Here is a 55,278-nt window from a genome sequence, read left to right on the forward strand (position 1 = left end):
TATCCCGCGAAGACGTCCAGCGCGCCGCCCGCGCGGTTGCCATTGCTCAGGCCGACGCGCGCCGTGCCCGGGCCATGTTGGACGTGGCCGAACTGGACCTGGCGCGCAGCGTGCTGCGCGCCCCCGTGGACGGCTTCGTGACCCGGCTGCGGCTGCGTGCCGGCGACTACGCGGTGGCCGGCAAGCCGGACATCGCCATCCTGGACGCCCACAGCTTCTGGGTCACCGGCTATTTCGAAGAAACCAAGCTGGCCGGCATCCGGCCCGGCGCCCCGGCGCGCATCAAGCTGATGGGATTCGAACCGCTGCTGGCCGGCCGCGTGGCCTCGATCGGCCACGGCATCGCCGACGACAACGACGGCCCCGACGCGCATGGGCTGCCGTCAGTCAAGCCTACCTTCAGCTGGGTGCGGCTGGCCCAGCGCATCCCGGTGCGCATCGAGCTGGACGCGCTGCCGGACGGCGTCACGCTGGCGGCCGGCATGACGTGCAGCGTCGATGTCGGCCAACCCGGCCAGACCGCCATGGCCCAGGGCCGGTTGGCCACCTGGCTGCGCGCCTTGATGTAGGACCCGCGCCATGACCCACGCACAGCCCCTTTCCCGCACCGTCCTGGCAATCGCGCTGTCTGCCGCGCTCGCTGCCTGCACTGCCGTCGGGCCCGACTATCAGCCCGAAACGCCCGCGTACCCAACGGCCTGGTCCACCCCGCAACCGGGCGCGGCACCGGCCGACGCGCAGACGCTGGCGGCCTGGTGGCGCGCCTTCAACGACCCGCTGCTCGATCAACTGGTGCAGCAGGCCCTGGCGCAGAACCAGGACCTGGAAATCGCCCGGCTGCGGTGGGTGCAGGCCCGCGCCGAACGCGACCAGGTCGCCAGCCGCCTGGGCCCCGAGGTCGGCGCGAGCGCCGATGCCACGGCGCAGCGCTCGGCCCGCGCACTGCGCTACCCGCCCGGCATCGGCGAATCCCGCGCGTACCGCCTGGGGCTGGACGCCAGCTGGGAGATCGATGTGTTCGGCGGGCGTCGCCGCGCGGTCGAACGCGCCGACGCCGACGTGCAGGCCATCGAAGCAGATGACCACGCCCTGCGCATCAGCCTGCTGGCCGAACTGGCGGCGGACTATGCCGCCTTGCGCAGTACCCAGGCGCGCGCCGCCATCGCCCGCGACACCATCGCCACGCTGGCCGCCGCCGAACAGCTGGCCGAGCGCGCCGCGCGCCATGGCCTGGGTACCACCGCGGACGTGGCCCAGGCGCGCGCCGAACGCGAACTGGCCCAGGCGCGCCTGCCCGAGCTGCAAGGCGATCAGGCCCGTCTGGCCCACGCCATCGGCGTCCTGACCGGAGGCTTTCCCGCCGACTGGACCGCAGCGCTGACGGCGGCCGGCCAGCCGCTGCCGGTCCCGCCCGCCCTGCCCGCCGGATTGCCCTCCGACGTGGTGCGCAACCGGCCCGACCTCCGCGCGGCCGAACGCCGCCTGGCCGCGGCCACCGCCGATATCGGCGTGGCCCAGGCAGAGCGGTTTCCCAGGTTCGTCATTCCGCTCGGGCTGGGCAGTGCCGCCAGCCTCCTGCATGACCTGTTCACCGACGCCAGCGTGATCTGGTCGCTGAGCGCGTCGGCCAGCCAGTCGGTCTACGACGGCGGCCGGGCCACGGCCAACCTGCGCGCCGCCCAGGCGCGGGCACAGGCACATCGCCTAGCCTATGCGCAGACCGTGCGGCGCGCGTTCCAGGACGTCGAGGACGCCCTGGCTGGCCTGCATGCCGAACAGGCGCGCCAGACGGCCCTGGCCGCCGCCGTACGCGACAGCCAGGATGCCCTGGCCCGGGCCACCCGGCTGTATCGGAACGGCCTGACCGGCTACCTGGCCGTCCTGACCGCCCAGCGCGCCACCTACCAATCACGCGACGCCCTGGCGCTCAGCCAGTTGGCCCGCACCCGCCACGCCATCGGCCTGTACAAGGCGCTGGGCGCCGGCTGGCAAACCCCGGCCGAGATGGCCCTGCCGCCGACGCTGGCCGATGCCGCCCATCCCCCTTCCTCCCATTGACCTCCAAGGAGCCTGACCCATGTCCCTGTCCCCTGACGCCTTTCGCATTCATGACGTGCGCCGTCACCCCCTGTGTGTCTTCAATCCGGCCAACGCCCAGGCCGGGTACGCGCCGCAATGGGAAGCCGAAATGGAAGCCCTGCTCGCCGCCGGCCGGCCCTTCACCATCGCCTATGTCGAATTGGACCCCGAGGAATCGCACGAAGACCGCAAGCAGCGCGGTCTCTGGCTCAAGCACAACAAGGCGCGGCTCGGCCGGCTGTGCAAGGCCCAGATCAGCGTGGAACCGGACGCCGCGCGCCGCGCCGCGGCCGCCCGGCACGGCGACATGGCCGAGAAAGCCTTCGGCATCCCGCACGAGGCGGTGGCAACGCTGGAAGAGGCCGTGGCCCTGACCCGCCGCCTGACCAATCCACTGCCCCTGCATCGCCCGGCCGATGACGACATGCGCGCCTGGGACAACCTCAGTTAACGTCAACGGCGGCCGGCGAGATATTTTTTTCTATGCAGCCGGCCCGTCCGAATCTTCACATTCTTTAAATGTATCGAGGAATATTTATCCGCCCCCTCCCGTAGATTGCGTAGCCATTGCATGGGCTACCCCGGAGAGAGCGCGCGTGTCGGACATCGTCGTCTACGTCAGAAGCCAACCCCAGCTGGGCGACCAGATCGTCGCCTTTGCCACGCTTTACCAGCTCAAGGCGTGGTGGCCGGGCAGACAGGTCAAGGTGGTGGCGCGCGATGACGTCGGCCACATCTACCGCGACCTGCCCTGGGTCGACGAATTCCAGCGCGCCCGCAGCCTGCGCGACTATGTCCGCAGCCTGACCTCGGCCACCCAGGTCTCGGTCAACCTGCACCACAGCAGCGAACGCTTCGGCCTGGTCAATCTGCTGCGCTTGCCGGCGATTCGCCTGGGCTTTCGCAACGCCCGCTTCAGCGACCTGGTCTGGACGCATTGCCACCGCAAGGACGAAGCCGAATACATCGGCCTGGCCAATCTACGCCTGCTGGCCGCGTACCGGCCGCTCGATGCCGAAGCGGCCGCACGCCGCTGCTTCGCCGAGCTGGCCACGCGCCATCGGCACACCGAGCTTGGCGCCGACGTCGTCTTCATCCCCGGCGGCGGCTCGGGACCGTTCAAGCGCTGGCGCCTGGCGCACTACCTGCGGCTGGCGGACCGCCTCAAATCGCTGCTGGGCGCCGACATCCGCTACACCTTCGTGCTGGGCCAGCAGGAAGCCCGTGAACGCGCCGAGCTCGACGCGCTGCGGCGCACGGACATCCAGGTGGCCTATTGCCGACCGCTGTCCGAACTGAGCGCCATCATGCTGCGCGCACGCCTGGTGGTCGCCAATGATTGCGGCCCGTCGCATGTGGCGCAGGCCGCCGGCGTGCCGTACGTGGGCATCTTCAACCAGTCCAATCCCGAATGGTTCTGGCGGCGCCGCGGCGCCGCCGACGTGGTGCCGCGCGAACCGCGCGACGGCATCAATTCCATCACGCCCGACGACGTGCTGCGCGCCTGCGTCGAGGTCCTGTCGAGCGCGCCCGCCGCCCGGGCCTGAGCGCCCCGGTTTTCCTACCTTCTCCCATTTTCAGACCCGATGCGGATCCTGCATATTCTTGGCGAAAAAAGCCTGGGCGGACTCGAATTCCGCACCCTGGAACAGGCTGCCTGGCTCAACCGCCACGGCCATGCCGCGGCCATCGCTGCCCCCGCGGCCAGCGCCATCAGCGAAGCCGCCTGCCGCCGCGACATACCGACGGTGCCCATCGATTTCGATTCGCCGTATTCCCCCAGCGCCATTCTCAAGCTGCGCCGCACCGTCAAACTGATGGGGGTCGACGTCATCGACAGCCACAGCCGCGCCGACGGCAAGACGGCCGCGCTATGCCGTGACCTGTGCGCCGTGGTCCGCACGCGCCATTTCGCCAAGCCCATGCCCACCAGTGCCCGCCGCCGGCTGGAATGGAAGCTGGGCTGCGACCACGTCATCGCCACCAGCGACGCCGGCCGCGATTCCCTGCTGACCGCCCGTTTTGCACGGCCAGAACGCATCAGCGTCGTGGGCGAATGGGCCGGCGACGCCTTCTTTCGCGTCGTCGACAAGATCGGCGTGCGGGAACGGGCGCGGCGCGCCCTGAATGTGGATCCCGCCGCGTTCGTGGTCTCCACCATCGGCATGCTGCGCCCGGAAAAGCGCCAGGCCGACCTGTTGCGCGTGGTGCTGCGCCTGCGCCGCCATTCGGTGCCCGCCGTCGCGCTGGTCGTGGGCATGGCCACCGCCGAGACCCAGCCCTACGCGCAGCAGCTGCGCACGCTGGCCGTGCAGTTGGGCATCGCCGATCACGTCGTGTTTGCCGGGCATCGTCTGGACGTGGTCGACATGATCCATGCCACGGACGTGATGCTGGTGCCTTCCGCCACCGAAGCCTGGTCGCGCGTCGTGCCGGAAGCGTTTGCCGCGCGCTGCCCGGTCGTGGCCAGCCAGGTGGGCGGACTGCCGGAAATCGTCAGGCCGGACATCACCGGCTGGCTCGCCGCCCCTGGCGATGTCGCCGGCTTCGCCGAGCGCATCCTGAGCATCCGCCACGATCCGGACCGCGCCGCCGCCATCGTGGCGCGGGCCCGAGATTATGCGGAATCGAATTTCCGCCTGGCCAACCAGATGGCTCATACGCTGGACGCCTACCGCCGCGCCCTGGGCCACGACGAACGGGCGTTCCGGCCGGCCTGAGGCCCGCCGAACGGCGCCGAGCCGTTACAGAAACCCGGCGGCGCGAAACATGCGGTCGTAGATCTCGCGCACCGCGGCCTGTTTGCGCAAGTTGTAATCGGCCACCTGGTCCACGTCCTGCGCGGCGGCGCGCTTGGCGTGGGCATATTGTTCGCGGTCGTCAGGGTGGCCGCGCAACCAGTCCCGGAACATCCTGTGGCGGATATTCTCGGGGCAGTCCGGGCCGAATACATGGAGATTCACCCGAGGCAACCGGCGCAGCAGGCAACGATGCTGGTGCCACGAGGGTTCGCGCACCGTCAACACATAACCGGTCGCCGACAGCGCCGGTACATAGGCGGCTTCGTCGGCGGGGTCCGCCACCGCCACGTCGATATCGATCACCGGCTTGGCCGGCAAGCCAGGCACCGCCGTGGACCCGACATGGTCGATGGCCAGCATCGTCTTGCCCAGCGCGGCGGCGATGGCGTCGGCCAGCGCCGCATACTGCGCCGGCCACGCGGCATCGTAGGGCACGACCTCGATGACTTCGGGCGCGGGTTTGCCTAGGACCCACGGGTTTTCGTCCGGGTCCGCGTCGTAGTGCCGCATGATCTCTTCAGGGGTCGGCATGGTGCCTCGGTTCAGGCGGGGCGCGAGCGGACGGACGCGCCGATCGCTAGCGGCCGCGGGCCGACCCACGGCTGCCCGGCTTGCGATCCATGGCCCGTCCCTTGGGCGCATAGGTGTTCTTGGGCGTCGGCCAGCCCTTGCCCGCAGCAGGCACGTCCGGCTTTTTCGGGGTGGCGGCGGGCTTGTCTTTCTGTTCCGGAGGGGTGTCTTTCTTTTCCATGGCGGTTCCTGGGCAGCGGCAAGGCGGCAATACGCCGCTTCGCCTTACAGCGCCCAGCATACGCGCTTTGCGCCGCCCCCCCCCCACAAATTAGAAACTTCCAATGGCGGCGGCGCCTGGCGGCTCGCACACTGGGATGCCCTTCACCACCGCATCCACATATCCATGAACATGCCCTTGCTCAGCGACGTCGCCGAGGAATCCCTCTTTCGCCATGCCGACCTGCGGCACAAGCTGCCGCCCAACAGCGTTCTGCTCATGATGCGTGAACATGGCTGGTCCGCCCTGCGTGCCTGGCGCGAAGCCCACGGACTCTCCCGCGTCGAAGTCGCCAACCGGCTCGACCTCACGCTCATCACCTACAGCCTGATCGAAAACGGCATGGTGCCGTTATGCGAATGGACCGCGCCGTTTCTCGAAACCCGGCTCGACATCCAATGGTCGATCGTCTGGCATGCGCCGGCGCACCGCCCCGACCTTGTCCAGGATCTGCCAAAACGCCGCGGCCGGGCCCGCCGCGAGCCGCGTGGTGCACGCGAACCGCGCGAACATGCGCAATAAAAAAAGGCGCGCCCCTCTGCAAGGGCGCGCCGCAAAAGATCCCGTCCGGACCGGCCCAGAGCCAGAACGGGATCCGGCGAATCAGTTTCCTTGTTCTCCCTCGACGGCAAGCAGCTCCTGCGCGGCTTTGTCCAGCTTTTGCTTGGCCCGGCTGATGCGGTTGGGATCTCCGTTGCGCAGTTCGCGGTCCAGGATTTCCTGGCGTTCCCTGACCGCCCGCCGCTGTTCCCGGACCTTGTCGGTGAACTCATGCACCGTCGGCCTGGCGTCGCTGCCGGGTGCTGCATCGGCCTGCGTAGCCGCGGCGCCAAACGCCGCCAGCAGGGTCGCCAGGCCGGCCCCGATGGCAACAAGCCGGCTCGGGCGAGCGAAGCGGCCTGGAAAAGCGGAAAGGATGTTTGTCATGCGGGCGATTCCTGCGGGCGATTCCTGATGCACGTGCCGACAACGGCGAATGCGTCCATGGTGCCCAGCGGTTTGACGCCCTGATATTGGAACTTTCTGAAAATCGCAGTGAAAAGCGCACTCGAAATTTCAGAAACTCGCTCCTGTAACAAAAATTAGAAACTTCCAATGCCCATCCCGCTTGCGCCGGCGCAGAATTCACCAGACCTTGCGGTCCCACGCGGCGATTTCGCCGGTCCACGCCCGTTTGCCGACCCGTCCCAGCCCTGCTCCGCCCTCCCTCCACAGTGCCGGAAAGCGCGTCTGTCGGCGTCGGCACCCTCCTGCCCGTCTTGATCCCCTCACAAAGGAAAGCACATGACTCTTCGAGTGCTGGTACTGGAAGATGACCCCATTCAGGCCCGCTACGCGTCGGCGGCCCTGTCGCGCTGCGATCTGGCCGGGTTTGGCGTCGTCAGCGACGCGCAAGACGCGCTGCGGCGCCTGCGCGCCCAACGCTGGGATGTGCTGCTGTGCGACCTGCGCCTGCCGGGCATGGACGGCATTTCATTGGTCCGCGAGCTGGCGGCCTTGAGCACCCCGCCCCAGGTCATCTTCACCACCACCCTGGATCCACGTTTCTTGCGATCCGCCGAACTGGTGGCGCGCAGCTCCAGCGTCGAGGTCATCGGCCTGATCGAAAAGCCCCTGGCCGTCGATGCCCTGCGCCAGATCCTGGCCGGCAGCGGTCGCATCGCCCAGACGTACCCGCCCGCCGTCTCCCCAGGCCGAGGTTTCCCGGTGACCGAGCGCGCCGCGCTCGAAGCCTTGCAGGATGGGCGCATACAGCCCTGGTTCCAGCCCCAGATCTGCTGCCGAACAGGCCATATCCTGGGCGTGGAGGCGCTGGCGCGCTGGTACGAGCCGCTGCACGGCATTCTGGCGCCCAGCGCCTTCATGCCCACCATCGCCGCCCGCAACCTGGACGGCCATCTGGCTGCCGCCATGCTGCAGCAGTCCCTGGCGGCGCAACAGCGCTGGCAGGACAACGGCCTGACCGTCTCGGTTTCCATCAATCTGAGCAGCGCCGCGATGGCCCGCCACAGCGTCGTGCAATCGCTGATCGATATCGCCGACGCCCGCGCCGCGCGCCGCGAAAGCGTCGTCTTCGAACTGACCGAAACACTGAGCGACAGCGCCGCCGAAGGCTCGCTGTTCGAGAATCTGGCCGAGCTGCGCATGGCGGGCTTCGGCCTGGCCATCGACGACTTCGGCATCGGCTATTCGTCGATGGCGCGGTTGCGCGACATTCCCTTCACCGAATTGAAAATCGACCGCTCGTTCCTTGAAGGCCTGTCCAACCACCCCCACCAGCGCGCCATCGTTGAATCCATGATCGGCCTGGCGCACCGGTTGGGTATGCACACGGTGGCCGAAGGCGTGGAAACCGACGCCCATAGCAAGGTCATCCGTGAACTGGGTTGCGACCGCGAGCAGGGCTATCTGTACGGCGCCCCCATGCCGGAATGGCAATTGGTGTCGTTCTGCCACGCTCGCGATATGCTTGCGCCCACCGAACACATCCTGCCGCCCCCTTCGCTGTGCGGCTAAAATGCAACCACCCGCTTCGAAGGCTTGAAGCCTGCCCGAAATGAAGGACACGGCACTGTGCCTACCCTATTTGTATCTGCAGCCGGCAGGCTGCTGTGTCTGGTCTCCATCGCACTGACCCTGGCGCTGAGCAGCATCGACGCTCACGCCGGCCCCATTGCCTCCCCCCCGCTGTCCGCCCTGGAAAGCAGCCCCGAAGCCAGCAGCGTGGTGCTGCCCCACTCCGACTTGCCCGATGGCGCGGCGCAGCCTGCCCGCATCCTGGTTGGCGTCATGGAAGGCATGGCCCCGCTGCTGTCGCGCAGCGACCGCAGCGGCAACGCCCGAGGCCTGGCCGCCGATTACCTGGACATCATCGCCCGCGCCCGCAACCTGACCGTCGCCGTGCGCTTCTTCGACAACCTGGATGCCCTGTCGGCCGCATTGGCGGCCGGCGACATCGACGTGGCGGTCGGCGCCGACGCTGCCTTGCCGCAAGCCCGCTTTCCGCGTTCGGCCCCCATCTTCAACGCCGCCGCCATCGTCATTACTCGCTCCGAGGTGCGCAACGGCAGTTCGTTGGACACCGGCACGCTGGGCTACCTGCGCAGTGAACTGGACACGGACGACGTGGTCCGGTTGATCCCCGACACCGCGCTGCATGGCGTGGACAGCTATTACGAAGGCCTCGAACGCGTCGCCACCCACAAGGACGTGGCCTTCCTGGGCGACACGGTTTCCATTTCCGCCTACAACAACGCCATTCTTTTCTACATGCTCAAGGCGCGCCCGTCCACCACCGGCCTGCGCACGCAATACGCCTTTGCCTTCAACCCGCAGCGGGCCGAACTGCTGCGCAGCTTCGACCAGGCGCTGGCCGAATTCCCCGCACGGGTGCACCGCACGCTGCAGCGGCGCTGGGTACAGGCCGAACAAGGCCGCCTTGACGGCAAAGTGCCGTTCAGCGACGCCGAACTGCAATGGATCAAGGATCACCCCAAGGTCACGGTCGCCACGTCATCGCTGGTCGTGCCGTTCACGTTCCGCGACAGCTTCGGCCGTTCGGCCGGCATTTCAGCGTCGGTGCTGGACATGGTCACGGCGCAGACGGGCCTGCAGTTCACGCCCCAGTTCTACGATTCGGCGCTGGACCAGATCCAGGCCGTTCGCGACGGCAGCGCCGACATGGCCAGCACCATGCAGGGCAACTACCCCGGCTTCTCCGGACTTGTGCTGACCCGGCCGGTCCTCTACAGCACCTACGCGCTGATCTCCCGCGTCGACGGGCCGCACCCCAAGACCATCGCCGAACTGCAACCGCTGCGCGTCGCGCTGGTGACCGCCTCTCCCCTCAAAACCCTGTTGCAGGCGGCCGGCCCCGAAAAGCTGCCCACCATCGTCGAAGTGTCCACCGGCCTGGCGGCCCTGAATTCCGTGGCCACCGGCGAGGCCGACGCCACCACGTTGCTGTATCCGTCCGCCGAATACCTGATTGCGCGCTTCTATCAAGGCCAGTTGCAGATCACCGGCATCGGCAAGCCGGACATGGTGCCCTTTGTCTACCCGGTCTCCGAACACAATCCGTTGCTGGCCTCGATCATCGACAAGGTGCTCAATGCCATTTCCGACGAGCAGATGGACTTCACCATCGCGCAGTGGCAGTACTCCGAACAGCTTGAATTCCGCTGGGCCGCCCGCGGGCCGCTGATCCGCGGCCTGATCATCGGCGGCAGTGTCGCCGGCATCCTGCTGGCCGCCTGGCTGCTCATCCTGCTGGTGCGCTTCCTGAAAAGGCGCCGCGACCAACGCCTGATGCAGGAACGCCTGACGCTCAAGCGCCAGATGCTCGACGCCAATCCCAACCCGATGTACGTCTGGAATCCGGACGGCATCATGATTGCCTGCAACGAGGCCTTCGAAAAGCTGGTCAAGGACCCTCTGGTGGATATGAACCTGACCCTCGAAGGCATCGCCACCCTGGATGACGCCAGCCGCCAGCAGGTTCGCCGCGCTTACGACGAAGTCAAGGCAACGCACCAGCCGTACTTCGCCGAAATGACGCTCACCCTGGGCGGGCGCGAACTGACCGGCCAGCACTGGGTGGTGCCACTGCTGGGCGCCAACGGCGAACTGCAGGCGTTGCTCGGCGGCTGGGTCGACCTGACCGAACTCAAGGCCACCGAACGTTCGTTGCAACTGGCCATCCAGCGCGCGGATGCCGCCAACCGCGCCAAGACATTGTTCCTGGCCACCATCAGCCACGAAATCCGCACGCCGATGAACATCGTGGTGGGCGCGCTGGAACTGCTCAAGGAAGGCAAGGCCGGCGATGTCTCGCTGCCCGCCCAGCAACAGGCGGCGCTGGCCTACGATTCCGCCACCGCGCTGCTGCTGCTGCTCAACGACATCCTGCACTACTCCAAGATCGAGGCCGGCGAGCTGTCCCTGCACTATTCCGCCGGCGACCTGACCGAGGCCCTGCCGCGCTGGGTCACCGCCTTCAACCGGTCCGCCCAGGCCAAGGGCATCAGCCTGGACGTCAAGGTCGACCCTGCCGTGCCGGCCGACCTGGTGTTCGACGCAGGCCGCCTGCGCCAGATCATCAATAACCTGGTGGCCAATGCCATCAAATTCACCCCGCGTGGCGCGGTGACCGTCACCGCCGACGTCCTGCGCCAGGACCAGGACCTGTGCGTCGTGCGCATCACGGTGCGGGACACCGGCATCGGCATCGCGGCCGATGCCGTGCCACACCTGTTCAGCCCCTTCCAGCAAGCCACCGCCGGCATCTATGAGCGCTACGGCGGCACCGGCATGGGCCTGGCCATCAGCAAGAAACTGGCCGAACTCTTTGGCGGCGAAATCGCCTTGCAAAGCGCCGAAGGCAGCGGCACCACCGTCACCGTGACGTTGCCGATGCGCTATGGCAATACCTGGTCCGCCCCCATCGAGGCCGAATCCGGCACGGCGGAACAATTCCCGGCCTTGAGCCTGCCGCCCACCAGTACCGTGCTGATCGTCGACGACCACCCTTCCAACCGGATGTTGCTGGAAACGCAATTGCGGTTATTGGGCCTGCAGGTCATTTCGGCCGCGTCCGGCACCGAAGCGCTCGACGCCCTGCACCACGACTGGAAAAACGACCATGGCGCTGGCGGCATCGCCGCGGTCATCACCGATTGCACCATGCCGGGCATGGACGGCTATACCCTGACCCGGGAAATCACCGCCGGCGCGGCAGCTTGGAAAGTACCCCGCCCTCCCGTCATCGGCTATTCGGCCGACGGCACCTCCACCGCCTACCGGCGTTGCCTGGAATCCGGCATGCTCGGCCTGCTGGTCAAACCCGTGGAACTCGATACCTTGCGCGCAGCCCTGCTCAGGGCGCCCAGCCCTCCCATCGCTGCGGCGGCCGCGTTGCCGTTCAATGCACCCACCCTGCCCGCCCCGGAACCCGAGGCGGCCCCGTCCAGCGAATACCTGGACGATCTGATCGCGGTGTTCGGCACCCACGACAAGGCGCGTCAGTTCGTCGCCACCTTTCTTGAACTGTTCGACCAGGACCTGGACGATCTGGCCCGTTTGTTGCCCCTGCACGATGACGGCAGGCTGCACGACTGGATCCACCGGGCCCGGGGCTCGACCCACGCCGTTCAGCATCCTGGGCTGGTCGATTGCGTCGCCGCGTTCTCCAGCGCCATCCGGCCTGCCGACGCCACGGCCCGTGAAGCCATCGGCGCCGCCTTCATCGCCGAATGCCGGCAGATCATGGCACGCATGAAAAAAGAATCCGACGCGGGCACGGCGACCGGCATAATGACGCTGGATAACGCACCCTGAAAGGCAAGCCCACCATGCGAGTCATTGCCATCGACGACCACCCTCTGATCCTCGCCGGGATCGAGCAACTCGTCAACGACCAGCCCGACACCCGTTTGGTCGGGCGCGCATCGACCATCGCCGAACTACGCGACCTGCTGGCCACCACTGCTTGCGACGTCCTGATCGCCGACTATTCCCTGCCCCGCGAAGACGCCGCCGACGGCCTGTCGCTGCTGCGCCAGATCCAGCGGCAATATCCCGACCTGAAAATCATCGTGCTGACCATGCTGGACAACGCCGCGGTCATCCGCGTCATCATGAACAGCGGCGTGGCCGCGCTGGTCAGCAAGCGCGATCCCTTGAACCATATTTCCATTGCGCTGCAAAGCCTGCGCGGCGGCTTGACCTACCAGTCACCGACGATGCAGTCGCTGCTCGGCGAAAGCCGCCACGCCGTGGCTGGCGGCACGCTGAGCGGGCGGGAAATCGAAGTGCTGCGCCTGTTTGCCGCCGGCATGTCCATGACCGAAGTCGCCAACAAGGTCAACCGCACCGTCAAGACCGCCAGCGCCCACAAGGTATCCGCCATGCGCAAGCTGGGCGTCAAGAACGACTCCGAACTGCACGCCGCCCTGCGCGACCTGCGCCTGCTCTAAGGCGTTTCGCCCGAAAATTCAGAAAGTTCCAATAGCCGCCGCCCGTCACGGCGGGCAAGCTGAACAAGCTTGCCTGGACGCCGGTCGGTCATCGCCCGATTCCCCAGGGAAAGCCACCTTTTCCTTCAGAAATCCCGGGTCGATCCTTCCCATGCGCCTTCATTCACAGCCCAAAGCACGCCCTTGGCGCTGGCTGGTCTTTTATTTCCTGGTCACGCTGGCCTGCGAACTCGCCGCACATCTGGTCTGGATACGCTCCTGCCGCGCCCTGGTGTGCTACCTGGGCATCTGTCCGTCATCGGTATGGTTGGTACTGGCCGTCACGGTGCTCGCGCTGCCCATCCCCTATTGGCATCTGCGCCACGGGCTGTTCAAACGGACCACCGGCCGCGACCCGCGCTCGGCACGGCGTTTCGCGGCGGTCTATTTCGCCTGTAGCGTAGCCGGCATTCTCGCGGCCACGGCGCTGTTCAAGGTCGCCGTGGAAAACTGGCCGTTTCTGTCCTAGCGATTGGCGGATATGGCCTGCTGAAGGGCCACGACAAGTTTCTTATGATTGGCGCTGTCGTCCGGACGCGAGACCACCACGATCAAGAGCATATGCTTGCCCGACACAACGAATGTCGACGTCTGCAGAACTGCATTGCCCCCAATCTTGGTCTGTGCATCGATCTGCGCGGCATCAAACCCGGCGATCTTCAGATTTTTCTTGCCGGTGCCGCGGTATGCCTCCATGGTGCGTTGCTGGTCCGTCTCGTAACCGCTCGTCATTCCTCGCAAGACAGTGCTGTCGATATCCACGGCGACGGCCCCGTCAGTCAACAGAATCGCTTGCCTGGCCTGCGGATTCTGGTACCGGGTGACCGCCATCCCACCGTTCTCGAATGCCTCTGCCTGTTCGAACCCGTCTGGAAGGGCAATCTTTGCCAGTCCGCCCAATACCACTTGCGACGAGGCATTGCGCTGGGCGGGCGCCGCCGCGTCCTGGGCCCATGCCCCAGCCGCGCCCGTGCTCAGCGCCAATGCCAGCAACAGCCTGGCCGCAATTTTCCTGTTCAACATAAGATTTCCCTGAAGTGATCCTGCGCGCCCATGCGAACCCCAGCCCTGACCGGCACGGTGGCCATTTCAACGGGAAGAAGGCAAGTTCGAAGGCAACGCTGTCCGCCTGTCGCACGCCCGAAAGCCGGGGGTGCGCGGAACAGGTAATTTATGAAGACGGCACGTAGGTGCCTATTGGAACTTTCTTAAAAGCACGGATTGCTGCGTCGTGCATCCGTGGCGCGGCAGGAGGGGCTCGAACCCCCGACCCCGGGCTTAGAAGGCCCGTGCTCTATCCAGCTGAGCTACTGCCGCGCGGTGTGCATACGCCCGGAACCGGTCCGGGCGCAGCATTTTACCCTGTTGCGGGATACCGCGGGGGCATGGCGCCACGCCGCGCCGCGAGCCGGAGGGTTCCGCGGCATTGCCCGTCGTTATTCTTCGCCGATATCCGCGTGCGTGGACACCCACAGCACCAGGGCATCTTTCTTGCTCAGGCTGATGACCCGGTGGCCCATGCGGCTGTCGATATAGAAGCTTTCGCCGGCTTTCAGGCGGGCCGGTTCGTAGAATTCGGTGTAGAGCTCGACCTCGCCTTCCAGCACGTAGACGAATTCTTCGCCGTGGTGGCGGCTCCAGTCCTGGAATTCGTCGAACTTGCGGGCCTTGACCCGGGTGTGGAACGGCATCATGCGCTTGTGCGACAGTGCGGTGCAGAGCAGGCGGTGGTCGTAGTACGGGGTTTCGTACTGGCGCCCTTCGCCCTGGCGGGACAGGCTGCGGCGGCCGGTGCCCATATGGGCATCCGACGCGGTGAACAGTTCGGCCACGTCCAGGTCCAGGCCGGCGGCGATCTTGATCAGGTTGTCATAGGTGGGCGACAGCAGGCTGTTCTCGATTTTCGAGAGCGTGGACGCGGACACGCCGGTGGCTTGCGCCGCCTGCTTCAGTGTCCAATCCCGCGCCTGGCGCAGGGCTCGCAGCCGTTGTGCCAACACGCTCTGTTTGTTGCCTTGCATCTGTACACCCTGTCATGCACGCGACTGCCGCTCCCGCCACCAATCGCGCGCCTGGTAAGACCAATATGTGAGTTGCACCGCCGCCGTGCCGAAGGCGCCGCCGTTCCAGGCCAGCCCGAACGGGGCGAACAGCTGGTAGCGCTGGCTGTCGCCGGTGATTGCCTCGGCCACGACCCGCCCGCCGATGGAGGTGGTGTTCATGCCGTGTCCGCCGAAAGCCGTGCAATACCAGACCTCGGGGGCCAGCTTGCCGATCTGCGGCATCAGATGCCGCGCGTAGGCCATGCGCCCGGACCACGCGGTCTCGACCCGCAGCCCCTGCAACTGGGGGTAGACGGAGAGCAATTCGCGGCGCAGGGACTCGGCCAGATCGGGCGGATCATCGACACGGGTGGTGATTCTACTGCCCCAGCCGATGCGCCCGCCATCGAGCACCCGGTAATAGTTGCCGGCGCGGCGGTCATCGCCGATGGCGGCCGACGTGCGGATGGCTTCGTGCACCCGGTCGCCCAGCGGCTCGGTCAGCATGATGTAGGTGGCGATCGGCAGCATGGCCCGGCGCAAGGCGGGCACGGCGTCGCCGGTATAGCCGCCGGTGGCCAGCACCACGGTGCGCGCGTTCACCTGGCCGGCGGCCGTCTGCAACAGCTTGGCCGGGCCGTCCAGCCGCGCCTGGGTCACCGGAGAATCTTCATGGATCGTCACGCCCAGCCGCACGCATTCCCGGGCCAGGGCGCGGGCGTAGTTCAGCGGATGGAAGTGAAACGAGGCCAGGTCTTCGATGCCCTGGAAGTACGCATCGGACACCAGCCGTTCGCGCACGTCGGCGCGCGACAGCAGACGCACGTCGCGGCCGAAGTCGCACCACTGGTTGTCGCAGTAACGCCGCAGCGCGTCGGTGGCCTCGTAGCGCACCACGCGCAGGCGGCCATCGACCTTGTGGGCATCGGTGATGTGCAGCGCGCGGATGTTGTCGCGGATGATCTCGACGCCTTCCATGGACAGCCGGTACAACTGGCGGTAGTGGTCTTCGTCGACGTGCTTGCGGATGGCGTCCGCACCGGCCGAGAACGCCGGCGAGACCGAGCCGCCGTTGCGGCCCGACGCGCCCCAGGCAATGCGGCGGCCTTCCAACAGCGTCACATTGCGGCCGCGGCGGGCCAGCTCCAGCGCCGTGGACAGGCCGGCCAGCCCGCCGCCCACCACGCAGATGTCGGCGTCGGCCGCGCCGGCCAACGGCGCGTAATAGGTCTGCGCATCGCCCAGGGTGCGTTTGTAGTAGGTATCGATGTACTCGGTGGCCATGGTCTGGGGTCAGTGCAGTCCGGCGCCCTGCAGCCCGCCGGTCAGGCGTTTTTCCAGCCAGTTGGCCAGGCGCAGCAGCGGGTAGCAGTAGAGAAAATAGATGGCGGCGATCATGCCGTAGATGAACAGCGATTTCGCCGGGAAGGTGATGATGAACACTTCACCCTGGCGGGTCAGTTCGGTGATGCCGACGACCGACAGGATGGCGGTGCTTTTGATCAGCATGACGTAGACGCCGCTCATGGGTTGCACGATCAGGCGCATGGCCTGCGGCAGCACCACCAGCCGCAGGATCTGCAAGGGGCGCAGGCCCAGCGTCATGGCGCCTTCGGTCTGCCCGCGCGGCACCGACTGGATCGCGCCCATGACGATCTCGGCCACATAGCACGACGTATAGACCGACAGCGAAACAAAAGCCGCCGTGCCCGAATCCCAATGCAGCAGTTCGATGCCGGAACTGGGCAGCACGAAATAGAAGATGTACAGCTGCACCAGGAACGGCGTGCCGCGCAGCACGTGGATATACAGCCCCAGCAGCTGATGCACGCCACGGATGCGGTAGCTGCGGATGACGCCGATCACGAAACCCAGCAGCGAGCCCGCGATGATCGCCACGAACGAGATCTTCAGCGTTTCCCAGAAGCCCTTGAGCAGGAACGGCAGGACGACACCGGCGGTGGACAGGTAGGAATCCAGCATGCTTACCTCGCGTTCCAGGCGGGACCCGCCAGCCAGAGGCTCACGCCTCGCGACAACAGCAGCATCACGCCGTAGATCAGCAGATAGCCGGCGGCGATGGTGAGGAAACTTTCGTTGGGCACGATGCGGTCGCTGTTCATCTGCACGCCGGCCGCCACCAGTTCGAACACGGTGATCAGCGACAGAAGCGAGGTGTCCTTTATCAGCACCGCGGTCTGCCCCAGCAGCGGCGGCAGCGCGTTGACGAACGCTTGCGGCAGCACGACATAGCGCAGCCGCTGGTGGTAATTCATGCCGCAGGCCTTGGCGCCTTCGATCTGGCCGCGCGGCACGGATTCGATGCCCACGCGGATGATTTCGCTCATGTAGGCGGCGTGGTGCAGTGTCATGGCAAGAATGCCCAGCACCATTTCGCTCCAGCCCTTGGCGCCGGGGATCAGCATGGGCACGGCGTAATACACCAGGTAGATCTGCACCAGCAGCGGGGTCGAGCGGATGAACTGCACATAACCCGCCACCGGCCGCCAGACCGCGGCGCGCGGCGACATGTGCGCCAGCGCCAGCGGAATGCCGGCCAGCACCGACAGCACCAGGCTGGCGCCCGCCGCGATCAGGGTGTTGGCCAGGCCGGTGGCGAACTGGCCGGTGTACTGGCTGACGATGCGCCAGTTGTAGTAATCGATCAACCAATCCATGAGCAATAGCCTGTCAACACGGGGAGAACCTGGCGCCAGGCTTCAAAGGCCTGGCGCGGCGGTCGCCTATCGGCGAAGCGGATCAGTGCTCTTTCTTCCAGTCGGTCGAATACCAGTACTTGACCTGCTCGGGCAGCGTGTTGTCGGCGGTCTTTAGGGTCTGCCAGTTGTCGAGCCAGAACTTCAGGCGAAAGGCGTTGGGGCCCACGGCAAAGGCCAGCGGTTCGCGCACCATGATGCCGTCCAGCACCCGCAGGTTGCCGAAGTCGACCAGGAACTGGTTGGCGGTGGACAGCGACATGATGCCGGCGTCCAGCCGGCCGCTGGACAGGGCCTGGCCGACCGGCGCGCTGCCGCCCGAGAATTCCTTCAGCGTGGCCTTGGGCAGCATCTTCTTGCCGACTTCGGCATAGGTGCTGGCGCCCAGCACGCCGACGGTCACGCCGGCCTTGTCCAGTTCGCTGTATGACTTGTAGGGCGAATCCTTGGGCACCACGGCGACGGTGTCGGCGTAGAACATGGGCGCCGAGAACAGCACCTGGGCCGCGCGCTGCGGGGTGGGCGTCATGTCGGCGGCGACCATGTCGGCCTTGCCCGACAAGAGCGCCGGGATCAGGCCCTTCCATTCGTAGTCTTGCAGCACCAGCTTCACGCCCAGGTCGTCGGCCATGCGCTGGGCCACTTCCACCGCCAGGCCGGTGCGCTTGCCGCTCTTGTCCATGAAGCTCATCAGCGGACCCGAGGTCTGCACCGCCACCCGCAGCTCGCCGCGCTTGATGATGTCTCCCAGCTCGTCGGCCTGGGCCGGCAGCGCCACCGAAGCGGCCGCCACGGCAAGGCCCGCGGCTCCCAGCCATTGTTTGATTTTCAGCATTTGCTTCCCCTTCAAGATAAGAATGGACGTGTGTCGTTCCGGGCAAACGCCTGATGCCGGCGGCGCCCGGAGAGGCCGGGCCGGCCCTGGATACCCCCAGGCGCCCGCGCCAGAAGCGCTGCCGGGGCCTGGTTGCTGCCTGTGCTGCGTACTGCTCGATGCGTACTGCGGGAACTACAGGATCTTTTCCAGGAAAGCGCGGGTGCGCGGTTCTTTGGGATGGCAAAAAACCTCGTCGGGCGTACCGGATTCGATGATGCGGCCGGCATCCATGAACAGGGCGCGGTCGCCCACGTCGCGGGCAAAGCCCATTTCGTGGGTGACGACGGCCATGGTCATGCCGTCGCGCGCCAGCGCCCGCATCAGTTCAAGAATGCCGCCGACGGTTTCGGGGTCGAGCGCCGAGGTGGCTTCGTCAAACAGCATCAGCTTGGGGTCCATGGCCAGGGCGCGGGCGATCGCCACGCGCTGTTGCTGACCGCCGGAGAGCTGGCTGGGGTAGCGGGCGCCGTATTCGCCCATGCCGACGCGGTCGAGCAATTCGCGGGCATAGCCTTCGGCCTGCGCGCGGTCGCGGCCGCGCACCACGCGCTGCGGCAGCGCCACGTTGTCCAGCGCGGTGCGGTGTTGGAACAGGTTGAAGTGCTGGAACACCATGCCCACGTTGGTGCGCCAGCGGTTGACGTCGGTGGCCGGGTCGGTCAGCGACACGCCGTCGACCTGGATGGTGCCGCTGTCGATGCGCTCCAGCCCGTTCAGGGTACGCAGGAACGTGCTCTTGCCCGAGCCCGACGGCCCCACCACCACCAGCACCTCGCCGCCATTCAACTGGCAATCGATGCCCGCCAGCGCCAGGTGGTCTGGCTGGCCGTCGCGCTGGTAGGTCTTGGTGACCCCCTGCACTTGCAGCAAAGGTTCTGACACGAGCATCGCCTTCAAAAAAAGGTTTCGCATTTCGCGTTGGAGTTTCGTATAGTAAATTTATTTCCAGAATCGCCACTTAGGCATAACCCTTAAGCGAAGGCATTCCTTCGCCGGCAATCTCCAAGGAACCGGTATGGACACTCCCCAAGACATCCTGCGCGCGCTCGGCTTGAACCCTGACGCTCTGAGCGGCGGCACGCTGGTCGCCCGCAGCCCGATCGACGGCGCCGAACTGGCCCAGGTGCACGAGCACACCGTGGCGCAGGCGCACGCGGCCATCACGCGCGCCCGCCAGGCCAGCCTGGCCTGGCGCGACGTGCCGGCGCCGCGCCGGGGGGAACTGCTGCGCCTGTTGGGCGACACGCTGCGCCAGCACAAGCGCGAACTGGGCCAGCTGGTCAGCCTGGAAGCCGGCAAGATCCTGGCCGAGGGCGAAGGCGAGGTCCAGGAAATGATCGACATCTGCGACTTCGCCGTCGGCCTGTCGCGCCAGCTCTACGGCCTGACCATCGCGTCCGAGCGCCCCGGCCACCGCATGATGGAAACCTGGCATCCGCTGGGCGTAGTGGGCGTGATCAGCGCGTTCAACTTCCCGGTGGCCGTGTGGTCGTGGAACGCCGCGCTGGCGCTGGTCTGCGGCAATGCCGTGGTCTGGAAGCCGTCTGAAAAGACGCCGCTGACGGCGCTGGCCTGCCAGGCGCTGTTCGCCCAGGCCGCGCAGCGCTTCGGCGACGCGCCGGCCGGCCTGTCGGAAGTGCTGATCGGCGGCCGTGAAGTCGGCGAAGCGCTGGTCGACTCGCACGCCGTGGCGCTGGTGTCGGCCACCGGCTCGACCCGCATGGGCCGCCAGGTCGGCCCGCGCGTGGCGCAGCGCTTTGGCCGCGTGCTGCTGGAACTGGGCGGCAACAACGCCATCATCGTCGGCCCCACCGCCGACCTGGACATGGCCGCGCGCGGCATCGTGTTCGGCGCCATCGGCACGGCCGGCCAGCGCTGCACCACCACGCGCCGCCTGATCGTGCACGAAAGCGTCGCCAATGATCTCTTGCAACGCCTGCACAAGGCCTACGCCAGCGCGCCCATCGGCAACCCGCTGGATGGCAAGAACCTGGTGGGCCCGCTGATCGACCAGGCCTCGTTCGACGCCATGCAGGCTTCGCTCAAGGCGGCCGCCGAACAGGGCGGCAAGATCACCGGCGGCGAACGCGTGCTGGCCGACCAGTACCCGGACGCCTGGTACGTGCGCCCCGCCATCGCAGAGATGCCGGGCCAGACCGACGTGGTCTGCCACGAGACCTTTGCGCCCATCCTGTACGTGATGCGCTACACCGACTTCAACCAGGCGCTGGCGTTGCAGAACGGCGTGCCGCAAGGCCTGTCGTCGGCCATCTTCACCAACGACCTGCGCGAAGCCGAGACGTTCCTGTCGGCCTCGGGGTCGGACTGCGGCATTGCCAACGTCAACATCGGCACGTCGGGCGCCGAGATCGGCGGCGCATTCGGCGGTGAAAAGGAAACCGGCGGCGGCCGCGAGTCGGGCTCGGACGCCTGGCGCAACTACATGCGCCGCGCCACCAACACCATCAACTACTCGCGCAACCTGCCGCTGGCGCAAGGCATCAAGTTCGGCGAGTAAGCCCGCCTAGCCGCTGCAACCGCCCCGCGCATTGTCGACAATGCGCGGGGCGTTTACGTTTGCGGCCCCTGCAATAGCGCATTGTTGTTGCATGCCCTACATACGATTAGTCTGACTTACAAAATGTAGCTCGGGTCGATGCTACATTTCTTCGTCACAAATCCAACCGGCTTCTCATATCCATGCCTCGACGCATCGCCCTTCCCCTGCGCACCCTGACCGCCGCTCTCGCTCTCGGCCTGGCCGGCACCGCTGCCGCCGGCGTGTCGTACCGGCTGGACCGGCCGTCCGCCGCACCCGGCGATACGGTCACCATCGAAGCGGTGTATTTCAATGAAGGCAACGCCCGCGCCACCTGGGAAGCGCCGCCCGAACTGGTGCTGCAATGGCGCAGCCAGGACGGCCAGATCGTGCGCAGCCTGGCCAAGCTGCAGGGCGGCAAGGCCAACTACAGCGTGCCGGTCAACAATTTCGCCCGCATGTCCTGGAGCGCGGTCGTGCCCGCCACCGCCCGCGGCCTGCAGGCCATTGCCATCGAAGGCCAGCCGGCCATGATGGCGCTGGACGCCACCGGCCGCGACAGCGGCACCGTCGCCAGCACGCCCGCGCCCGGCCCCGTGGTCGATGCCCGCACCGGCCAGCCCGTGCCGCCGGCCGTGGTGGCCGCGGCCGGCGCATCGCCCGAAGGCGGTCCGGCGCCAGACACCGTGGCCGTTTCGACCTACCAGCAATCGGCGTTCGATCATTTCCGCAGCGCGATTTCGGAATACAAGCCGGTGTACTTCGATATCGGCACCCGCGGCCAGACCACCGCACGTTTCCAGATCAGCGCCAAGTACCGGTTGTTCAGCCCGTCCGGCAACCGCCCGGCCACCTGGGGCGAGAATTTCTACCTGGGCTACACCCAGACCTCGCTGTGGGACCTGCAGGGCGATTCCATGCCCTTCATCGACACCACCTTCAACCCCAGCCTGTTCTGGCTGTCGGACAACATGTGGCAGTCGGAAGACCAGGCCTGGCGCCTGGGGCTGAACACCGGCGTCGAACACAATTCCAACGGCAAGGCCGGCGAAGATTCGCGCTCGGTCAACAACGCCTACATCCAGCCGCAGTTCAACTACCGCTTCGACGGCGGCAGCACGCTGACGTTCGCCCCCAAGGTCAAGGCCTACTTCGGCGTGGCCAGCGAAAACTCGGACTACGCCGACTACGCCGGCCGGGTCGACTGGAACCTGCGCTGGGCGCAGGACAACGGCGCCGTGGTGTCGGCGATGTACCGCCAGGGCGACCAGCGCCGCCGCACCACGCAATTGGACTTCGCCTGGCCGCTGCAGCGCACCTGGCTGAACATGAACGGCTACCTGCACCTGCAGTACTTCAACGGCTACGGCGAAACGCTGCTGGGCTACAACCAGCGCAACGATTCGCAGTTCCGGATCGGCTTGTCGCTGGTGCCGTAGGCCTGACGCGGGCGCAGGCGCTGGCCAGGCGCCCTAGCGCCCCCAGCGCAGCACCAGCGGGTCCAGCCGCCGCGCCACGTCCAGCAGGCCCTGCCGCACTTCCGGCCGCATGGCCGCAAACGGATGGCGCGGCGCGTCGCAGTCGATGACGCCGCCCGCTTTCATCAACGCCTTGGCAGTCAGGATGCCGCCCTGGCGATTCTCGTAGTTGATCAGCGGCAGCCAGCGCTCGTACAGGCGGTAGGCCTCGTCGGCACGGCCGTCGCGGTGGGCCTGGATGATCGGGCGAATGCCGTCGGCAAAGCCGCCGCCCGTCATCGAGCCCGTCGCGCCCGCGTCCAGGTCGGGCAGCAGCGTGATGGCCTCTTCGCCATCCCACGGCCCTTCCACCGCCGCGCCGCCCAGCGCGATCAGGTCGCGCAGCTTGCTGGCCGCGCCGGCGGTTTCGATCTTGAAGTACGACACCTGTTCGATCTCGCGCGCCATGCGCGCCAGCAGCGCAGCCGGCAACGGCGTGCCACTGACGGGTGCGTCCTGGATCATGATGGGAATGTCCAGCGCGTCCGAGACCTGCTGGAAGAACCCCACCACCTGCTCGTCGGACACGCGGATCGTGGCGCCGTGATACGGCGGCATGACCATCACCATGGCCGCGCCCTGGTCCTGCGCGCGGCGGCTGCGGGCCGCGCAGACGCGGGTGCCGTAATGCGTGGTCGTCACGATGACCGGCACGCGTGCGGCCACGTGCTCCAGCAATGTGCGCGTAAGCGTCTCGCGTTCGTCATCCGACAGCGAGAACTGCTCGGAAAAGTTGGCCAGGATGCACAGGCCGTCCACGCCCGAGTCGATCATGAAATCCACCGCGCGCTTCTGGCCGGGCAGGTCCAGTTCGCCGGATTCGGTGAAGATGGTGGGCACCACCGGGAAGATGCCGCGATAGCGCGGCGCCCGGCCTGGCGTGGCGGACACCGATGCCGCCGTCGTTGTCGTCGTCATGGCGCTTACTCGATGATGTTGAAGTCTTTCAGGTGTTCGGTCTTGAGCGTCAGGCCCAGGCCCGGCTTGTTGTCATCCAGGTCGATGTGGCCTTCGCGAGCCACCGGTTCGCCATCGAAGAGGTAGTAGAACAATTCATTGCCCACTTCCACATCGAACATGGGGAAGTATTCGCTCATGGGCGAGGCCAGCGTGCTCATCGTCAGGTGATAGTTGTGCATCTGGCCGGCATGCGGAATCACCGGCACGCTGTAGGCCTCGCACAGCGCATTGATCTTGTGCGCCGCGGTGATGCCGCCCACCCGGTTGGTGTCGTACTGCACTACCGACACCGCCTTGCGGTCCAGCAGCTGCTTGAAGCCGTACAACGAAAATTCGTGTTCGCCGCCCGAGATCGGAATGGACGTCAGCTGGTTCAGTTCGGCGTAGCCGTCGATGTCATCGGCAATCACCGGCTCTTCCAGCCAGCGCGGTTCGAACTTTTCCAGCTTGGGCAGCATGCGCTTGGCGTATTCGAGGTTCCAGCCCATATAGCATTCCAGCATCAGGTCGGTGTCGTAGCCGATCACCTCGCGCACCGCCTCGACCGATTTCAGGTTTTCGGACACGCCGTGCTGCAAGTGCGCCGGGCCGTAGCCAAAGCGCATCTTGAAGGCCTTGAAGCCCTGGTCCAGATAGGTCTGCGCCTCTTCCTGCATGGCTTTCAGGTCGCCGCGGTACAGCTTGGAGTAGTAGACCGGAATCTTCTCTTTGGTGCGTCCGCCCAGCAGCTTGAAGACCGGCTTGTTCACCGACTTGCCCAGGATGTCCCAGATGGCCAGGTCCACGCCCGAGATCGCCGCCATCGTCACGCCCTTGCGGCCCCAGGCGTGGGTGGCGCGGTACATGCGCTGCCACAGGTATTCGTAGTCCCAGGGATCGTGGCCCACCACCAGCGGCGCCAGGTACTGGTCGATGATGGCCTTGGCGATGCGCGGCGCCAGCGCCACGTTGCCCAGCCCGACGATGCCGTCATCGGTCTCGATCTCGACCACCGTCCAGCCATGAAAGCGGAAGGTACTCATGGTTTCCTGCGGCGAATACAGCAGGTCCATCGCGTTGGAGCAGAAGTTGCCTTGCGGCGGCACGGTCTTGCCGGTCCATTCGTAGACGCGCGCACGGACGGATTTGATCTTCATGGGAGGTTCCTGCGTAAGGGGTCGAACGAGTCGGAAAACGAAAAAAACGCGAAGGCGGACGGCCGCTTCAGGCCGCAGCAGCGCGCATGGCGCGATGTGACAAGCCCATGCGGCAGGCAATGCGAAACGCCTGCCAGGTGGCTTCGACATTGGCGCGCCCCTGGCCCGCGATGTCGTAGGCCGTGCCGTGGGCCGGCGTGGTGATCGGAATGGGCAGCCCGCCCTGCACCGTCACCCCGCGCGAAAAGCCCAGCAGCTTGATCGCGATCTGGCCCTGGTCGTGGTACATCGTGACAATGGCCTGGAACTCACCGGCCTGCGCCTTCAGGAAGATCGTGTCCGCCGGAAACGGCCCCTGCACCGGCAGCCCTTCCTGGTTCAGCTGGCGCACGGCCGGCGCAATGATGTCCACCTCTTCGCGCCCGCACGTGCCGCCGTCGCCGCCATGCGGATTGAAGGCCGCCACCGCCACGCGCGGCTCGGCCACGCCATTGGCCTGCAACGACTGGTAGATCAGCCGGGTCGCGGCCTTGATGCCGTCGATGCTCAGGGCTGCCGCCGCGTCCTTCAAGGGAATGTGCGAAGACACGCGCGACGTCCACAGGTCGCCCAGCGTATTGAATTCGCAGAAGTAGCCCGTCACGCCCAGATACTGCGCAAAGTGGTGCAGCTCGTCGTCGTGGCGCAGGCCGCCCTGCTTCATCGCAAACTTGTTCAGCGGCGCAAAGCAGATGGCGTCGATGTGGCCATCGCGCGCCGCGTCCATGCAGGCGTTCAGCACGCGCAGCACCGACGCACCGCCGGCCGCCTGGGCCTGGCCGACCGTCACGTCCTGCTGGCGCACCGTGTCCATCGCCAGCCAGGCGGGCGCGGCGGTGTCCGGCCGCGCGCGCACCGCCTCGATGCTGTCCACCGCCTGCGTGACCACCTGCACGCCGGCCACCCGCTGGCCTTCACGCCACAGCCATTCGTCGCCCACCAACACGATGTTGGCCTGCTGCGTCGCATCGGGCCGCGCCAACAGGCGCGCGATCAGCTCGGGGCCGATGCCGGCGGGGTCGCCCAGTGTCAGGGCAATGACGGGTTTGATATCGGGATTCATGCTGCGGCTCATTCCACGGAAATATGGTTCTTCTTGATGATGCCGGCGTAGCGCTGGTTCTCGGCCTGGTGGAACTGCGCGAACTGCGCCTGGCTCATCGGGTTGATATCGGCGCCGATCGCCTGCAGGCGGGCCTGCGTGTCGGGCAACGCCAGGATGCTGTTGACGGCGTCGTGCACCCGCTGCTGCACGGCAGTCGGGGTCGCGCTGGGCATGTAGATGCCGTACCAGGCGCTCATTTCGACGCCGGGCACGCCGGCCTCGGCCATCGTCGGCACGTCCGGCAACTGCGGATTGCGCTTGGCGCTCAGCACCGCCAGCGCGCGCACCTTGCCGCTCTTGACGTGCGGAATCACGGACGACGCCGTTTCGAAGGCAATCTGCACCTGGCCGCCCATCAGGTCCACCATCGCCGGGCCGCTGCCGCGATACGGAATGTGCGTCATCTGCACCCCCGTCGCGTCCTTGAACAGTTCCGCGGCGATGTGCTGCGTGCTGCCCGACCCGCTGCTGGCGAAGTTGTATTCGCCCGGCTTGCGCTTGAGCAGCGCGATCAGTTCCTGCACCGACTGGGCCGGCACCGCATTGTTCACCACCAGGATATTGGGCACCGCGCCCACGAACACCACCGGCGTCAGGTCGCGGTCGTTGTCGTAGCCCAGCTTGAGCAGATGCGGCGCAATCGCGTGCGCCGTCGACACGCCCATCACCATCGTGTGGTTGTCGGCCGACTTGGCAGCCAAGTCCGCCGCCAGCGTGTTGGACGCGCCCGGCTTGTTCTCGACCACCACCGTCTGCTTGAGCATCGGCCCCAGCTTGTCCGCCACCGCACGGGCCATTGCATCGGTGCCGCCGCCGGGCGCCGAGCCCACCAGCAGGCGCAGCGGCCGCGTCGGCCAGTCGGCGCTCTGGGCGTACGTGGGCAGTGCGGCGGACAGGCACAAGGCACCGGCCGCCAGGGCGGCGCATAGCCGAATCTTCATGGTTGTCTCCTTGGGGGTTTATCGCCCCTGAGGGGCTTTGTTATGGGTGCATCTTAGAAACAAGCGCTGTTTCCGTAAAATGAAACTTTTGCACCAACCGTTCACCTCAGGCGATCAATCATGGAACGCGTTCCCAACGTCCCCGCCCTGCTGGCCCGTTTGCGCATGCGGCAGATCGTGCTGCTTCTGGCCATTGAAGAACGCGGCACCCTGCGCGCCGCCGCCGCCCAGCTCAACATGACCCAGTCCGCCGCCAGCAAGATGCTGCACGAACTGGAACTGGCTATCGGCCAGCCGCTGTTCGAACGCGTCGGCCGCGGGCTGGCTCTGACGGCCGCCGGTGATTGCGTGATGGGTTACTTTCGCGGCCTGCGCGGCACGGTGTCGTCCCTGGCCCGCGAGCTGGAAGAATTGCGCCTGGGCAGCGCCGGCAAGTTGTTCATCGGCAGCATCATGGCCGCCTCGCCCGGCCACCTGACCGACGCCCTGCTGCGCCTGAAACAGACCTACCCCTTGCTGGCCGTGGAGATATCCACCGGCACCAGCGACCTGCTGATCCAGCGCTTGAACGAAGGCAAGCTGGATGTCGTCATCGGGCGGATGCTGACGCTGTCAGAGCGCCACTACGTCTTTCGCCCCATCGGCGACGAAGCCCTGTGCGTCATCGCCGCCACCGGCCACCCGCTGGCCCGCCGCAAACGCGTGACCTTCGACGCCCTGCAGGCCTACCCCTGGATTCTGCAACCGCACGGCAGCCCCATGCGCGACGTGATGGAACAGGAATTCCGCAGCCACAACGCCACCCTGCCCAAAGGCCTGATCGAATCCGCCTCGATCCTGACCACCACCAACCTCGCCATCAAATCCGACATGCTGGGCGTCATCCCCGAATCCGTCGCCAGCCGCTACGCGCACCATGGCCTGCTGGCCATCATTGCGTATCAGATTCAGCAATCGCTGACGGCGTTCGGCAGCATCGTTCCCAAGGATCGGCCATTGAGTACCGCGGCCAAGCACTTCGTGGAATTGCTGCACGGGGCGGCATAGAAGGGAATTGACGTCTATGCGCCCTGCGCGTCTGGCGCTTGCTCCGGGCTCAACAGGGCCTCGATCGATGCGCAGTCATTGATACGGAATACCACTTCCAGGTCGTGCCGTTGATTGCCCTGCCATCCCAACGCGCAATCTCGCAACACCTGCAGGTAAATCTGCAAGTCTTCCCGGCGAATGTTCGGCAGGCGCTGATGGACCAGCACGATCTTGGGGCAAGGCACCCAAGCCAGGTCCCTGAGACCGGCCGCAAGCATGTCCCAATTGCATCGAAAGTATTTTGGAAACCAAAGCAGGAAGTACAGCGACTTCACCAAGTCTTTCGTGGTTTCTATTTTCGGATCGACCCGCACGCAAAACGCTTCCGCCGCGTCATAGGACGGCATCCGTTCGACAAACCTGAATGGCAGCATATTGGATTCCTGTAGTTGAAGGGCCTTGGCGCTACCTGCCTATAGTGCCGCACCTGGCGCCGTATCGCGCCGCCTCACAGGAAAATCGGACCAATCCTGCAACCTGGGGGTCTTGATTCATCTTCAGATGATGTCTATCCGGGAATGCGGGCCGCCACGCCCCGCAACGGGCTGAACATCGACGGCTACCTGCACCGGCATTGCGGCCGGCCGCACAGCATTTTTCCCACCACGCCGACCTGACGGCGCCCCGCGTCACGCCGCTCGTAGCCCGTCTGGCGGCGGCTCTCGGTGTCGAGCAACCTCGATGCGCCCGAGGGAATCTGAAGGGAAGGCCGAAGGCCTGGACGAAGATGACGAGGGGGAAGTCCGGAGCGAAGGCTCCGGACCGCAATCGTGGGCGCTCGACACCGAGAGCCGCCGCCAGACGGGCGGCCTACGAAGCCACAACGCAACCTAAGAAACGACAACGCAACCTACAAATCCTCATCCTCTTCCACCCGAGGCATCAGATAAGCCGTCAATGCACTGGAAGCCCCCGCCATCGCCCAAAGCAAAAAGAACGACACCGTATAGAACCCCACCCGCCCCGAAGGCACGTACCCCATCACCGCCACATCCAGCGGATCGATCAAGGCAAACACCACCGCGCTGCCCACCGCCGCCGCCAGAAACGACGGCCACAGTATCCACATCAGTGACTTCAACCCCATGGCGTGCCTCCCGGATTCATCAACGCGCCGCGGACGTCGTCGACGTCGCCGCAGGATCGGCCGGTTCGATCACCAGCCCCCGCTTGACCACCCCTTCCACGATCGGCTGATTGCCGAACTGCGTATAGGCGAAATAGATCGTGATCGCGCACCCCACCACCGCCAGGAAAGGCCCCGCCATCAGAAACCAGGGCCAGGGCTCCCGATACCAGGGCTTCACCGTCAGCGGCGCGGCAACATGGGCAGTATTCATCGTCGGCATCCTTCTCAAGACTCAATCGGCTAAGGGGTTCCACACGGAACCGGATTCAATCGGGAACATAGAAACTGGCGGCTTCGTCGGTCTCGATCGACCGATTCTCCTGATCATGCGCGCGGGCCCGCAACGTGATCGCATGCGCGCCCGGCTCGGCCCCCGCCGGCGCGCGGATCACCATCGGCACCAGCTTGTTCGCCGCTGCCTCGACCTCCACCACATCCGATCCGCTCTGCCCGGCCAGCACCGCCAGCCCCGGCATGCCATCGGCCGACAGCCGCAGCCGCATCGGTGAATCCGACGTATTGATGATCTGCAGCCGGTACACGTTTTCGATCATGCCGCCGGCCACCTCGCGGCCCAGCGCGCCGCGGTCGCGGATCACGTCCACCCGCAGCGGATTGCGCAGCGCCAGCGACACCACGAACGCCACCGCCAGCCCCAGAATCAGCGTGCCGTAGATCAGCACCCGCGGCCGCAGCAGGTGCGAACGCGCGCTTTGCGTCGACAGGCCGTCCAGCATCGCCCGTTCCGACGTATAGCGGATCAACCCCGACGGGTACTGCATCTTGTCCATCACCTGCTCGCAGGCATCGATACAGGCGCCGCAGCCGATGCACATGTATTGCAGGCCTTCACGAATGTCGATGCCGGTCGGGCAGACCTGCACGCACAGGCTGCAATCGACGCAATCGCCCAGCCCCGCCGCCTTGTGGTCGATCTTGCGCGAGCGGCCGCCGCGCGGATCGCCGCGGCGCTTGTCGTAGGTGACCACGAACGTGTCCGGGTCCACCATCACGCTCTGGAAACGCGCATACGGGCACATGTACTTGCACACCGACTCGCGCATGAAGCCCGCGTTGCCCCAGGTGGCAAAACCGTAGAACAGCATCCAGAACCATTGCCACGGGCCCAGTTGCAGCGTGAACAGTTCGTGGCCCAGCTCGCGGATGGGCGCGAAATAGCCGATGAAGGTCGATCCCGTCCACCAGGCCAGCGCGATCCACAGCGCATGCTTGGTGACCTTGATGCGCGCTTTGCGCCAGGACCAGGGCGATTCATCCAGGCGGATGCGCGCAATGCGGTCGCCTTCGATCTTGCGCTCGATCCACATGAAGATTTCGGTGTAGACCGTCTGCGGACAGGCGTAGCCGCAGAACAGCCGCCCGGCCACGGCGGTGAACAGGAACAGCGCCAGCGCCGAGATGACCAGCAGCACAGCCAGGTACACCACGTCCTGCGGCCACAGCACCAGGCCGAACAGGTAGAACTTGCGCGCGCCCAGGTCGAACAGCACGGCCTGGCGGCCGTTCCATTGCAGCCAGGGCAGGCCGTAGAAAATCAGCTGGGTGAGAAAGACGAATGCGATGCGCCAGCGGGCGAAAATGCCGCTGACCGACCGCGGATAGATCTTGCTGCGCACGCCGGCCAGCGTCTGCTCCAGCGTTTCCTGGCCGGGCCGCGGCGGCCGCGTGTGCGGCCGCCAGGGTGGCGGGTCGCCGCCAGGCGAACTGCTGACGCTTGCGGTTGACCCATCATCCATGTGCTGCTCCGTGCGGTAAGTCCATGTGATATGGGGGCTGCCGGCAGGCAGCGCCCCCACCTATGCGCCGCCTACTTGGCCGCGGCCTGCTGCGCCGGTGCGGCGTCCGGCTTGTTTGACAGCCCCCAGACCCAGGCCGTCAGGATCTTGATCTGCTCGGGGCTGAGGATGTCGCCGTGGGCCGGCATGCGGTTGTCGCGGCCGTCCAGGATCGTCTTGACGATGGTGGCTTCCGAGCTGCCGTACAGCCAGACGTCGTCCGTCAGGTTGGGCGCGCCCAGCGCCTGGTTGCCCTTGCCGTCGACGCCGTGACAGGCAACGCAGTAATTGGCGAACTCGCGCTTGCCGCGGAACACGCGCACGGGGTCTGCGGTCAGGCCCGACAGCGAACGCACGTATTGCGCGATGTCGCCGGCGGTCTTGGCGTCGATGGCGGCCTTCCAGGGCGGCATCATGCCGATGCGGCCATTGGTGATGGTCTGCGTGATGGCTTCGGGCGAGCCGCCGTGCAGCCAGTCGCCGTCGGTCAGGTTGGGAAAGCTGGGGCCGCCCTTGGCGTCCGAGCCGTGGCATTGCGCGCAGGTGTTCAGGAACAGGCGCTGGCCGATTTCACGGGCGCCGGGGTCGGCAGCGATCTGCGGCACCGTCATGGTCTCGAAACGCGCGTAGATGGGGCGCACCGCGTCGGCCATCTTGGCCTGCTGGCGCGCCACTTCGTCGGCGCTGCTGTAGCCCAGCTGGCCCTTGTATTCACCCAGGCCGGGCATGAAGAACAGGTAACCCAGCGCGAACACGCAGGCCAGCAGGTACATCCAGGTCCACCAACCGGGCACCGGGTTGTTCAGCTCGGTCAGGTCGCCGTCCCAGACGTGGCCGGTGTCTTCCACCTGGCCATTGGCCGGCTTGGTGCTGAGCCAGCGGCGCTGCGTATACAGCAGCCACACGCACCAGACCACGCCGCCCACCGCGACGATCGAGATGAAATACCCCCAGAAGCCATTGACGAAATCGCTCATGACCGATCCGCTCCATCTTGTTGTGCCGGCCCGAATTCATCGGGCAGCGCGAACGGCAGCAGGGCCGATTCGCTGTTGGCATGCTGGCGGCCGCGCGAGCAGGCCCACCAGACGATGCCGATAAAGGTCGCCATCGAAATGGCGGTGACGATTGCGCTCAGGAATGCCATGGTCAGCCTCCGGTGGCGGCCGCACCCGCGGCAGGAGCGGCAGATTGCGCGGCAGCGGGTTGCGCCGCCTTCCTGGCTTCTTCAGCCTTCTTGGCCTCTTCCGCCTTCTTGGCCTGCTGCGCCTTGCGCACGCCCACGCCCAACCCTTGCAGGTAGGCCACCAGCGCGTCCTCTTCGGTCTTGCCTTCGATGGCCTTGGGCGCGGCGGCGATGTCTTCGTCCGTGTACGGCACGCCCAGGGCGCGCAGCGCGCGCATGCGCTGGTCCACGTTCTGGCCGGTGATCACCGTTTTCTGCAGCCACGGGTAGGCCGGCATGTTGGACTCGGGCACCACCTTGCGCGGGTCGCGCAGGTGGATGCGATGCCAATCATCGGAATACCGCTCGCCCACGCGCGCCAGGTCGGGACCGGTGCGCTTGGAACCCCACAGGAAGGGGTGGTCGAACACCGATTCGGATGCCAGCGAATACGAGCCGTAGCGCTGCACTTCGGCCGCCAGCAGGCGCACCTGCTGCGAGTGGCAGCCGACACAGCCTTCGCGGATGTAGACGTCGCGGCCCATCAGGCGCAGCGCGCTGTAGGGTTCGACCCCCGCCACCGGCTGCGTCGTGCTGTGCTGGAAGAACAGCGGCACGATCTGGACCAGGCCCGCGAAGGACACCACCAGGATGCTGGCAATGATCATCCAGCCGATGTTCTTCTCAAGCGTCTGGTGAGAAAAGAAGCCTTGTTGCTTGTTGGCCATGATGTCCTCGTCAAACGGTGGCCGGCGCGGCGGCGGCGATGGCCGGTGCGCGGGTGGCGTGGGGATCGTCTTGCGGAATCGCGGGGTTGACGGCCTGCGCGCCGCGCACCGTCTTCCACACGTTCCAGGCCATGACCAGGACCCCCGACAGGAACAGCGCCCCGCCCAGCAAGCGGATCAGGTAATAGGGCACCCGCGTCTTCAGTTCTTCGACGAAGCTGTAGACCAGCGTGCCGTCCGGGGCCGTGTCGCGCCACATCAGGCCCTGCTGCACCCCGGCGATCCACATCGCGGCGATGTACAGCACCACGCCGATGGTGGCGATCCAGAAGTGCAGTTCGATGGCCTTGACGCTGTACATCTTTTCGCGGCCGTACAGGCGCGGGATCAGGTAATACAGCGAGCCGAACGAGATCATCGCGACCCAGCCCAGGGCGCCCGAGTGCACGTGGCCGATGGTCCAGTCGGTGTAGTGCGACAGCGCGTTCACGGTGCGGATCGACATCATCGAACCCTCGAAGGTGGCCATGCCGTAGAACGACAGCGCGGTCACCATGAACTTCAGGATCGGATCGGTGCGCAGCTTGTACCAGGCGCCCTGCAGCGTCATGATGCCGTTGATCATGCCGCCCCACGACGGCGCCAGCAGGATCAGCGAGAACGTCATGCCCAGCGACTGGGTCCAGTCGGGCAGCGAGGTGTACAGCAGATGGTGCGGGCCGGCCCACATGTACGTGAAGGCCAGCGCCCAGAAGTGGACGATGGACAGTCGGTACGAATAGATCGGGCGGCCGGCCTGCTTGGGCACGAAGTAATACATCATGCCCAGGAAGCTGGTGGTCAGGAAAAAGCCCACGGCATTGTGGCCGTACCACCATTGCACCATCGCGTCCTGCACGCCCGCATAGGCGGAGTACGACTTCCACAGCGTCACCGGCATCTCGATGTTATTGAAGATGTGCAGGATGGCGATGGTGAGGATGTACGAGCCGAAGAACCAGTTGGCCACGTAGATGTGCTTGGACCGGCGCTTGATGATGGTGCCGAAGAACACGATGGCGTAGGCCACCCAGACCAGCGTGATCAGGATGTCGATCGGCCATTCCAGTTCGGCGTATTCCTTGCTGCTGGTAAAGCCCATCGGCAGGGTGATGGCGGCAGCCACGATCACGGCCTGCCACCCCCAGAAGGTGAACGCGGCCAGCCGGTCGCAGAACAGGCGGGTCTGACAGGTGCGCTGCACGACGTAGTACGAGGTCGCGAACAGCGCGCTGCCGCCGAACGCGAAGATTACCGCGTTGGTGTGCAGCGGACGCAGGCGGCCGTAGCTCAGCCAGGCGGTATCGAAGTTCAACTGAGGCCAAATCAGCTGCGCGGCGAGAAAAACGCCCACAGCCATGCCGACAATGCCCCAGACCACCGTCATGAGCGCGAATTGCCTCACGATCCTGTAGTTGAAGGTATCGGCCTTGCTTGCGATTGCGGCGCAATCGTTCATCACCCTTCCCCTAAAAGAAACAAATAGCTCCAGGTTTCAATGATGGGGGGACGCGCGCAAACGGGTGTTGATATGCGTCAAACCCGGCAGAGGGCGCCGGGGAACTCGCGGCAAGAACGCGACAGGTGGCTCAGCCGCGGGCCGCCGGTCCGCTGTCGTCGTCGCGCAGGATGGCCGCGCCGGCGCTGTCGGTGTCGTCGTACTGGCCGTTGAATACGGCCCACCACAGGAACACGCCGATGGCGAACACGAACAGCAGCGACAACGGCAAGAGCAGGTAAAGGATGGTCATGGCGCGGCTTCCAGCGCGCCGTCGGCGGCGTCGCGGGCGCTGCCGTCATGGCGCGTCAGACGCCACGAGTTATAGGCCACCGCCAGCGACGACACCAGCATGGTGATCGCGGCCAGCCAGGGCGTGACCCAGCCCACCAGCGCCAGCGGCGTCATCAGCAGGTGCCAGGCCAGCGAGCCGTGCAGGTTCTGGCGCGCCTTGCGGCGGGCGCGTTCCAGCAGCGCGTCCAGCGCCGCGTCGGGCATGGCCGGGTCGGCCGCCAGCGCGGCATGCGCCGAGGCCATGGCGGTGGGCACCGCCATCGACATGGCACAGGGACAGCTCATCACCAGCAACGCCACCATCACGGGCACGCTGTGCGCCGGATCAATGTAGGCCCAGACCGCACCCGCCCCCAGCGCCAGCGCCACCTGCGCCAGGACGAAGCGCGAGGCCAGGCGGTCGGCGCCGGCGCCCAGCGCCAGCCGCTGCGCTTCGACCCGCGCATGACGCAGGCCGCCCGCGGCGCCGCCGAACGACTGGCGGGCGCACAGTTCCAGGTAGCGCGCCGTCAAGAGGAACGCGACGAACATGGTGACCGAATCGAAATAGACTTCGCCGCGCCCGGTATAGGTGGCGTGGACGCTGGGAATGAAGGCGGCGACGATGCCCAGGGCGACGGGCACGTCCATGCCGGCGCGCCCCTGGCGCAGGTTGGCGCCCGCGTGGCGCCAGATCGGCCAGGCCGAATACAGCACCACGGGCACGGTCAGCGCCAGGCTGGCCCAGTTCATCAGCACGATCGCCCAGTCCAGCGTGTCCAGCGCATCCTTGGGGATGCCTTCATGGCGCAGGTAGCCGGGCCAGGCGAACATCATCACCTGCATCATCGCCAGCCAGGCCAGCGACAGGCGCACCAGCGCATGGCGGCGCTGCTGGCGTTCGTCGTCAGACAAGGTCGCCGGCACGGCGAAGATGGATTTTGCTCGCATGCGCCGATGGTAGGCCGCGCCCGCGCCCTGCGCCTTGATGTGGATCAAGCTCCGCGCCGGATCCCGGAGGGATCAGGCCATCAGGGCCGCCGTGCCCGCAGCACTGCCACCACTGCCCGCATCAGGGTGTCCAGGTCCTGCCCGTCGATGGTCAAGGCCGGCGTCAGGTAGACCACGTTGCCGAACGGGCGCACCCACACGCCCGCCTCGACCAGGCGGCGTTTCAGGGCCTCGCGGTCCTGGATGCCGTCCAGCTCGACCACGCCGATGGCGCCCAGCACCCGCACGTCGCGCACCCAGTCCAGCTCGCGGCACGGCGCCAGGCCCGTCGCCAGCGCCGCCGAGATGGCCTGCGCCTGGGCCAGCCGGGGTTCGGTCTCGAACAGGTCCAGCGACGCGTTGGCGGCGGCGCAGGCCAGCGCGTTGCCCATGAAGGTGGGGCCATGCATCAGGGCATGCGAGGGGTCGTCGGACCAGAAACCGTCGAACACCCGCTGGCTGGCCACGGTGGCGGCCAGCGGCAGGGTGCCGCCCGTCAGCGCCTTGGACAGGGTGATGATGTCGGGTTTGATCCCGGCCTGCTCGAAGGCGAACATCGTGCCGGTGCGGCCAAAGCCGGTGAAGATCTCGTCGAAGATCAGCAGCAGGCCGTGGCGGTCGGCCAGGGTGCGCAGGCGCCGCAGCACCTCGGGATCGTGCAGCAGCATGCCGCCGGCGCCCTGCACCAGCGGCTCGACCAGCATGCCGGCCAGCTGCGGCCCGCGCGTTTCCAGGAAGGCGTCCAGGTCGGCCATGGCCGCATCGGTGCGCGGCAGGTCGACGATGTCGTGTTCGGCCAGCATGCCGCGAAACAGGCTGTGCATGCCTTCGTCCGGGTCGCACACGGCCATGGTGCCGAAGGTGTCGCCGTGGTAGCCGCCGCGGAACGCCAGGAAGCGGCTGCGGCCGCGTTCGCCCTGGTTCAGCCAGAACTGCACGGCCATTTTCATGGCGACTTCCACCGCCACTGAGCCCGAATCCGTATAGAACACACGGTCCAGCCCCGGGCCGAGCAGGCCGGCCAGGCGCCGCGCCAGGGTCAGGGCGGGTTCGTGGGTCAGCCCGCCGAACATGACGTGCGGCATGGCGTCCAGCTGGGCCCGCACCGCCTGGGCGATGTGCGGGTGGTTGTAACCGTGGCAGGCGGTCCACCAGGACGCCACGCCGTCGATCAGCTCGCGGCCATCGGCCAGTTCCAGCCGGCTGCCGCGGCTGCGCACCACCGGCAGGGGCGGCGTGGCCGTTTTCATCTGGGCATAGGGCAGCCAGATATGGGGCTGGCCCTGGGCCACCCAATCGGGGGTCTGCATGTTTCACCTCCACTACAATGGCTCGCATTCTACGGCCTGGCCCGGCCTTCCCTCCGGCGCCGGCCGCTGCGGGAAATCGTCATGTCTAAGCTGGATCCTCTGTTTTCTTCCGAATTGGCGCAGGCCGAATCGCGCCACGTGCGCCGCCGGTTGCGCACCGCCACCGCGGCGCCGGCCGGGCGCATCGAGATGGGCGGCGCGCCCGCGCTGAACTTCTCCAGCAACGACTACCTGGGCCTGTCCAAGCATCCGCTGTTGATCGAGCGGTCGCGCGAATGGGCCGCCCGCCATGGCGCCAGCGCCCAGGCGTCGCGCCTGGTGTGCGGCAACCTGGACCTGCACGAACAGGTCGAGGCCAAGCTGGCGCGCTTGAAGGGGACAGAAGCCGCGCTGCTGCTGGCCTCGGGTTGGCAGGCCAACGCCGCCGTGCTGCCGGCCCTGCTGCGCGCAGCGCAAGGCCAGGGCGACGTGCAGGTCTACGCCGACAAGCTCAACCACGCCAGCCTGCACCACGGCTGCCAGGCGGCCGGCGTCAAGCAGATCCGCTTTCGCCACAACGACCTGGACCACCTGGAAGCCCTGCTGGCCGCCCGGGCGGGGGCCGATGCGCCGCCCGCCGTCCGCTTCATCGTCACCGAAAGCGTCTTCAGCATGGACGGCGACCGCACCGACGTGGCCCGCCTGGCCGCGCTGGCCGACCGCTACAACGCCTTTGTGTATCTGGACGAGGCCCACGCCACCGGCGTGCTGGGCCCGCGCGGCATGGGCCTGGCGGGGCTGGCGCCCGGCCGCATCGACCTGGCGATGGGCACGTTCAGCAAGGCGCTGGGCGGCTTTGGCGCCTACGTCGCCGGTTCGCGCGCGCTGTGCGACTACCTGGTCAACGCGTGTTCGGGCTTCATCTACACCACGGCGCTGCCGCCGGCCGTGCTGGGCGCCATGGACGCCGCGCTGGACCTGGTGCCCACGCTGGACGCCGAACGGGCGCGCCTGGCGGCCTCGGGCGACCGCCTGCGCGTCGCCTTGCGCGAACAGGGCCTGGACACCGCCGACTCGTCCACCCAGATCGTGCCCGCCATGGTGGGCGAGGCCGACCGTGCACTGGCGCTGGCCGCCAACCTGGAACAGCGCGGCCTGCTGGCCGTGGCGATCCGCCCGCCCACGGTGCCTGCCGGCACCAGCCGGCTGCGCATTGCCCTGAGCGCCGCACACCGCGACGCAGACATCGACCGCCTGATCGCCGGCCTGGCCGCTGCGCTTGCCTGATGCAGAACGTGCCCTTGCAAGCGCCGACCCTGCTGTTCGTGCACGGCTGGGCCTTCGACGCCGATGTCTGGGCGCCGCTGGCCGCCGCGCTGCACGATTTTCCCCAGGCGACCTTCGACGCCGGTTACTTCGGCCCCGCGCGCACGCCCTGCCCCGACGGGCCGGTGATCGCCATCGGCCATTCCCTGGGCGTGCTGCGGCTGCTGCGCGAGCAGCCCACCAATGGCATCGGCCTGGTGTCCATCAACGGCTTCGCACGCTTTGCCGCCGCGCCGGATTTCGCCCAGGGCGTGCCGCCGCGCATGCTCGAGCGCATGCTGGCCCGCCTGGCGACGCATCCCGATGCGGTGCTGCGCGATTTTCGCCAGCGCTGCGGCGATGACGGTGCGTTCGGAGCGCCCGACGTCGATGCGCTGGCGCGCGACCTGCAGGTGCTGCGCGATGCAGACCAGCGCGCGGCATTGGCCGCCCTGCCGGTGCCGAGCCTGGCGCTGGCCGGCCGCGACGACCCCATCGTGCCCGCCCCGATGACGCAGGCCACCTTTGGCGACGGCGTCCACTGGCGCGAGGGCGGCGGTCACCTGCTGCCGGTCACCGACACCGACTGGTGCGCCGCGCAGATCCGCGCCTTCCTGGCCCGCCTGGCGAGCGCCGCATGAATCGGGCGTCACGCAACACCCGGATCGGCGAGCGCTTCGGCGCCGCCGCCGACCAGTACGACGCCCACGCGCCCGCCCAACGCATCACGGCCGAACGGCTGGCCGACGACATTGTGCGGCTGCCGCTGCCGCCCAACCCGCGCATCCTGGAAATCGGCTGCGGCACGGGCCTGTTGACGCAGGCGCTGGCCGCGCGGCTGGGTCCGGCGGACTGGACCATCACCGACATCTCGCCCGCCATGCTGGCCCGCGCACAGCAAGGCCCGGCGCTGCCCGGATGCGCCCGCTACCAGGTGCTGGATGGCGAGCATCCCGACGGCCTGCCCGGCGGCTACGACCTGATCTGCTCCAGCCTGGCGGTGCAATGGTTCACCGACCTGAACGCGGGGCTGGGCCGGCTGGCCGCCCTGCTGGCGCCCGGCGGCCACCTGGCCGTGGCCACGCTGGCCGCGGACACCTTCGCCGAATGGCGGGCGGCGCACCGCGCCGTCGGCCTGGCGGCGGCAACGCCGCGCTACCCCGCCGCCCACGCCATCCGTCCGGCCAGCGGCAATCTGGCCGGTGGCGTGCACAGCGAACGACTGATACAACAACATCCTGACGGCCTGCATTTCCTGCAGGCGCTCAAGGGCATCGGCGCCACCACGCCCGCGCCCGGACGGGCGCCGCTGGGCGCCGCCGCGCTGCGGCGGGTGCTGGCGCAGTTCAACCAACAAGGAGCCACGGTGACGTATCACCTGGCCTACGGCATGTGGAAAAACCCAACTGATTCCGGCCTCAAGGGCGTATTCGTGACCGGCACCGACACCGGCATCGGCAAGACCCTGGTGTCGGCCATCCTGGCCCGCGCCTGGAATGCCGACTACTGGAAGCCGGTGCAGACCGGCGTGGCCGAGGAACCCGGTGACACCGACACCGTCGCGCGCCTGGCGCAATTGCCGCCCGAACGCCAGCACCTGCCTGCCTACGTGCTGCAGGCGCCGCTGTCGCCCTGGGCCGCCGCGCCGCTGGAAGACGCGGAAATCGACGCCACCGCCATCGTGCCGCCCCGCACCGACGCTCCGCTCATCATCGAAGGCGCCGGCGGCCTGTACGTGCCGATCGACGACAGTCACATGATGATCGACCTGATCGCGCGCCTGGGCCTGCCGGTGGTGCTGGCCGCGCGCAGCGGCCTGGGCACCATCAACCACACCCTGCTCAGCCTGGAAGCGCTGCGCCGCCGCGCCATTCCGGTGCTGGGCGTGGTGATGAGCGGACCCCTGTCGGCCGGCAACCGCGAAGCCATCGAACGTTTCGGCAACGTGCGCGTGCTGGCGGAAATTCCGCCGCTGGACCGCGTGGATGCCGCTGCCGTGGAAGCCCTGGCGCGCACGATCGCGCCGCTGGACGAGTGCCTGGCAGCGCTGGACGGGCCGGCCTGACCCCGCCCCGCTACCCCAACGCCCCCGCCGCCCTCAGCCGCGCCGCCTGCGCGGCATCGATGCCCGCCTCGGCCAGCACGTCGTCGCTATGTTCGCCAAAGGCCGGCGCCGCGCGCGGCACGGCCGGCTGACTGCGGCCGTACTTGATGGCCTGCGCAAAGCCCTGGTAGCTGCCCACCACCGGATGCGCAAAGGTCGAGATCATGCCCTCGGCCTGCACCTGCGGAAAATCGAACATGTCTTCGACCCCGCGCGCCGCGGCGCAAGGCACCTCTTCGCCGAACAGCGCCTCCCATTCCAGCGCGCTGCGCGCCTGCAAGGCCTGGTGCAGCTGCGGCACGATCTCATCGCGGTATTGGGCGCGCTTGCGCACCGAGTCGTAGCGGGCATCGGCCGCCAGCGCCTGCAAGCCGGTCTTGGCGCACAGCGCCTGCCAGAAATGCGGCGTGTTGGCCGAGATGTACAGGTAGCCGTCGCCGGTGGGATGGATACCCGTGATGCCGCCGGAACGCATGTCGCGCCCCACTTCCCGCGGCTCGCCCTCGGCCCACACCAGGCGGGCCGACTGCAAGGCCAGCGCGCTGCGCAAGAGCGACACGCCCACGAACTGGCCGCGGCCGCTGCGCTCGCGCTCAAACAGCGCCGACGCCACGCCCGCCGCCACCATCGACGACGCGTAGTAATCCACCACCGACCCGTACAGCACTTCAGGCGGGCCATCGGCGCGGCCCTGCAAGGCGCACATGCCCGTCATGGTCTGCAGCACCTGGTCGTAGCCCGCCTTGTCCTTGAGCGGCCCGCTTTCGCCATAGCCGGTCACCGCGCAGTAGATCAGCCGCGGATTGATCTCGGCCAGCTGTTCGTAGGCGATGCCCAGGCGCGCCGGCACGCTGGGCCGGAAGTTGTGCACCAGTACGTCGGCGCCCGCCACCAGCACGCGCAGCACGTCCCGCGCCGCATCCTGCTTCAAGTCCAGCACCAGCCCGCGCTTGCCGCGGTTCACGCCCAGGAAGGCGCGGCTTTCGGCTTCGAGCGTCGACGGATACTTGCGCAGGTTGTCGCCCGTGGGCGGTTCGATCTTGATCACGTCGGCGCCCTGGTCGGCCAGCAGTGCGCAGCCGTAGGGGCCGGCGATGTAGGCGCTCAGGTCCAATACGCGCACACCGGCCAGCGGGCCTGCGGCTGCGTGCGGCGTCACGGCGGCGCTCATCGCGCCTCCAGCGTGTCGGCCAGGCGCACGACGCTTTCGGCGCGGCGCAGGAAGGGGCCATCGATCATGCGGCCGTCCACCACGAAGGCCGCAACGCCTTGCGCCTCGGCCTGCCCGGCCGCCTGCACCACCCGCCGCGCGTGGGCGATCTCGGCGTCCGTCGGCCGGAAGGCGGCGTTGGCCAGCGGCACCTGGCGCGGATGGATGCAGCTCTTGCCCAGGAAGCCCAGCCGGCGCGCCAGCTCGGCCTCGGCCCGAAAGCCCGCTTCGTCCTCGATATTGGCAAACGCCGAGTCGTAGGCGAACACGCCTGCCTCGGCCGCCGCCAGCCGCAGCGCGAACATGGCCTGCTGCACCGCGGCCGGCTCGCGGCGGTCGATGCCGGCCGGTTCGAACAGGTCGCCCAACCCCAATTGCAGGCCCGCCACCGAGGGATGCGCCGCCGCCAGCGCGGCGGCATCGCGCAAGGCGCGCGGCGATTCGATGTTCAGCAGCAACCCCACCGGCTGCGCCACGCCATTGGCCTGCCGTGCCCGTTCGATCGCGTCGGCCGCGGCCCGCACCTGGGCCACGGATTCGGCCTTGGGCAGGTTCACCAGACGCAACGCCGGGCGTACCACGGCCTGCACGTCGGCCTGGAAATGCGCGGAATCCAGCGCGTTGACGCGCACGATCAACGTCTTGGCGCAGGCCGCGGCGGCGGGCGATGCCAGCAGCGCGGCCAGATGGCCGCGCGCCTCGGCCTTGCGCTCGGCGGCCACGGCGTCTTCCAGGTCGAACGACAGCGCGTCGGCCGGCCCGGCCAGCGCCTTGGCGAACAGCTCGGGACGCGATCCCGGAACAAACAGTTTGCTTCTCATGCGGGCACTCTCAACAGCGGCAGGGGTTGCGGGTCATTGGATGGAAATGTTGCGGTCGGCGGCCACCTGCTTCCAGCGGGCCGCATCGGCCTGCACCAGGTCGGCGAACTGCGCCACGGTCAGTTCGGCCGGCACCGCGCTTTCCTCGGCGAACATGGCGCGCATCTTCGGATCGTTGACGATGCCGCGGATCTCGGCGTTCAGGCGTTCGACCAGCGGCGCGGGCGTGCCCGCAGGCGCCAGCACGCCCCACCACAGTTCGACCGAATAGCCGGGCTGGCCTTCGGCGATGGTGGGCAGGTCGGGAAAGAAGGGCGAACGCGTCGGCGAGGTCACGGCCAGCACGCGCAGCTTGCCGCCCTTGAGCAGCGACGCGGTCGACGCAAAGCTGCCGATCACGAAGTCCACCCGGCCGCCGGCCAGGTCGTTGAGCGCATGCGACATGCCCTTGTAGGGCACGTGCGTGAAACTCGTCTTCTCGCCGCCCGCCAGGATTTCGCTGGCCATCTGGTTGACCGAGCCCAGCCCGGCGCTGCCGTAGGTGAGCTTGCCGGGTTCCTGACGGCCCGCGGCCAGCAGGTCGGCCACCGACCGGTACGGCGAATCCTGTCCCACCACCAGCGCCATCGGGCTGCGCGCCAGCATCGCCACCGGCGCGAAGCTGCGCGCCACGTCGTACTTCAGGTTGGTCTGCACGGCCGCGTTGGTCGTCAGCGTCGACGACGACAGCATCAGCACCGAGCCGTCCTTGGCCGCGCGTGCCACATACTCGGCACCGATGGCGCCGCCCGCGCCGGGGCGGTTCTCGACGATGACGGTGGCGCCCACGCGCCCGCCCAGTTTTTCCGCCAGCACCCGCGCAAACACATCGTTGCTGCCGCCCGGCGGGAACGGCACCACCATGGTGATGGTGGCCGGCAAGGCCGGCGGGGCGGCCGCGGCGCCCGCGGCCATCAGCCCGGCCAGGCAAGCGGCCGTCAGGCCGCCCAGGATCTTCTTCATGGCATGTCTCCGTGTCCACGGTCCGGCAGTCAGGCGCCAGCCGTGTTGTTATGGTCGATGCCATGCTAGGCCCGGCGCCTGGTGATATAAAGCGAGGATTCTTAAAACACTACGTGAGGATTCCTCATGAAGATCGAATCTTTCCGCACGCTCAATGCCGTGTTGCGCGGCGGCAGCTTCGCGGCCGGCGCGGCCGACATGAACCTGTCCCCCAGCGCGGTCAGCCTGCAGATGAAGCAGATCGAGGAATACTTCGGCCAGCCCCTGTTCGACCGGTCGGCGTTGCAGGCCCGCCCCAATGCCTTCGCCGCCGAAGTCGACGCGGTGCTGCAGGACGCCCTGTCGCGGCTGGACGAGCTGCGCCGACGCAGCACGCCCCAAGTCGAAGGCCGTGTGCGGCTGGGCACCATCGAGCCCTTGCAGGTGACCTTGCTGCCGCCGCTGCTACGGGTGCTGCGCGAGCGCTATCCGCAGCTGGACGTGCGGCTGGTGCGCGGCCGCGCGACCGAGCTGGTCGAAAAGCTCAAGACCGGCGAGATCGACGCGGCGATCATCACGCAGCCGGAAACCGGCGGGTCGCGCCGGCTGGCGTGGACGCCGCTGTTTCGCGAACGCCTGGTGCTGATCGCCCCGCCCCACTCACGCGAGAAGTCGCTGGCCGACCTGTTCGAACACTATGAATGGATTCGCTTTGACAAGACCACCATCGGCGGGCGGCTGGCGGCGCGCTATGTCGCGCAGCACGCGCCGCATGCCCGCTGCCGCATCGACCTGCAATCGCTGGCCGCGCTGACCGCGCTGGTGTCCGAAGGCCTGGGCGTGTGCATCCTGCCCGAACCCGGCCCCAACCTGCTGGAGGTGCATCCGGTGCGCGTGCTGCCGCTGGGCAAGGACGCGCCGTACCGGCAGATCTCGTTCGTGTGCCGCCAGACAGACCAGGACAACCGCCTGGTGCAGGCGCTGCTGGAAGGCGCGCGCCAGTAGCGCCGGCGCCATCCCCGACATTTCCCCGCCCGCGCGCCTGTCAAACCGCCGCCACCTCATGCAGGAAGCGTTCGATGGCCGCCACCAGGGCCAGCGGCGTTTCATTCATCGGGTAGTGCCCCGCGTTCTGCAGCACCTGGACCGCCGCGCGCGGATAGCGCCGTGCATAGGTCGCGGCCATCAGCGCCGCGTTGAACACCGGATCGTGCTCGCCCACCAGCGCCAGCACGGGATGCCGCCCGTCGATCGATTCGCTGAAATCGGTATCCGCCCAGGCCGCGAGATAGGCGGCAAACGCCTGGGCCGACGAATGTTCGGCGGAATATGCCGCCTTCCACTGCACCCACGCCGCCGGCAGGCGCCCGCCGGTGCTGCGGTCGATGATGGCGCGGCGCTTGGCCAGATCGCCTGCCGCGCCTTCCAGCAATGCGCGCGCGGCCGGCTCCAACGTCACGCCGCCGCAAGGCACGGGCGCCACCGGCACCAACGCGCGCACGCGCTCGGGCGCCAATGCCGCCACCCGCTCGATTGCCATGCCGCCCATCGAATGCCCCACCAGGCTGAACCGGTCGAATCCCAGCGCGTCCGCCAGCGCCAGCGTATCGGCGGCGATCTCGTCGATGCGGTAGCGGCCCGCGGCATTGCGCATGCCGCCGTAGCCGCGGTAGTCCATGAACACATAGCTGAAGGCGTCGCCCGACAGCCAGGGTTCGATCGGTTCGAATGCGTGCGCGTCGCCAAACCAGCCATGCAGCACGATGACAGGATGGGGGCCTTGCCCCACGCGGTGAAAAGTATTGGGCATTCACACTCCAGAAGCAGAGGTCGCGGCCCCCTGACGGGCAGCCTTGGGTTTCAAAGACCTGGGCATCGTAGGCCGCCCCCGTTCGGCCCGCCTTCGATGGCAGGCCTATCGCTGTAGAATCCGGGCCATGCGCAACACCCTGGTCGATCCCTACGAGGACATCCCCCGCGACGTGGTCGTGACCGCCTGCGAGTACCCCGCAGGCCTGACGTTTCCCGTGCACGCCCACCGGCGCGGCCAGTTCGCCTTTGCCGCGCGCGGCGCGATCAGCGTCGCCACGCCCCACGGCCGCTGGCTGGTGCCGCCGCAGCGCGCCTGCTGGGTGCCCGCCGGCATCACCCACGAGATGACCATGGGCGGCCCGGTGACCATGCTGAACACCTTCCTGGCCGATCCGGCAGCCCAGGCCCTGGGGCTGCCCGCGCATTGCTGCGTGCTGGGCGTGTCGCCGCTGCTGCGCCAGTTGCTGGACGCCGCCATCGACCTGCCCGCGCTGTACGACCTGGACGGCCGCGCGGGCAAGCTGATGGCCCTGTTGGCCGAGGAAATCGCCGCCATGGCGCCCCTGCCGCTGAGCGCGCCGCTGCCCGCCGATCCGCGCCTGGCGCGGGCCTGCCGCCAACTGTTCGCCGCCCCGACCATCAGTGCCAGCCTGGATGCCGTGGCCGGCCAGGCGGGCATGAGCCGGCGCGCGTTCACCCGCCTGTTCCGCGCGCAGACGGGCGCGAGCTTCGCCGCCTGGCGCCAGCAGGCCTGCCTGCTGGCCGCGATCGAACGCCTGACCCAGGGGCAGCCCGTGACCCGCATCGCGCTGGACCTGGGCTACGCCAGCTCCAGCGCCTTCACGTCGGCGTTTCGCCGCGTGCTGGGACAGCCGCCCGGCGCCTATCTGGCCGAAAAAAAAGGGTGCCCGAAGGCACCCTGAATCCACCCTACAACAGCACTACAACTGCAACTGCAAAATTGATCCCGTCAGGCTCAGGCGACCTTCTGCACCTTGCCGTGGTCGAACTGGGCTTCTTCGGTCGAGCCGGTCAGCGCGGTGGTCGACGACTGGCCGCCTTCGATCGTCTGCGTGACGGCGTCGAAGTAGCCGGTGCCCACTTCGCGCTGATGCTTCACGGCGGTGAAGCCCAGGTCGGCGGCGGCGAATTCCTTTTGCTGCAATTCGACGAAGGCGCTCATCTGGCGGCGGGCATAGCCGTGGGCCAGTTCGAACATGCCGTAGTTCAGCGCGTGGAAGCCGGCCAGCGTGATGAACTGGAACTTGTAGCCCATGGCGCCCAGCTCGCGCTGGAACTTGGCGATCGTGGCGTCGTCCAGGTTCTTCTTCCAGTTGAACGACGGCGAGCAGTTGTACGCCAGCAGCTTGCCCGGGAATTGCTTGTGGATGGCGTCCGCGAACTTGCGGGCGTATTCCAGGTTGGGCGTGGACGTTTCGCACCAGATCAGGTCGGCGTAGGGCGCATAGGCCAGGCCCCGCGAAATCGCCTGGTCGATGCCGGCCTTGGTGCGGAAGAAACCTTCCACGGTGCGCTCGCCGGTGATGAACGGACGATCGTTTTCATCGACGTCGCTGGTCACGAGATCGGCCGCGTCCGCGTCGGTGCGGGCCAGCAGCACGGTGGGCGTACCCATCACGTCGGCCGCCAGGCGGGCCGACACCAGCTTGGCCACGGCCTCGCGGGTGGGCACCAGCACCTTGCCGCCCATGTGGCCGCACTTCTTCACCGAGGCCAGCTGGTCTTCGAAGTGCACGCCCGAGGCGCCGGCTTCGATCATGGCCTTCATCAGTTCAAAGGCGTTCAGCACGCCGCCGAAACCGGCTTCGGCATCGGCCACGATGGGCGCGAAGAAATCGATGTAGCCCTCGTCGCCCGGGTTCTTGCCTTCCATCCACTGGATCTGGTCGCAGCGGGTCAGCGAGTTGTTGATGCGGCGCACGACCTGCGGCACCGAGTTGGCGGGGTACAGCGACTGGTCGGGGTACATCTCGCCGGCCAGGTTGGCGTCGCCCGCCACCTGCCAGCCCGACAGGTAGATGGCCTTCAGGCCGGCCTTGACCTGTTGCATGGCCTGGTTGCCGGTCAGGGCGCCCAGCGAATTCACGAAAGGCTCGCTATGCAGCTGTTCCCACAGACGGGTCGCGCCGCGGCGGGCCAGGGTGTGCTCGACGCCGATCGAGCCGCGCAGGCGGATGACATCCTCGGCGCTGTAGTCGCGCTTGATGCCTTGCCAACGGCTGTTCTCGGCCCAGTCTTTCTGCAGATTGCGGATTTCGGTTTCGCGGTGGCTCATGGTCATGCTCCTTGGTCTATGGCTGAAAAGGCAAAAAAACTTTGGTTTGCATTGCGTGAATCGTTGGACAAAGTCTATGCCTCTGCTGCGGAGCAATGTGAGCGTGCCTCTTATATAAGATGAAAAATGTTATTGAATAAAATCAATAGGTTATAAACGTCATTTCGTATTGCGGAACGACATTGTCATCTGTGAAATGGCGCTGCGATGCGCCGCAGCACGAACTTTCACATGCCGGGACCAGCGTTTCATGATGTGAAATATGCGCCTTTCCCGACCGCCTACAATGCGGTCATCCCCAAGCATTTCGACGACCCCTTCCATGACGCTGTCTCACGGCCCGCTGGGCCAGAGCGTGGCCTACGCCTCGCAATACGATCCCTCGCTGCTGTTCCCCATCGCGCGCGCCCACAACCGCCAGGCGCTGGACCTGACCGCCGGTACGCTGCCCTTTCAGGGCGTGGACCTGTGGAACGCCTATGAACTGTCGTGGCTCGACGCCAAGGGCAAGCCGCGCGTCGCCATGGCGACCTTCTCGGTGCCGGCGGACAGCCCCAACATCATCGAATCCAAGTCGTTCAAGCTCTACCTGAACTCGTTCAACCAGACCCGCCTGGTCAATTCCGCCGCATTGCGCGGCCGGCTCGAACGCGACCTGAGCGCCGCCGCCGGCGCTCCGGTGGGGCTGGACTTCATCCTGCCGCAGCGTTTTTCCGAGCTGCGCATGGGCGAGCTGGACGGCATCTATATAGATAAGCTGGATATCGAGATCGACACCTACGAGCCGGCGCCCGAACTGCTGCGCACCCGCCCGGGCGATGCCGTGGAAGAAACGCTGTGCTCGCGCCTGCTCAAGTCCAACTGCCCGGTGACCGGCCAGCCCGACTGGGCCAGCGTGCAGATCCGCTACCGCGGCGCACCGATCGACCGCGAGTCGTTGCTGCGCTACGTCATCTCGTTTCGCCAGCACGCCGAATTCCACGAGCATTGCGTGGAACGCATCTTCACCGACATCATGCGCGCCTGCGCGCCCGAACAGCTGACGGTCTACGCCCGCTACACGCGGCGCGGCGGGCTGGACATCAACCCGTGGCGCAGCAACTTCGAAGCGGCGCCCCCGCCGGACGTGCGCACCGTCCGGCAGTAAGCGCCGCGCCGCCTACTTCACGAACGGCTCGGGCCGGGGCGTGGCATCTTCGGACGGCGGCAGCACCGGGTATTGAATCACCGGCTGGTCGCCCGTCAGCGTCTTCAAGAACGCCACGATCTGCGCGTTCTCGTCCGGCGTGAAGGTGCGGCCCAGTTGCAGCCGGCCCATCACGTCCACGGCCTGCGTCAGCGTGGCGGCCTCGCCGTCATGAAAGTACGGATAGGTCAGCGCCACGTTGCGCAGCGTCGGCACCTTGAAGTTGAAGCGGTCGGCATCCTTACCCGTCACCGCCGCGCGACCCTCGGCCTTGTTGTCGGTCTGGTAAGGCGCCACCAACCCCATCTTCTGGAAGGAATTGCCGCCCACGGCCACGCCGTTGTGGCAGGCCACGCAGCCGCTGTTCTTGAACAGCGTGTAGCCGGCCAGTTCGCGCACCGTCAGCGCCTTGTCGTCGCCCTTGAGCCATTGGTCAAAGCGCGAATTGGGCGTCACCAGCGTTTCCTCGAACGCGGCCAGCGCGCCGGTGACCTCGTCGATGGAAATGTCCGCCGTGCCGAATACCTGCTTGAATTCGGCGCGGTAGCCTGGAATGGAATTGAGCACCTGCACCGCCAATTCGTGCGTCGAGGCCATTTCCATCGGGTTGGCGATGGGGCCGCCCGCCTGCTCGCGCAGATCCTTGGCGCGGCCGTCCCAGAACTGGGCGATGCTCAGGCTGGAATTGAGCACCGTGGGCGAATTGATCGAACCCTGCTGCCACTTGTGGCCGATGGACGCCTTCAGGTTGTCCGACCCGCCCATGCCCAGGTTGTGGCAGGAATTACAGGAAATCGCCCCGGACCGCGACAGGCGCGGATCGAAGAACAGCTTCTTGCCCAGTTCCACCTTGGCGGGGTCCTTGACCACCGCGGCCTCGATCGGCTGGATCGGTTCCTGCCGCGGCGCTCCGGTCGCCTGCCCGGCCCACAATCCGATGACGACTCCTGCCGCCAGCAACGCGTGCTTCTTGCTCATGGCTTCTCTCCTGTTGAATAACCCCGTGTCTATCAAGGTCATTACATCGGAGCGCGCCGGGCCCGGGCTTGCGGCGCGTCAAGCGGGCGCGGCGGCAGGCGGCCAGGCGTTGATCTGGCGCAAGCAGCGGATCAGTGAGGCGCGATGGGTCAGCCTGCCGACCCACCGCGCCGACGCAATGCGCCGACGCATCCCCTGCCTCACGGGCTCGCGATCAATCCACTACCGCCTGTTCGCGCAGATGCGCTTCCAGAAAATCCACGCACACCCGCACCTTGGCCGACGCATTCACACGCGACGGATACACGGCCCAGATGTTCGCTTCCTGGCGGTACTGCGGCAGCACCGGCACCAGTTTGCCCGCGGCGATCAGCGGGCCCACGTCCCAGGCCGACCGCAGGATGATGCCGCGACCGTCGACGGCCCACTGCACCACCATCTCGCCATTGTTGGCCGACAGCGGCCCGCGCACTTTGACGGTGTGTTCCTGGTCGCCGCGGCGCATGCGCCAGACGCCGAAGGGGTGGTCGCGTTCCTTGATGACCAGACAGTCGTGCCCCGCCAGATCGGCCAGCTTGCGCGGTTCGCCGCGCTCGGCCAGGTACGACGGCGCGGCGCACAGCAGGCGGTGGTTGGTGGCCAGCTTGCGGGCGATGACGTGCGGCGCGATGTCGTCGCCCACCCGCACATCCAGGTCGTAGCCTTCGGCGGCCACGTCGACCAGCCGGTCGAACACCTCGAAGCGCACCTGCACCGCAGGGTGGCGCGACACGAACGCCGACAGCGCCGGCGCCACCACCCGCCGCCCGAAGCCGAAACTGCTGCACACCCGCAGCAGCCCGCGCGGCTCGCGCCGCGTGGTGCCGACTTCTTCCACCAGGTGGTCGACGTCGTCCAGGATGCGCTGGGCCCAGTGGTAGACGCGCTCGCCCGCCTCGCTCACCACCACTCGCCGCGTGGTGCGGTGAAACAGCGGCGTGCCCAGGCTGGCTTCCAGCAGGCGGATGCGCTTGGTGACGTAGGCGGGCGACATGCCCAGGTCTTCGGCGGCCTTGGAAAAGCTGGAGGCGCGCACCACCGCGTTGAAGACACGCAGATCGGCGGGGAGCAGGTCATTATTCATGATTCGTGCAGAGTCATTTCACGGAACAGCCCATTGTAGATGGACTGTGCAGACGCCTACCATGAGCGGGTTCCCGTTGCGGCGGCCCTGTCGCGGCGCCGGCCGGGCTTGCTTGCCCTACTCCTTCCAGGTTCCCACCCATGTCCCACGTCTACAAAATCGCAGCCATCGCCGGTGACGGCATCGGCAATGAAGTCCTGCCCGAAGGCCTGCGCGCCGTACAGGCCGCCGCCCGCCGTTTCGGCCTGGCCCTGCAGATCGATACCTTTCCCTGGGCCAACTGCGAGTACTACGCGCAGCACGGCGACATGATGCCGCCCGACTGGAAGGCGCAGCTGCAGGGCTACGACGCCATCTTCTTCGGCGCGGTGGGCTGGCCGGCCACGGTGCCCGACCACGTGTCGCTGTGGGGCTCGCTGCTCAAGTTCCGCCGCGAATTCGACCAGTACATCAACCTGCGCCATGTGAGGCTGTTCGACGGCGTGGCCTGCCCGCTGGCCGGCCGGCGCGCCGGTGACATCGACTTTTTCATCGTGCGCGAGAACACCGAAGGCGAATACACCAACCTGGGCGGGCGCCTGTTCGAAGGCACCGACCGCGAAATCGTCATCCAGGAATCGGTCTTCACGCGCCACGGCACCGACCGCGTGATGCGCTACGCCTTCGAACTGGCCAACCGCCGCGAACGCAAGCAGCTCACGGTGGCCACCAAAAGCAACGGCATCGCCATCAGCATGCCCTGGTGGGACGAGCGCGCCGACGCCATGGGCCAGCACTACCCCGACGTCAAGACCGACAAGCAGCACATCGACATCCTGGCCGCGCGCTTCGTGCTGCAGCCGCAGCGCTTTGACGTGGTGGTGGCGTCCAACCTGTTCGGCGACATCCTGTCGGACCTGGGCCCGGCCTGCACCGGCACCATCGGCATCGCGCCGTCGGCCAACCTGAACCCGGAACGCAAGTTCCCGTCGCTGTTCGAGCCGGTGCACGGGTCCGCGCCCGACATCTACGGCAAGGGCATCGCCAACCCTATCGCCATGATCTGGTCGGGCGCGCTGATGCTGCAGTTCCTGGGCAGCCAGGAAGCCCACGACGCCATCCTGGCCGCCATCGAACACTGCCTGAAAGACGGTCCGCGCACGCCCGACCTGGGTGGCCAGGCCCGCACCGAAGACATCGGCCGCGCCATCGCCGCGCACATCGAAGCCGGCGGCTGAATCGCCCGGGCCGGATGAACGTCCGGCCAAAAAACAACGCCGCCCGAGGGCGGCGTTGCTCATGGGGCGGCAATCAGCGCGTGGGGCGGCAATCAGCGCGTGGGCGCCGACGCCGCGGGTGCGCCGGCAGGATCCGCCCGGCGCGCCTGCACCGCAATCCACTGTGCCAGCAAGGCGGCCACCGTGAACGCCACGCCCGCGCCGATCCACGGGCCCTGGCGCAAACCGGCATCCAGCAGCAGGCCGAAGGCCAGCGGCCCCAGCGCCGAGCCCACGTCCATGCCCGAATACACCAGGCCGTAGACCGACCCCGTGGAGCCCTTGGGCGTGACCTTGCGGATCAGCATGTCGCGCGACGGCGCGGCCACGCCCGAGCAGAAGCCGGCCAACGCCACCACCGGGGCGGCCAGCACCGCCGGCACCAGGCCCAGGGCCAGCACCACCAGCGTCAGGCCCGCCAGAATCAATGCCACCATCACGGTGCGCTCGGTGCGCGGGTTGGCCGACACCAGGAAGCCCCCGGCCGCCATGCCCACCGCCGACGCGACCATATAGCCTGACAGCGCCGAGCTGGCCGCGACCTTGGACAGGTCATACAGCTGGCCCAGCAACGGAATGGTGTAGTTCTGCACCGACGACAAGGCGATCGACGTGCAGGCAAAGAACAGGAAGGCGCCCCACAGCGCCGGCTTGGACAGCAGCGTGGCCAACGTGGTCAGCACCCCTTCCTGCGGCTTGGGCGCGGCGCGCGCGGCCTTGGCATCCGGGGTATCCGCCTGGGCCGCGGGTTCGTCACCGCCCAGCAGGCCGCGCCACACCACCGTCATCAGCAGCACCACCGCCACCAGGCCGGCGGCGCTATAGGCTGCCACGCGCCAGTTGGCCAGCAGCGTGATGGTGGTCATGAACACGGGCGTGAGCGCCCAGCCCAGGTTGCCCGTCAGGCCGTGGGTCGAAAAGGCGTGCCCCAGGCGCGGCGCCGTGATGCGATGGTTGATGAGGGAATAGTCGGCCGGGTGGAACACCGAATTGCCGATGCCGCCCACCACCGCCGCCGTCATCAGCATGGGGTAGCCGGTGGCCGACCCGATCAACACGCCCGACAGCACGAAGCAGGTCAGCCCGAACCACAGCACCGGACGCGCGCCGATACGGTCCACCACGAAGCCGGACGAGGCCTGGCCAATGCCAGACACCACGTAGAAGGTGGACACCAGCAGCCCCAGGCGGGCGAAGTCCAGGCCGAACTCGTTGCCCAGCGACACATACAGGGACGGCAGGACCAGCTGGAAGAAGTGGGACGAGGCGTGGGCCACGCCGATGAGCAGGATGATCTGCCAGTCGCGCCGGCGGACGGCGGCATCGGAGGCCAGGGGGGTTGCAGCGGTAGTCATGGCACAGGGCCGCGCAGGGCGGCGATAGGCGGCCGCCTTGAGGCGGCTCGCGGGTTGTCTCCTCAACGTCCGGGCGGGCCGGCCGTTGTCCCTTTGGCGAATGCGGCGCGGGGCCGTACCGGCGGCAGCCGGCATCGCTCTTCATATGTAACGGCGGCCCCGGGCGCGAGCCGGGCCGCCGCGGCGTATTCGCTTACTGGGCCTTCTCGCGGATGGCGGGCCAGGCACGCTGCAGGTAATACAGCATCGACCAGACCGTCAGCACCGCGGCCACGATGATCAGCACATCGCCCAGCATCTTGGTGGACACCCCGTAGATGGGCTGGTTGTACAGCAGGCAAGGAATCGCCACCATCTGGGCGGCCGTCTTGAACTTGCCCAGCCGGTGCACCGCCACGCTGGCGCTGGCGCCGATCTTGGCCATCCATTCGCGCAGCGCGGAAATCGTGATTTCACGGCCGATGATGATGAGCGAAATGAACGCATCGACCCGGCTCAGGTCCAGCAGCACGATCAGGGCGGCGCAGACCATCAGCTTGTCGGCCACCGGGTCCAGGAACGCCCCGAACGCCGACGTCTGGTTCCAGCGCCGCGCCAGCCAGCCGTCGAACCAGTCGGTCAGGGCGGCGATGATGAAGGCCCAGGCGGCAAAAGAATCGCGTACGGGCACCGACATCCAGCTTTCGGGCAGGTAAAACAGCCCGACCACCAGCGGAATCATGGCGATCCGCAGCCAGGTCAGGATAATGGGTACGTTAATTGGCATAGTGTTCGTATGCTACATCAGGCAGATGAATCCTAACCGCGCAGGGCTTCATAGATCCGCTCGGCCAGTTCTTCCGAAATGCCATCCACCGACGCCAGGTCTTCGATACTGGCCGAGGCCACCCCTGAAAATCCGCCAAACCGGGCCAGAAGACGCTGCCGGCGGCGCGCGCCGACGCCTTCGATTTCTTCCAGCCGCGACACGTTGCGGGTCTTGGCCCGCCGCGCCCGCATGCCGGTGATGGCAAAGCGGTGGGCCTCATCGCGCACCTGGGCGATCAGCATCAGCGCGGCGGATTCGCCGCCCAGCGCTACCGGCGGGCGGTCGTCGGCGAACACCAGGGTTTCCAGGCCAACCTTGCGCCCTTCCCCCTTGGCCACGCCCACCAGGGTCTGGATGTCCAGCCCCAGTTCCACGAACACCTTGCGCGCCACCTCGACCTGGCCCTTGCCGCCGTCGATCAGCACCAGGCCCGGCATCGGGGCCTCGCCGTCGGCCACCTTGGCAAAGCGCCGCGTCAGCACCTGGCGCATGGCGGCGTAGTCGTCGCCCGGGGTGATGCCGGCAATGTTGTAACGGCGGTAGAGCGACGGCTGCATGTCGTGGTGTTCGAACACCACGCAGGACGCCTGGGTGGCCTCGCCCGCGGTGTGGCTGATGTCGAAGCACTCGATGCGCAGGGCGTCCAGCGCCGTTTCGTCAGTGTCCAGGTCCAGCGTTTCGGCCAGCGCCAGCGTGCGCGCGGCGCGGGCGCCGGACTCGGTCAGCGCGCGGGCCAACGCCATGTCGGCGTTTTTCTGCGCCTGTTCCAGCCAGGCCCGGCGGGTGCCCTGCGGCCGGGTCAGCACGCGCGACGGCCGCCCGCCCGCCTGCTCGACCAGCAGGTCGATCAGCCCGGCATCGGGCAAGGCGTGCGAACAGACCAGCACCGGCGGCAGCGCATTGTCGGTGTAGTGCTGCGCCACGAAGGCTTCCAGCACCTGCGGTGCGGCCTCGCCCTCGGCGTGGGTTGGAAAGAACGGCTTGTCGCCCAGGTGGCGGCCGCCCCGCACCATGGCCAGGTTGACGCAGACCTTGCCCCCGGCAATGGCGATGGCGACGATGTCGGTGTCTTCGCCACTGACGTTTTCCATGGTCTGCTGGTGCAGCACACGGGCCAGCGAACCCATCTGGTCGCGCAGCGCGGCCGCTTCCTCGAAGCGCAGCGCCTCGGCGGCTTCCAGCATGCGGGCCTCGATTTCGCCCATCACTTCCTTGGCTTCGCCGTTCAGAAAGCGCACCGCCCGCTGCACGTCAGAGGCGTAGTCCTGCGCCTCGATGGCGCCCACACAGGGCGCCGAACAGCGGCCGATCTGGTGCAAGAGACAGGGTCGCGAGCGGTTGGCGAACACAGTGTCTTCGCAGGTCCGCAGGCGGAACACCTTCTGCAGGATCTGGATGGTTTCGCGCACCGCCCAGGCGTTGGGGAACGGGCCGAAATACTGGCCGCGCTTGTTGGTCGCGCCGCGGTAATAGGCGATGCGGGGCCAGTCG

55 protein-coding genes and 1 tRNA gene (2 of these 56 cut by a window edge) are annotated in these 55,278 nt (G+C 67.3%); 20 read left to right on the forward strand and 36 right to left on the reverse strand.

The window, feature by feature from the left end; genetic code table 11:
• The 5 genes from U858_RS0114050 to U858_RS0114070 form a co-directional block, all read left to right on the forward strand.
• On the forward strand, positions 1-569 hold the 3' portion of the coding sequence (locus U858_RS0114050; protein WP_025137791.1) for an HlyD family secretion protein. It extends 346 nt beyond the left edge of the window; only the last 569 of its 915 coding nucleotides appear in the window; the start codon falls outside the window, past its left edge; the stop codon is at positions 567-569.
• A gap of 10 nt (positions 570-579) precedes the next feature.
• Complete coding sequence (locus U858_RS0114055) at positions 580-2,058, forward strand: efflux transporter outer membrane subunit (protein WP_025137792.1); 1,479 nt, start codon at positions 580-582, stop codon at positions 2,056-2,058.
• Positions 2,059-2,077: 19 nt separating this feature from the next.
• Complete coding sequence (locus U858_RS0114060) at positions 2,078-2,530, forward strand: hypothetical protein (RefSeq protein WP_025137793.1); 453 nt, start codon at positions 2,078-2,080, stop codon at positions 2,528-2,530.
• Positions 2,531-2,675: 145 nt separating this feature from the next.
• A complete protein-coding gene (locus U858_RS0114065) occupies positions 2,676-3,626 on the forward strand; it encodes a glycosyltransferase family 9 protein (RefSeq protein WP_025137794.1) in 951 nt (316 codons plus the stop codon).
• Positions 3,627-3,665: 39 nt separating this feature from the next.
• The gene (locus U858_RS0114070; protein WP_025137795.1) at positions 3,666-4,799 is read left to right on the forward strand and encodes a glycosyltransferase family 4 protein; all 1,134 of its coding nucleotides are present in this window, start codon (positions 3,666-3,668) and stop codon (positions 4,797-4,799) included.
• Positions 4,800-4,823: 24 nt separating this feature from the next.
• On the opposite strand, the gene U858_RS0114075 is transcribed toward U858_RS0114070, so the two are convergent.
• The gene (locus U858_RS0114075) at positions 4,824-5,411 is read right to left on the reverse strand and encodes a GrpB family protein (protein ID WP_025137796.1); all 588 of its coding nucleotides are present in this window, start codon (positions 5,409-5,411) and stop codon (positions 4,824-4,826) included.
• 46 nt (positions 5,412-5,457) lie between these two features.
• Positions 5,458-5,631: a hypothetical protein gene (locus U858_RS35635; RefSeq protein WP_157838801.1), complete on the reverse strand. Its 174-nt coding sequence runs from the start codon at positions 5,629-5,631 to the stop codon at positions 5,458-5,460.
• Between the two features lie 165 nt (positions 5,632-5,796).
• Here U858_RS35635 and U858_RS35640 point away from each other — a divergent pair, with 165 nt between their 5' ends.
• A complete protein-coding gene (locus U858_RS35640) occupies positions 5,797-6,192 on the forward strand; it encodes a helix-turn-helix transcriptional regulator (RefSeq protein WP_025137797.1) in 396 nt (131 codons plus the stop codon).
• An 81-nt stretch (positions 6,193-6,273) separates the two neighbouring features.
• On the opposite strand, the gene U858_RS0114090 is transcribed toward U858_RS35640, so the two are convergent.
• Complete coding sequence (locus U858_RS0114090; RefSeq protein WP_025137798.1) at positions 6,274-6,597, reverse strand: DUF1090 family protein; 324 nt, start codon at positions 6,595-6,597, stop codon at positions 6,274-6,276.
• 357 nt (positions 6,598-6,954) lie between these two features.
• Here U858_RS0114090 and U858_RS0114095 point away from each other — a divergent pair, with 357 nt between their 5' ends.
• The 4 genes from U858_RS0114095 to U858_RS0114115 all read left to right on the forward strand — a co-directional run bounded on the left by U858_RS0114095 (position 6,955) and on the right by U858_RS0114115 (position 13,152).
• Positions 6,955-8,187: an EAL domain-containing protein gene (locus U858_RS0114095; protein WP_081821607.1), complete on the forward strand. Its 1,233-nt coding sequence runs from the start codon at positions 6,955-6,957 to the stop codon at positions 8,185-8,187.
• 57 nt (positions 8,188-8,244) lie between these two features.
• Positions 8,245-12,006: an ATP-binding protein gene (locus tag U858_RS0114100; RefSeq protein WP_025137800.1), complete on the forward strand. Its 3,762-nt coding sequence runs from the start codon at positions 8,245-8,247 to the stop codon at positions 12,004-12,006.
• A 14-nt stretch (positions 12,007-12,020) separates the two neighbouring features.
• Entirely contained in the window at positions 12,021-12,644 is a 624-nt protein-coding gene (locus tag U858_RS0114105; protein WP_029953856.1) for a response regulator transcription factor, read from the forward strand.
• A gap of 151 nt (positions 12,645-12,795) precedes the next feature.
• Positions 12,796-13,152, forward strand: a complete 357-nt coding sequence (locus tag U858_RS0114115) for a hypothetical protein (protein ID WP_025137801.1) — start codon at positions 12,796-12,798, stop codon at positions 13,150-13,152.
• On the opposite strand, the gene U858_RS0114120 is transcribed toward U858_RS0114115, so the two are convergent.
• The 8 genes from U858_RS0114120 to U858_RS0114155 all read right to left on the reverse strand — a co-directional run bounded on the left by U858_RS0114120 (position 13,149) and on the right by U858_RS0114155 (position 19,207).
• Complete coding sequence (locus tag U858_RS0114120; RefSeq protein ID WP_025137802.1) at positions 13,149-13,706, reverse strand: hypothetical protein; 558 nt, start codon at positions 13,704-13,706, stop codon at positions 13,149-13,151. The two genes, U858_RS0114115 and U858_RS0114120, sit on opposite strands and share 4 nt — an antisense overlap.
• A gap of 217 nt (positions 13,707-13,923) precedes the next feature.
• Positions 13,924-14,000: transfer RNA gene (locus U858_RS0114125), tRNA-Arg, on the reverse strand.
• Between the two features lie 119 nt (positions 14,001-14,119).
• On the reverse strand, positions 14,120-14,704 hold the full coding sequence (locus tag U858_RS0114130) for a helix-turn-helix domain-containing protein (protein WP_025137803.1): 585 nt from the start codon (positions 14,702-14,704) through the stop codon (positions 14,120-14,122).
• Between the two features lie 12 nt (positions 14,705-14,716).
• Positions 14,717-16,009 carry an FAD-binding oxidoreductase gene (locus U858_RS0114135; protein WP_025137804.1) on the reverse strand — a complete coding sequence of 431 codons (1,293 nt, stop codon included), beginning with the start codon at positions 16,007-16,009 and terminating at the stop codon, positions 14,717-14,719.
• A 9-nt stretch (positions 16,010-16,018) separates the two neighbouring features.
• Positions 16,019-16,708 carry an amino acid ABC transporter permease gene (locus U858_RS0114140; RefSeq protein ID WP_025137805.1) on the reverse strand — a complete coding sequence of 230 codons (690 nt, stop codon included), beginning with the start codon at positions 16,706-16,708 and terminating at the stop codon, positions 16,019-16,021.
• A gap of 2 nt (positions 16,709-16,710) precedes the next feature.
• Entirely contained in the window at positions 16,711-17,403 is a 693-nt protein-coding gene (locus U858_RS0114145; RefSeq protein WP_025137806.1) for an amino acid ABC transporter permease, read from the reverse strand.
• Between the two features lie 82 nt (positions 17,404-17,485).
• Entirely contained in the window at positions 17,486-18,277 is a 792-nt protein-coding gene (locus U858_RS0114150) for an ABC transporter substrate-binding protein (protein ID WP_025137807.1), read from the reverse strand.
• A 174-nt stretch (positions 18,278-18,451) separates the two neighbouring features.
• A complete protein-coding gene (locus tag U858_RS0114155) occupies positions 18,452-19,207 on the reverse strand; it encodes an amino acid ABC transporter ATP-binding protein (protein ID WP_029953859.1) in 756 nt (251 codons plus the stop codon).
• A gap of 127 nt (positions 19,208-19,334) precedes the next feature.
• Here U858_RS0114155 and U858_RS0114160 point away from each other — a divergent pair, with 127 nt between their 5' ends.
• Both U858_RS0114160 and U858_RS0114165 read left to right on the forward strand, forming a co-directional pair.
• Positions 19,335-20,837 (forward strand): aldehyde dehydrogenase family protein, encoded by a 1,503-nt coding sequence (locus tag U858_RS0114160; RefSeq protein ID WP_025137809.1) that lies wholly within the window; start codon positions 19,335-19,337, stop codon positions 20,835-20,837.
• Between the two features lie 182 nt (positions 20,838-21,019).
• On the forward strand, positions 21,020-22,297 hold the full coding sequence (locus U858_RS0114165; RefSeq protein WP_042884962.1) for a phospholipase A: 1,278 nt from the start codon (positions 21,020-21,022) through the stop codon (positions 22,295-22,297).
• 33 nt (positions 22,298-22,330) lie between these two features.
• Here U858_RS0114165 and U858_RS0114170 read toward each other — a convergent pair whose 3' ends face one another.
• The 4 genes from U858_RS0114170 to U858_RS0114185 form a co-directional block, all read right to left on the reverse strand.
• A complete protein-coding gene (locus tag U858_RS0114170; RefSeq protein ID WP_025137811.1) occupies positions 22,331-23,293 on the reverse strand; it encodes a dihydrodipicolinate synthase family protein in 963 nt (320 codons plus the stop codon).
• 5 nt (positions 23,294-23,298) lie between these two features.
• Positions 23,299-24,471 carry an L-rhamnonate dehydratase gene (locus U858_RS0114175; RefSeq protein WP_025137812.1) on the reverse strand — a complete coding sequence of 391 codons (1,173 nt, stop codon included), beginning with the start codon at positions 24,469-24,471 and terminating at the stop codon, positions 23,299-23,301.
• A 67-nt stretch (positions 24,472-24,538) separates the two neighbouring features.
• The gene (locus U858_RS0114180; protein ID WP_025137813.1) at positions 24,539-25,573 is read right to left on the reverse strand and encodes a 4-hydroxythreonine-4-phosphate dehydrogenase PdxA; all 1,035 of its coding nucleotides are present in this window, start codon (positions 25,571-25,573) and stop codon (positions 24,539-24,541) included.
• 8 nt (positions 25,574-25,581) lie between these two features.
• Positions 25,582-26,556 carry a tripartite tricarboxylate transporter substrate binding protein gene (locus tag U858_RS0114185; protein WP_025137814.1) on the reverse strand — a complete coding sequence of 325 codons (975 nt, stop codon included), beginning with the start codon at positions 26,554-26,556 and terminating at the stop codon, positions 25,582-25,584.
• A gap of 120 nt (positions 26,557-26,676) precedes the next feature.
• On the opposite strand from U858_RS0114185, the gene U858_RS0114190 reads away from it, so the two are divergent.
• Positions 26,677-27,603, forward strand: coding sequence for a LysR family transcriptional regulator (locus U858_RS0114190; protein WP_025137815.1), 927 nt, complete (start codon positions 26,677-26,679; stop codon positions 27,601-27,603).
• 14 nt (positions 27,604-27,617) lie between these two features.
• Here the strand turns inward: U858_RS0114190 and U858_RS0114195 are convergent, their stop codons facing one another.
• The 11 genes from U858_RS0114195 to U858_RS0114250 form a co-directional block, all read right to left on the reverse strand.
• Complete coding sequence (locus U858_RS0114195) at positions 27,618-28,019, reverse strand: barstar family protein (protein ID WP_025137816.1); 402 nt, start codon at positions 28,017-28,019, stop codon at positions 27,618-27,620.
• A 476-nt stretch (positions 28,020-28,495) separates the two neighbouring features.
• Positions 28,496-28,732: a hypothetical protein gene (locus tag U858_RS0114205; protein WP_025137817.1), complete on the reverse strand. Its 237-nt coding sequence runs from the start codon at positions 28,730-28,732 to the stop codon at positions 28,496-28,498.
• 19 nt (positions 28,733-28,751) lie between these two features.
• On the reverse strand, positions 28,752-28,985 hold the full coding sequence (locus U858_RS0114210; protein WP_025137818.1) for a FixH family protein: 234 nt from the start codon (positions 28,983-28,985) through the stop codon (positions 28,752-28,754).
• A gap of 55 nt (positions 28,986-29,040) precedes the next feature.
• Positions 29,041-30,531, reverse strand: a complete 1,491-nt coding sequence (gene ccoG, locus U858_RS0114215) for a cytochrome c oxidase accessory protein CcoG (protein WP_025137819.1) — start codon at positions 30,529-30,531, stop codon at positions 29,041-29,043.
• A 71-nt stretch (positions 30,532-30,602) separates the two neighbouring features.
• Positions 30,603-31,547: a cytochrome-c oxidase, cbb3-type subunit III gene (ccoP, locus tag U858_RS0114220; protein ID WP_025137820.1), complete on the reverse strand. Its 945-nt coding sequence runs from the start codon at positions 31,545-31,547 to the stop codon at positions 30,603-30,605.
• Entirely contained in the window at positions 31,544-31,717 is a 174-nt protein-coding gene (locus tag U858_RS0114225) for a cytochrome oxidase (protein WP_025137821.1), read from the reverse strand. Before U858_RS0114225 ends, ccoP begins: the two co-directional genes overlap by 4 nt.
• A gap of 2 nt (positions 31,718-31,719) precedes the next feature.
• Positions 31,720-32,463 (reverse strand): cytochrome-c oxidase, cbb3-type subunit II, encoded by a 744-nt coding sequence (gene ccoO / locus U858_RS0114230; protein WP_025137822.1) that lies wholly within the window; start codon positions 32,461-32,463, stop codon positions 31,720-31,722.
• A 10-nt stretch (positions 32,464-32,473) separates the two neighbouring features.
• Positions 32,474-33,961 (reverse strand): cytochrome-c oxidase, cbb3-type subunit I, encoded by a 1,488-nt coding sequence (ccoN, locus tag U858_RS0114235; protein ID WP_025137823.1) that lies wholly within the window; start codon positions 33,959-33,961, stop codon positions 32,474-32,476.
• A 130-nt stretch (positions 33,962-34,091) separates the two neighbouring features.
• Complete coding sequence (gene ccoS, locus U858_RS34805) at positions 34,092-34,253, reverse strand: cbb3-type cytochrome oxidase assembly protein CcoS (RefSeq protein WP_025137824.1); 162 nt, start codon at positions 34,251-34,253, stop codon at positions 34,092-34,094.
• A complete protein-coding gene (locus U858_RS0114245; RefSeq protein WP_025137825.1) occupies positions 34,250-35,224 on the reverse strand; it encodes a membrane protein in 975 nt (324 codons plus the stop codon). Before U858_RS0114245 ends, ccoS begins: the two co-directional genes overlap by 4 nt.
• Before the next feature lie 80 nt (positions 35,225-35,304).
• Complete coding sequence (locus U858_RS0114250; protein ID WP_025137826.1) at positions 35,305-36,573, reverse strand: adenosylmethionine--8-amino-7-oxononanoate transaminase; 1,269 nt, start codon at positions 36,571-36,573, stop codon at positions 35,305-35,307.
• 81 nt (positions 36,574-36,654) lie between these two features.
• On the opposite strand from U858_RS0114250, the gene bioF reads away from it, so the two are divergent.
• The 3 genes from bioF to bioD are packed head-to-tail and all read left to right on the forward strand — an operon-like array spanning position 36,655 to position 39,922.
• The gene (gene bioF, locus U858_RS0114255; protein WP_025137827.1) at positions 36,655-37,839 is read left to right on the forward strand and encodes an 8-amino-7-oxononanoate synthase; all 1,185 of its coding nucleotides are present in this window, start codon (positions 36,655-36,657) and stop codon (positions 37,837-37,839) included.
• A gap of 8 nt (positions 37,840-37,847) precedes the next feature.
• Entirely contained in the window at positions 37,848-38,498 is a 651-nt protein-coding gene (locus U858_RS0114260; RefSeq protein ID WP_369797673.1) for an alpha/beta fold hydrolase, read from the forward strand.
• The gene (bioD, locus tag U858_RS0114265; protein WP_025137829.1) at positions 38,495-39,922 is read left to right on the forward strand and encodes a dethiobiotin synthase; all 1,428 of its coding nucleotides are present in this window, start codon (positions 38,495-38,497) and stop codon (positions 39,920-39,922) included. Before U858_RS0114260 ends, bioD begins: the two co-directional genes overlap by 4 nt.
• Positions 39,923-39,932: 10 nt before the next feature.
• On the opposite strand, the gene U858_RS0114270 is transcribed toward bioD, so the two are convergent.
• The 3 genes from U858_RS0114270 to U858_RS0114280 are packed head-to-tail and all read right to left on the reverse strand — an operon-like array spanning position 39,933 to position 42,994.
• Complete coding sequence (locus U858_RS0114270; protein WP_025137830.1) at positions 39,933-41,132, reverse strand: CaiB/BaiF CoA-transferase family protein; 1,200 nt, start codon at positions 41,130-41,132, stop codon at positions 39,933-39,935.
• A complete protein-coding gene (locus tag U858_RS0114275; protein ID WP_025137831.1) occupies positions 41,129-41,992 on the reverse strand; it encodes a CoA ester lyase in 864 nt (287 codons plus the stop codon). Before U858_RS0114275 ends, U858_RS0114270 begins: the two co-directional genes overlap by 4 nt.
• A gap of 33 nt (positions 41,993-42,025) precedes the next feature.
• Positions 42,026-42,994: a tripartite tricarboxylate transporter substrate binding protein gene (locus U858_RS0114280; RefSeq protein WP_025137832.1), complete on the reverse strand. Its 969-nt coding sequence runs from the start codon at positions 42,992-42,994 to the stop codon at positions 42,026-42,028.
• Between the two features lie 126 nt (positions 42,995-43,120).
• On the opposite strand from U858_RS0114280, the gene U858_RS0114285 reads away from it, so the two are divergent.
• A complete protein-coding gene (locus U858_RS0114285) occupies positions 43,121-43,978 on the forward strand; it encodes a LysR family transcriptional regulator (protein WP_025137833.1) in 858 nt (285 codons plus the stop codon).
• Between the two features lie 40 nt (positions 43,979-44,018).
• On the opposite strand, the gene U858_RS0114290 is transcribed toward U858_RS0114285, so the two are convergent.
• Complete coding sequence (locus tag U858_RS0114290; RefSeq protein WP_025137834.1) at positions 44,019-44,783, reverse strand: alpha/beta fold hydrolase; 765 nt, start codon at positions 44,781-44,783, stop codon at positions 44,019-44,021.
• Positions 44,784-44,910: 127 nt separating this feature from the next.
• Between U858_RS0114290 and U858_RS0114295 the strand changes: the two genes are divergently transcribed.
• Positions 44,911-45,708, forward strand: coding sequence for a helix-turn-helix domain-containing protein (locus U858_RS0114295; protein WP_025137835.1), 798 nt, complete (start codon positions 44,911-44,913; stop codon positions 45,706-45,708).
• A 53-nt stretch (positions 45,709-45,761) separates the two neighbouring features.
• On the opposite strand, the gene aceA is transcribed toward U858_RS0114295, so the two are convergent.
• The gene (aceA, locus tag U858_RS0114300) at positions 45,762-47,081 is read right to left on the reverse strand and encodes an isocitrate lyase (protein ID WP_025137836.1); all 1,320 of its coding nucleotides are present in this window, start codon (positions 47,079-47,081) and stop codon (positions 45,762-45,764) included.
• A 322-nt stretch (positions 47,082-47,403) separates the two neighbouring features.
• On the opposite strand from aceA, the gene queF reads away from it, so the two are divergent.
• The gene (gene queF, locus U858_RS0114305; RefSeq protein WP_025137837.1) at positions 47,404-48,228 is read left to right on the forward strand and encodes an NADPH-dependent 7-cyano-7-deazaguanine reductase QueF; all 825 of its coding nucleotides are present in this window, start codon (positions 47,404-47,406) and stop codon (positions 48,226-48,228) included.
• Between the two features lie 12 nt (positions 48,229-48,240).
• Here queF and U858_RS0114310 read toward each other — a convergent pair whose 3' ends face one another.
• Together U858_RS0114310 and U858_RS0114315 are read right to left on the reverse strand one after the other, a co-directional pair.
• Positions 48,241-49,245, reverse strand: a complete 1,005-nt coding sequence (locus U858_RS0114310; protein WP_025137838.1) for a cytochrome-c peroxidase — start codon at positions 49,243-49,245, stop codon at positions 48,241-48,243.
• 214 nt (positions 49,246-49,459) lie between these two features.
• Positions 49,460-50,368 (reverse strand): LysR substrate-binding domain-containing protein, encoded by a 909-nt coding sequence (locus U858_RS0114315; protein WP_025137839.1) that lies wholly within the window; start codon positions 50,366-50,368, stop codon positions 49,460-49,462.
• Positions 50,369-50,508: 140 nt separating this feature from the next.
• Here U858_RS0114315 and U858_RS0114320 point away from each other — a divergent pair, with 140 nt between their 5' ends.
• Complete coding sequence (locus tag U858_RS0114320) at positions 50,509-51,585, forward strand: tartrate dehydrogenase (protein WP_025137840.1); 1,077 nt, start codon at positions 50,509-50,511, stop codon at positions 51,583-51,585.
• A 92-nt stretch (positions 51,586-51,677) separates the two neighbouring features.
• On the opposite strand, the gene U858_RS0114325 is transcribed toward U858_RS0114320, so the two are convergent.
• From U858_RS0114325 to uvrC, 3 genes are all read right to left on the reverse strand, one after another.
• Complete coding sequence (locus tag U858_RS0114325) at positions 51,678-52,979, reverse strand: MFS transporter (RefSeq protein WP_025137841.1); 1,302 nt, start codon at positions 52,977-52,979, stop codon at positions 51,678-51,680.
• Between the two features lie 193 nt (positions 52,980-53,172).
• Positions 53,173-53,745: a CDP-diacylglycerol--glycerol-3-phosphate 3-phosphatidyltransferase gene (gene pgsA / locus U858_RS0114330; protein WP_025137842.1), complete on the reverse strand. Its 573-nt coding sequence runs from the start codon at positions 53,743-53,745 to the stop codon at positions 53,173-53,175.
• 32 nt (positions 53,746-53,777) lie between these two features.
• Positions 53,778-55,278, reverse strand: partial view of an excinuclease ABC subunit UvrC gene (uvrC, locus tag U858_RS0114335; RefSeq protein ID WP_025137843.1) — the 3' portion only. The gene runs 329 nt beyond the window's last position; 1,501 of the gene's 1,830 nt are visible here — the last part of the coding sequence; its start codon lies beyond the right edge, outside the window — the gene reads right to left on this strand; the stop codon is at positions 53,778-53,780.

Source organism: Achromobacter sp. DH1f (assembly GCF_000633435.1).
Lineage (GTDB): Bacteria > Pseudomonadota > Gammaproteobacteria > Burkholderiales > Burkholderiaceae_B > Achromobacter > Achromobacter deleyi.

Bases quoted from the DNA above. Each gene is read 5' to 3' on its own strand.
- U858_RS0114055 (WP_025137792.1), top strand. From the start codon at position 580: ATGACCCACGCACAGCCCCTTTCCCGCACCGTCCTGGCAATCGCGCTG.
- U858_RS0114060 (WP_025137793.1), top strand. From the start codon at position 2,078: ATGTCCCTGTCCCCTGACGCCTTTCGCATTCATGACGTGCGCCGTCAC.
- U858_RS0114070 (WP_025137795.1), top strand. From the start codon at position 3,666: ATGCGGATCCTGCATATTCTTGGCGAAAAAAGCCTGGGCGGACTCGAA.
- U858_RS0114075 (WP_025137796.1), bottom strand. From the start codon at position 5,411: ATGCCGACCCCTGAAGAGATCATGCGGCACTACGACGCGGACCCGGAC.
- U858_RS35635 (WP_157838801.1), bottom strand. From the start codon at position 5,631: ATGGAAAAGAAAGACACCCCTCCGGAACAGAAAGACAAGCCCGCCGCC.
- U858_RS35640 (WP_025137797.1), top strand. From the start codon at position 5,797: ATGAACATGCCCTTGCTCAGCGACGTCGCCGAGGAATCCCTCTTTCGC.
- U858_RS0114090 (WP_025137798.1), bottom strand. From the start codon at position 6,597: ATGACAAACATCCTTTCCGCTTTTCCAGGCCGCTTCGCTCGCCCGAGC.
- U858_RS0114095 (WP_081821607.1), top strand. From the start codon at position 6,955: ATGACTCTTCGAGTGCTGGTACTGGAAGATGACCCCATTCAGGCCCGC.
- U858_RS0114105 (WP_029953856.1), top strand. From the start codon at position 12,021: ATGCGAGTCATTGCCATCGACGACCACCCTCTGATCCTCGCCGGGATC.
- U858_RS0114115 (WP_025137801.1), top strand. From the start codon at position 12,796: ATGCGCCTTCATTCACAGCCCAAAGCACGCCCTTGGCGCTGGCTGGTC.
- U858_RS0114120 (WP_025137802.1), bottom strand. From the start codon at position 13,706: ATGTTGAACAGGAAAATTGCGGCCAGGCTGTTGCTGGCATTGGCGCTG.
- U858_RS0114130 (WP_025137803.1), bottom strand. From the start codon at position 14,704: ATGCAAGGCAACAAACAGAGCGTGTTGGCACAACGGCTGCGAGCCCTG.
- U858_RS0114135 (WP_025137804.1), bottom strand. From the start codon at position 16,009: ATGGCCACCGAGTACATCGATACCTACTACAAACGCACCCTGGGCGAT.
- U858_RS0114140 (WP_025137805.1), bottom strand. From the start codon at position 16,708: ATGCTGGATTCCTACCTGTCCACCGCCGGTGTCGTCCTGCCGTTCCTG.
- U858_RS0114145 (WP_025137806.1), bottom strand. From the start codon at position 17,403: ATGGATTGGTTGATCGATTACTACAACTGGCGCATCGTCAGCCAGTAC.
- U858_RS0114150 (WP_025137807.1), bottom strand. From the start codon at position 18,277: ATGCTGAAAATCAAACAATGGCTGGGAGCCGCGGGCCTTGCCGTGGCG.
- U858_RS0114155 (WP_029953859.1), bottom strand. From the start codon at position 19,207: ATGCTCGTGTCAGAACCTTTGCTGCAAGTGCAGGGGGTCACCAAGACC.
- U858_RS0114160 (WP_025137809.1), top strand. From the start codon at position 19,335: ATGGACACTCCCCAAGACATCCTGCGCGCGCTCGGCTTGAACCCTGAC.
- U858_RS0114165 (WP_042884962.1), top strand. From the start codon at position 21,020: ATGCCTCGACGCATCGCCCTTCCCCTGCGCACCCTGACCGCCGCTCTC.
- U858_RS0114170 (WP_025137811.1), bottom strand. From the start codon at position 23,293: ATGACGACGACAACGACGGCGGCATCGGTGTCCGCCACGCCAGGCCGG.
- U858_RS0114175 (WP_025137812.1), bottom strand. From the start codon at position 24,471: ATGAAGATCAAATCCGTCCGTGCGCGCGTCTACGAATGGACCGGCAAG.
- U858_RS0114180 (WP_025137813.1), bottom strand. From the start codon at position 25,573: ATGAATCCCGATATCAAACCCGTCATTGCCCTGACACTGGGCGACCCC.
- U858_RS0114185 (WP_025137814.1), bottom strand. From the start codon at position 26,556: ATGAAGATTCGGCTATGCGCCGCCCTGGCGGCCGGTGCCTTGTGCCTG.
- U858_RS0114190 (WP_025137815.1), top strand. From the start codon at position 26,677: ATGGAACGCGTTCCCAACGTCCCCGCCCTGCTGGCCCGTTTGCGCATG.
- U858_RS0114195 (WP_025137816.1), bottom strand. From the start codon at position 28,019: ATGCTGCCATTCAGGTTTGTCGAACGGATGCCGTCCTATGACGCGGCG.
- U858_RS0114205 (WP_025137817.1), bottom strand. From the start codon at position 28,732: ATGGGGTTGAAGTCACTGATGTGGATACTGTGGCCGTCGTTTCTGGCG.
- U858_RS0114210 (WP_025137818.1), bottom strand. From the start codon at position 28,985: ATGAATACTGCCCATGTTGCCGCGCCGCTGACGGTGAAGCCCTGGTAT.
- ccoG (WP_025137819.1), bottom strand. From the start codon at position 30,531: ATGGATGATGGGTCAACCGCAAGCGTCAGCAGTTCGCCTGGCGGCGAC.
- ccoP (WP_025137820.1), bottom strand. From the start codon at position 31,547: ATGAGCGATTTCGTCAATGGCTTCTGGGGGTATTTCATCTCGATCGTC.
- U858_RS0114225 (WP_025137821.1), bottom strand. From the start codon at position 31,717: ATGGCATTCCTGAGCGCAATCGTCACCGCCATTTCGATGGCGACCTTT.
- ccoO (WP_025137822.1), bottom strand. From the start codon at position 32,463: ATGGCCAACAAGCAACAAGGCTTCTTTTCTCACCAGACGCTTGAGAAG.
- ccoN (WP_025137823.1), bottom strand. From the start codon at position 33,961: ATGAACGATTGCGCCGCAATCGCAAGCAAGGCCGATACCTTCAACTAC.
- ccoS (WP_025137824.1), bottom strand. From the start codon at position 34,253: ATGACCATCCTTTACCTGCTCTTGCCGTTGTCGCTGCTGTTCGTGTTC.
- U858_RS0114245 (WP_025137825.1), bottom strand. From the start codon at position 35,224: ATGCGAGCAAAATCCATCTTCGCCGTGCCGGCGACCTTGTCTGACGAC.
- U858_RS0114250 (WP_025137826.1), bottom strand. From the start codon at position 36,573: ATGCAGACCCCCGATTGGGTGGCCCAGGGCCAGCCCCATATCTGGCTG.
- bioF (WP_025137827.1), top strand. From the start codon at position 36,655: ATGTCTAAGCTGGATCCTCTGTTTTCTTCCGAATTGGCGCAGGCCGAA.
- bioD (WP_025137829.1), top strand. From the start codon at position 38,495: ATGAATCGGGCGTCACGCAACACCCGGATCGGCGAGCGCTTCGGCGCC.
- U858_RS0114270 (WP_025137830.1), bottom strand. From the start codon at position 41,132: ATGAGCGCCGCCGTGACGCCGCACGCAGCCGCAGGCCCGCTGGCCGGT.
- U858_RS0114275 (WP_025137831.1), bottom strand. From the start codon at position 41,992: ATGAGAAGCAAACTGTTTGTTCCGGGATCGCGTCCCGAGCTGTTCGCC.
- U858_RS0114280 (WP_025137832.1), bottom strand. From the start codon at position 42,994: ATGAAGAAGATCCTGGGCGGCCTGACGGCCGCTTGCCTGGCCGGGCTG.
- U858_RS0114285 (WP_025137833.1), top strand. From the start codon at position 43,121: ATGAAGATCGAATCTTTCCGCACGCTCAATGCCGTGTTGCGCGGCGGC.
- U858_RS0114290 (WP_025137834.1), bottom strand. From the start codon at position 44,783: ATGCCCAATACTTTTCACCGCGTGGGGCAAGGCCCCCATCCTGTCATC.
- U858_RS0114295 (WP_025137835.1), top strand. From the start codon at position 44,911: ATGCGCAACACCCTGGTCGATCCCTACGAGGACATCCCCCGCGACGTG.
- aceA (WP_025137836.1), bottom strand. From the start codon at position 47,081: ATGAGCCACCGCGAAACCGAAATCCGCAATCTGCAGAAAGACTGGGCC.
- queF (WP_025137837.1), top strand. From the start codon at position 47,404: ATGACGCTGTCTCACGGCCCGCTGGGCCAGAGCGTGGCCTACGCCTCG.
- U858_RS0114310 (WP_025137838.1), bottom strand. From the start codon at position 49,245: ATGAGCAAGAAGCACGCGTTGCTGGCGGCAGGAGTCGTCATCGGATTG.
- U858_RS0114315 (WP_025137839.1), bottom strand. From the start codon at position 50,368: ATGAATAATGACCTGCTCCCCGCCGATCTGCGTGTCTTCAACGCGGTG.
- U858_RS0114320 (WP_025137840.1), top strand. From the start codon at position 50,509: ATGTCCCACGTCTACAAAATCGCAGCCATCGCCGGTGACGGCATCGGC.
- U858_RS0114325 (WP_025137841.1), bottom strand. From the start codon at position 52,979: ATGACTACCGCTGCAACCCCCCTGGCCTCCGATGCCGCCGTCCGCCGG.
- pgsA (WP_025137842.1), bottom strand. From the start codon at position 53,745: ATGCCAATTAACGTACCCATTATCCTGACCTGGCTGCGGATCGCCATG.